This window comes from Vibrio sp. 1402 (assembly GCF_033340275.1).
The window spans coordinates 259437-317107 of the sequence record NZ_JAWOWE010000005.1 but is presented as its reverse complement, the minus strand read 5'-3'; the positions used below and the strand labels follow the sequence as shown (position 1 = coordinate 317107).

At 46.1% G+C, this 57671-nt stretch carries 41 protein-coding genes (2 of these 41 cut by a window edge); 19 read left to right on the top strand and 22 right to left on the bottom strand.

The genetic code is table 11. The features are described 5' to 3' along the window. The 9 genes from R7044_RS12445 to R7044_RS12405 form a co-directional block, all read right to left on the bottom strand. On the bottom strand, nt 1–241 hold the 5' portion of the coding sequence (locus R7044_RS12445; RefSeq protein WP_017820101.1) for a LacI family DNA-binding transcriptional regulator. Its footprint begins 767 nt before the window's first position; only the first 241 of its 1008 coding nucleotides appear in the window; it begins with the start codon at nt 239–241; its stop codon lies beyond the left edge, outside the window. Between the two features lie 217 nt (nt 242–458). After that, the gene (locus tag R7044_RS12440) at nt 459–2192 is read right to left on the bottom strand and encodes a sodium:solute symporter family transporter (RefSeq protein ID WP_203345554.1); all 1734 of its coding nucleotides are present in this window, start codon (nt 2190–2192) and stop codon (nt 459–461) included. Further along, nucleotides 2185–3180 carry an ester cyclase gene (locus tag R7044_RS12435; RefSeq protein ID WP_170893928.1) on the bottom strand — a complete coding sequence of 332 codons (996 nt, stop codon included), beginning with the start codon at nt 3178–3180 and terminating at the stop codon, nt 2185–2187. Before R7044_RS12435 ends, R7044_RS12440 begins: the two co-directional genes overlap by 8 nt. Nucleotides 3181–3229: 49 nt before the next feature. Then, on the bottom strand, nt 3230–4204 hold the full coding sequence (locus R7044_RS12430; RefSeq protein WP_054574863.1) for an ester cyclase: 975 nt from the start codon (nt 4202–4204) through the stop codon (nt 3230–3232). A 511-nt stretch (nt 4205–4715) separates the two neighbouring features. Then, the gene (locus R7044_RS12425; protein ID WP_205391328.1) at nt 4716–5996 is read right to left on the bottom strand and encodes a TRAP transporter large permease; all 1281 of its coding nucleotides are present in this window, start codon (nt 5994–5996) and stop codon (nt 4716–4718) included. Continuing rightward, complete coding sequence (locus tag R7044_RS12420; protein ID WP_005374742.1) at nt 5993–6556, bottom strand: TRAP transporter small permease; 564 nt, start codon at nt 6554–6556, stop codon at nt 5993–5995. Before R7044_RS12420 ends, R7044_RS12425 begins: the two co-directional genes overlap by 4 nt. A 58-nt stretch (nt 6557–6614) precedes the next feature. Further along, nucleotides 6615–7610, bottom strand: coding sequence for a TRAP transporter substrate-binding protein (locus R7044_RS12415; protein ID WP_005374744.1), 996 nt, complete (start codon nt 7608–7610; stop codon nt 6615–6617). 267 nt (nt 7611–7877) lie between these two features. Further along, nucleotides 7878–8834, bottom strand: a complete 957-nt coding sequence (locus tag R7044_RS12410) for a LacI family DNA-binding transcriptional regulator (RefSeq protein ID WP_005374746.1) — start codon at nt 8832–8834, stop codon at nt 7878–7880. A 150-nt stretch (nt 8835–8984) separates the two neighbouring features. Then, nucleotides 8985–9734 carry an HpcH/HpaI aldolase family protein gene (locus R7044_RS12405; protein WP_170893930.1) on the bottom strand — a complete coding sequence of 250 codons (750 nt, stop codon included), beginning with the start codon at nt 9732–9734 and terminating at the stop codon, nt 8985–8987. Between the two features lie 289 nt (nt 9735–10023). Here R7044_RS12405 and hisD point away from each other — a divergent pair, with 289 nt between their 5' ends. The 4 genes from hisD (at nt 10024) to R7044_RS12385 (ending at nt 13855) form a co-directional block, all read left to right on the top strand. Beyond that, a complete protein-coding gene (gene hisD / locus R7044_RS12400; protein WP_225455610.1) occupies nt 10024–11316 on the top strand; it encodes a histidinol dehydrogenase in 1293 nt (430 codons plus the stop codon). Nucleotide 11317: 1 nt separating this feature from the next. Then, nucleotides 11318–12052, top strand: coding sequence for an SDR family NAD(P)-dependent oxidoreductase (locus R7044_RS12395; protein ID WP_225455609.1), 735 nt, complete (start codon nt 11318–11320; stop codon nt 12050–12052). An 83-nt stretch (nt 12053–12135) separates the two neighbouring features. Further along, entirely contained in the window at nt 12136–13140 is a 1005-nt protein-coding gene (locus R7044_RS12390) for a cupin domain-containing protein (RefSeq protein ID WP_213869927.1), read from the top strand. A gap of 1 nt (nt 13141) precedes the next feature. Further along, nucleotides 13142–13855 (top strand): alpha/beta fold hydrolase, encoded by a 714-nt coding sequence (locus R7044_RS12385; RefSeq protein WP_213873735.1) that lies wholly within the window; start codon nt 13142–13144, stop codon nt 13853–13855. A 69-nt stretch (nt 13856–13924) separates the two neighbouring features. Here the strand turns inward: R7044_RS12385 and R7044_RS12380 are convergent, their stop codons facing one another. The 3 genes from R7044_RS12380 to R7044_RS12370 all read right to left on the bottom strand — a co-directional run bounded on the left by R7044_RS12380 (nt 13925) and on the right by R7044_RS12370 (nt 17601). After that, nucleotides 13925–15010 carry a porin gene (locus R7044_RS12380; protein WP_213967510.1) on the bottom strand — a complete coding sequence of 362 codons (1086 nt, stop codon included), beginning with the start codon at nt 15008–15010 and terminating at the stop codon, nt 13925–13927. Between the two features lie 177 nt (nt 15011–15187). Next, on the bottom strand, nt 15188–16204 hold the full coding sequence (locus R7044_RS12375; protein ID WP_005374772.1) for a nuclear transport factor 2 family protein: 1017 nt from the start codon (nt 16202–16204) through the stop codon (nt 15188–15190). A gap of 101 nt (nt 16205–16305) precedes the next feature. Next, nucleotides 16306–17601 (bottom strand): MFS transporter, encoded by a 1296-nt coding sequence (locus R7044_RS12370; RefSeq protein ID WP_045390635.1) that lies wholly within the window; start codon nt 17599–17601, stop codon nt 16306–16308. Between the two features lie 338 nt (nt 17602–17939). On the opposite strand from R7044_RS12370, the gene R7044_RS12365 reads away from it, so the two are divergent. Together R7044_RS12365 and R7044_RS12360 are read left to right on the top strand one after the other, a co-directional pair. Continuing rightward, nucleotides 17940–19481, top strand: a complete 1542-nt coding sequence (locus R7044_RS12365) for a sodium:solute symporter (protein ID WP_225455608.1) — start codon at nt 17940–17942, stop codon at nt 19479–19481. An 11-nt stretch (nt 19482–19492) separates the two neighbouring features. Further along, complete coding sequence (locus tag R7044_RS12360) at nt 19493–20863, top strand: L-serine ammonia-lyase (protein ID WP_149191703.1); 1371 nt, start codon at nt 19493–19495, stop codon at nt 20861–20863. A 78-nt stretch (nt 20864–20941) separates the two neighbouring features. On the opposite strand, the gene glgX is transcribed toward R7044_RS12360, so the two are convergent. Next, entirely contained in the window at nt 20942–22933 is a 1992-nt protein-coding gene (gene glgX / locus R7044_RS12355; protein ID WP_005374781.1) for a glycogen debranching protein GlgX, read from the bottom strand. A gap of 446 nt (nt 22934–23379) precedes the next feature. On the opposite strand from glgX, the gene R7044_RS12350 reads away from it, so the two are divergent. From R7044_RS12350 to R7044_RS12330, 5 genes are all read left to right on the top strand, one after another. After that, nucleotides 23380–24651 carry a maltoporin gene (locus tag R7044_RS12350; RefSeq protein ID WP_086047209.1) on the top strand — a complete coding sequence of 424 codons (1272 nt, stop codon included), beginning with the start codon at nt 23380–23382 and terminating at the stop codon, nt 24649–24651. Nucleotides 24652–24751: 100 nt separating this feature from the next. Beyond that, nucleotides 24752–25561, top strand: a complete 810-nt coding sequence (locus tag R7044_RS12345; RefSeq protein WP_005374786.1) for a MalM family protein — start codon at nt 24752–24754, stop codon at nt 25559–25561. 317 nt (nt 25562–25878) lie between these two features. After that, nucleotides 25879–26385: a hypothetical protein gene (locus R7044_RS12340; protein WP_054578620.1), complete on the top strand. Its 507-nt coding sequence runs from the start codon at nt 25879–25881 to the stop codon at nt 26383–26385. A gap of 120 nt (nt 26386–26505) precedes the next feature. Next, nucleotides 26506–28119: an alpha-amylase family glycosyl hydrolase gene (locus R7044_RS12335; RefSeq protein WP_205391336.1), complete on the top strand. Its 1614-nt coding sequence runs from the start codon at nt 26506–26508 to the stop codon at nt 28117–28119. Nucleotides 28120–28450: 331 nt separating this feature from the next. After that, entirely contained in the window at nt 28451–30067 is a 1617-nt protein-coding gene (locus R7044_RS12330; RefSeq protein ID WP_205391337.1) for an endonuclease, read from the top strand. Between the two features lie 99 nt (nt 30068–30166). Here R7044_RS12330 and pulA read toward each other — a convergent pair whose 3' ends face one another. Continuing rightward, nucleotides 30167–34156 (bottom strand): pullulanase-type alpha-1,6-glucosidase, encoded by a 3990-nt coding sequence (pulA, locus tag R7044_RS12325; protein ID WP_205391338.1) that lies wholly within the window; start codon nt 34154–34156, stop codon nt 30167–30169. 546 nt (nt 34157–34702) lie between these two features. On the opposite strand from pulA, the gene R7044_RS12320 reads away from it, so the two are divergent. The 3 genes from R7044_RS12320 (at nt 34703) to pdxY (ending at nt 37199) form a co-directional block, all read left to right on the top strand. Next, nucleotides 34703–35899 carry a tetratricopeptide repeat protein gene (locus R7044_RS12320; RefSeq protein ID WP_206957634.1) on the top strand — a complete coding sequence of 399 codons (1197 nt, stop codon included), beginning with the start codon at nt 34703–34705 and terminating at the stop codon, nt 35897–35899. Nucleotides 35900–36039: 140 nt separating this feature from the next. Further along, nucleotides 36040–36228: an AbrB/MazE/SpoVT family DNA-binding domain-containing protein gene (locus tag R7044_RS12315; RefSeq protein ID WP_005458312.1), complete on the top strand. Its 189-nt coding sequence runs from the start codon at nt 36040–36042 to the stop codon at nt 36226–36228. A gap of 101 nt (nt 36229–36329) precedes the next feature. After that, a complete protein-coding gene (gene pdxY, locus R7044_RS12310; RefSeq protein ID WP_054574874.1) occupies nt 36330–37199 on the top strand; it encodes a pyridoxal kinase PdxY in 870 nt (289 codons plus the stop codon). A gap of 65 nt (nt 37200–37264) precedes the next feature. Here the strand turns inward: pdxY and sstT are convergent, their stop codons facing one another. The 7 genes from sstT to malT all read right to left on the bottom strand — a co-directional run bounded on the left by sstT (nt 37265) and on the right by malT (nt 45987). Further along, on the bottom strand, nt 37265–38482 hold the full coding sequence (gene sstT / locus R7044_RS12305) for a serine/threonine transporter SstT (protein WP_005374821.1): 1218 nt from the start codon (nt 38480–38482) through the stop codon (nt 37265–37267). A 356-nt stretch (nt 38483–38838) separates the two neighbouring features. Next, a complete protein-coding gene (gene rsgA, locus R7044_RS12300; RefSeq protein ID WP_225455607.1) occupies nt 38839–39915 on the bottom strand; it encodes a ribosome small subunit-dependent GTPase A in 1077 nt (358 codons plus the stop codon). A gap of 276 nt (nt 39916–40191) precedes the next feature. Further along, nucleotides 40192–40500: a glucose PTS transporter subunit EIIB gene (locus tag R7044_RS12295; protein ID WP_225455606.1), complete on the bottom strand. Its 309-nt coding sequence runs from the start codon at nt 40498–40500 to the stop codon at nt 40192–40194. Continuing rightward, on the bottom strand, nt 40490–41104 hold the full coding sequence (locus tag R7044_RS12290; protein ID WP_017634465.1) for an SCO family protein: 615 nt from the start codon (nt 41102–41104) through the stop codon (nt 40490–40492). The genes R7044_RS12295 and R7044_RS12290 overlap by 11 nt, the downstream gene beginning before the upstream one ends. Nucleotides 41105–41113: 9 nt before the next feature. Then, entirely contained in the window at nt 41114–41539 is a 426-nt protein-coding gene (locus R7044_RS12285; protein ID WP_017634464.1) for a hypothetical protein, read from the bottom strand. Between the two features lie 243 nt (nt 41540–41782). Then, a complete protein-coding gene (locus tag R7044_RS12280) occupies nt 41783–42700 on the bottom strand; it encodes a DUF368 domain-containing protein (RefSeq protein ID WP_025998607.1) in 918 nt (305 codons plus the stop codon). A gap of 578 nt (nt 42701–43278) precedes the next feature. Then, nucleotides 43279–45987 carry an HTH-type transcriptional regulator MalT gene (gene malT / locus R7044_RS12275; protein WP_005374834.1) on the bottom strand — a complete coding sequence of 903 codons (2709 nt, stop codon included), beginning with the start codon at nt 45985–45987 and terminating at the stop codon, nt 43279–43281. A gap of 734 nt (nt 45988–46721) precedes the next feature. Between malT and R7044_RS12270 the strand changes: the two genes are divergently transcribed. From R7044_RS12270 to R7044_RS12250, 5 genes are all read left to right on the top strand, one after another. Beyond that, nucleotides 46722–49175, top strand: coding sequence for a glycogen/starch/alpha-glucan phosphorylase (locus R7044_RS12270; RefSeq protein ID WP_053307964.1), 2454 nt, complete (start codon nt 46722–46724; stop codon nt 49173–49175). A gap of 117 nt (nt 49176–49292) precedes the next feature. After that, nucleotides 49293–51473, top strand: a complete 2181-nt coding sequence (malQ, locus tag R7044_RS12265; RefSeq protein ID WP_225455605.1) for a 4-alpha-glucanotransferase — start codon at nt 49293–49295, stop codon at nt 51471–51473. 283 nt (nt 51474–51756) lie between these two features. Next, complete coding sequence (gene glgB, locus R7044_RS12260) at nt 51757–53949, top strand: 1,4-alpha-glucan branching protein GlgB (RefSeq protein ID WP_373920865.1); 2193 nt, start codon at nt 51757–51759, stop codon at nt 53947–53949. 136 nt (nt 53950–54085) lie between these two features. After that, the gene (gene mtgA, locus R7044_RS12255; protein WP_054865800.1) at nt 54086–54760 is read left to right on the top strand and encodes a monofunctional biosynthetic peptidoglycan transglycosylase; all 675 of its coding nucleotides are present in this window, start codon (nt 54086–54088) and stop codon (nt 54758–54760) included. A 180-nt stretch (nt 54761–54940) separates the two neighbouring features. Beyond that, nucleotides 54941–57001 carry an alpha-amylase gene (locus R7044_RS12250; protein WP_042522184.1) on the top strand — a complete coding sequence of 687 codons (2061 nt, stop codon included), beginning with the start codon at nt 54941–54943 and terminating at the stop codon, nt 56999–57001. Between the two features lie 69 nt (nt 57002–57070). On the opposite strand, the gene R7044_RS12245 is transcribed toward R7044_RS12250, so the two are convergent. Next, on the bottom strand, nt 57071–57671 hold the 3' portion of the coding sequence (locus tag R7044_RS12245) for a DsbA family protein (RefSeq protein ID WP_225455604.1). The gene runs 116 nt beyond the window's last position; the window shows 601 of its 717 coding nt (coding positions 117–717); the start codon falls outside the window, past its right edge — the gene reads right to left on this strand; it ends in the stop codon at nt 57071–57073.

Genomic DNA, 57671 nt, shown 5'->3' with positions numbered 1-57671 from the left:
TATGGATAGGGTAATCCGCATCAGGAAACACCAAACCTATCAATTTCGATTCGTTTGTGGTCAGGCTACGTGCAAAGGCGTTAGGGCGGTAGTTAAGGGCTTTAGCCGCTTCAAAGACTTTTTGCTTGGTCTTTTCGGATACTGAGCTACCCGGAACAAACACGCGCGATACAGTAGATTGAGAGACGCCTGCCATCTTTGCCACATCTTTTGATGTGACTACGTGTTTAATTGATTTCATGAATAAAACTTAGTTGCCAGTAATTGAGGTCATAAGACTAGCATAAATAGGTACGTATTCATAAATGTTCTGACAGGGTATCCTAAGTAGAATAATGGCTTTGGAGTGTTAAAAAGCAAAATGTGGGTTAACCCATTTGGTTTGCTTTGAGCTAGCACTAGATCTAGAGCGTAGATACTGTCCGTTTGTTGGACGTACAGTATCTACGTAAAGAACATTAATTTGCTTGTTTGACTGCAACTTTACGTTTTGGGGAGAGGAGTGAATACCCCATGTATCCGATGCAAGCGGTAGCGACAAGAATAGAGCAGCCACGCATAAAGTTAATCAGCATAGGAGCGTTGTCGGTAAACGCGTTGATCCCCCAAAGCATCACGAGAGAGAATACAAACATCACTAGTAAGCCATAACATGGAGCATCGATTTTGCCGGGAACGACATACCAACCATCTTCCTTGATTGGTTTATTTAGACGAGCATATTCCGCTTGCTGGCCTTTCACTGTGTAAAGATGCATTTCATCTTGTTTACCCGTCAGGAGAAGGCTAGCAATGTAAGCGACAACGGCATTCACAAGGACGCCAATCACGCAATACCAAGGCCACGCAATATCGGTCGCAACGGCTACATACCAAATCACCAAGAAGCTAGCAGCAACGCCAATCAACAAGCCTTTTTCCGTAATGTGTTTTGAGTAGAACCCAAGGACAAACATACAGAAGCTTGCACCGACAAAGTAAGAGCCTGCCTTACTCAGCACTTCCAGTACCGAGCCTGTGCTGGTGGCAAACATGATCGCTGGAATGATGACCAAAATCGCCCACGCCACCGTGAAGAAACGCGATACCTTCAAGTAATGCTCTTCCGACTCGTTTTGCTTGTAGAAGCGTTTGTAAAAGTCAGCCACAGAAACGGTCGCCATTGAGTTGAACGCAGAGTCGAGACTTGACATACTTGCCGCCAGAATCGCAGCGGCAATGATGCCCATCAAGCCTGGCATTCCATATTCACTCGCATAATGAAGAATGATGGTGTTGCCGTTTTCAAACTCTTTACCGTCGTAATAAGCGTTGAATAGGACACCAAGCAAGATAAAGACAAAGTAAATAAAGAAGGCCACGTAGCCCATCATCAACATTGCCTTTTTCGCATCGCCCATGTTTTTCGCGGCCATACAACGTTGTACCATCATCTGGTTACCGCCATACACGGTGGTGTGGAACATCGTCATTGCGATAACGCCAGCCCATACCGTCGTTACTTGGCTTAGGTCAAAACTTGTTTGTAGGGCATCGGTCATTCCTTTCGCTTTGAGCTCTGCCATGACCTCCGTCATTGGAGAAGGCATGCCATTCCAAACGGCTTCAATGATGATGAATGCGCCAATAAATAAGATTACGGCTTGAATCACATCGGTCCAAATGACAGCCGCGATACCGCCCATTACGGTGTAGATAAGGGCAATTGCAGTGACGATCATGATGCAGTACATGACGTCGATACCAGTAATGAACTCTAAAATCATTGCTGTCGCATAGAGTACCGCTGCCGAGCTCAATGCTTGTTTGATAAGGAAGATAAACGACAAAGTCAGTCGTGAAGCCTTACCGAAGCGTCGTTCTTGATACTCGTAGATGGAGGTTAAACCGCTGTTGTAGAAAAACGGCATAAACACAGCCACGATGAAGAAGATAACGAGCGGGTAATTGAGGTGAATCGCGATAACCGACAGACCTTCTTTGTAAGACCAAGCTGGCCCGCCAAGGAAAGACATGGCACTCACGTAAGTACAAACGACAGAAATACCGATCGCCCACCAAGGGATGCTCTTATCACCCAAGGCGAATTGGCTAGCCGAAGTGACTCGCTTTCCGATTACTGCACCCAGTACTAGCGTGAGGGCGATGTATCCCCCAAGGATGCTCCAGTTAAGTGCGCCAAACTCATGCATAATTAGGTCCTTCTAACTGTTCTTTCATTTGTGCAAACACGTCATAGCCAAGTTGCAGCAGGATATGAACGATGTCGATCGCCACCCAGTTTTCTTTCAGTAAATCTCCTTCGCGTCGCCAAATGTCCATAACGCGAAGTTCGATGTGTTTTCCGGTTGGGGCAAGACCGAGCCAGCCACTGTGACCAGTGTGAGTACCATGCATATGTGGCCAACCACCTGTGGATACGTAGTCATTTTTGGCCAAAAAATTGACCTCAATATCGACACTTCGATCTGGGAACGCAAACACAAATGGCGCTTGGTGCTGGTTACGGAAACCTTTGATACCGCGCGTCGTGCCAATACCTGCTGGGCCGTACCACATGAAGTCATTGTGCCAGTAGTTTTCTAAATCCATCGAGAAAAGATCTTGACCATCAAAACGACCCAAGCAAGACAGCATATCTTCAACCAGCTGGGCGCTCTTTTCACTTTCTTCCAAAGACACAACAGATTGTTGAATACCGTTAGAAGTTGCAGGAGAAGGAACCAAGCCATCGTGACCTAAGCTTTTACGAAGAGGGTTGCAGCCTGCTTGATTCATCGCGTCGATGAAGTCTGGGATCATGTAAGATTCGGTGATTTGGTCGTTCTCCACACACACCATTTCGGTGTAACGCAAGTAGAGTGTTTTCCCTGTTGCTGGTATGCCAAATAGTGGTTGTTCAAATGTACCGATAAAGTAGCCGGTAGAGTTGTACCAAGTGCGGCCTTCGTATTCGCCGTGCATCACAATTATTGGTCGGCGCTCGGCGTCAGGCAAAGCATTAACAAGTGGTGAGAGGAAAGATTCGTGGGTTGCATCTGGGCCATTAAGATCGTTCACAGGGTGCGCCACGCACCATTTTACGTCAGGGTTCAAAGCTTGCAGAGCGGCCTGTTTTTGCTCGATGTCTGCGGCTTTGAAGTAGTTCTGGTAGAACTGTTCGATGATGTTGAGTGACATGTTGCTTCCTTACTGTCTGTGATTTTAATAAATAGTGTTTAGTCAGCCGTTAGCCTTGCTGTAGCAGGATTTGCTTCCAGATTGCGGTCTCGTCAAACAAAGTGAATTCGCGACGAAGACCCCAAGGGCCAAACTCAGCGTGGCTGATCCCCATGATGTAAACCTCTTTTCCTGAAGGCTTACCAAACATCCCATATCCCTCATGCTTACCGTGCAAAGACCATCGAATTGCCGCGCGTGGTGACATCATGTCGTCATCCCGGCCAATACGATGGTGAACGGTAAATTGAGCATTTGGGAAAGACGCACGAAGTGCCATCCAAAAATGATCGACTTCCGAGTGTGATAGGGCATTTTGACCGCCAGTGTATTCGCCGATGCAAGCGCGGTCGTACTCTTTCGGTACTATAGAGAACTCGGCATTCATAAGGCTTCTGAGAATTGCTTCATAGCGCTGACCATATTCGTTGTCGTTGCCTACGCCCAAATAAGGTCCAGGAATGTCGACTTCAGGTGTGAACGGAAATGGGCTTGATTCCACGCCACCTTCAAATTCGATTTGTTGGCGTGCAAACTCTTCTGACGTCATACCCAGTTGTTTCGCGATATCGGCTTGATCGCGAACCAACCATTCGTCATTGATTTGGTTATTGATAGCGTGGCAATCTGCGATAATACGGAAACGAAGTTTGCGGTTCGAGGCTTGCCCGTAGAAGCCGTTGCCACTGTGTGTTGCAGTAGAGATGATTCGATGAGAAGAAAGCATGCCTTGTTCCGGGGTGCCTGACCAAATGACGTCTTCGCCATATAGCGTGCGATCGGGAAACTCGGCCAGTGTCGCCATTGTTGCACTGATCACCCCTTCGTTTCCTTGAACGATAGAGAGTGGAGTACGCACAACAATGTCGGGAGAGTAGTAGTGTTCTAAGGTGTTTAAACCTCGGTCTTCCCAAATCTCTTTTGTGATACCAAGAATGTAGTCGGGAAAATCACGCCACTTTTCATCGAAGCCAACCATGGCCATAAATCACCTCCGTAATTGAATAATTATGTTTTGATTACGTATTCAAAATATATCATGTTGCCATTTTGTCAACGGATTGTTTTTCAATTGTTTAAATAGCGTGCTGATGATCAGATTTTTAACAATTGAGCGGAAAATAAACTAAAAAAGTACAGGAGAGATGGAAGCTATCTCTTATCTAGACGTGTTAATAAGAAAGGAAGTCAAAGTTTTTTGTATGAATTTCCTAATATCTTATTGTTTTTAATCGCTTAATTTATTTTTATCTGTTTGAATGGAAACAAATGATTAAGCCAAAACTGATAATCATGCAGATCAAGGCACCCAAATAGACTTTATCGCTAACATTCAGCTATTTTGGTGTCAATTATCCTTATATCTTTCAAATTTTCCTTTTGCATACGAATGCTTTAAGGCTTTTTATTAAATCGGAAGTAAATAACGAATAAGCCACTAGAAAGGTGTTTATCTAGTGGCTATAACAGTCATAAGCGCTCTATGAGTGCAACGATCAGGATAAAAGCGCAGGTAATGATAGCGAGATGGCAGGGATGAAGGTAATCAACATCAAGGCCACTATCATTGCACCAATCCAGCCCATGATGGCTTTAGAGAGCGACTCTATCGGTACTTTGCCTACCTGACTTGCCATAAACAGGTTGGCACCCAGAGGAGGCGTAACAAAGCCAATGGCCAAGTTCACGATCATCACGATCCCAAAATGAACGGGGTCCATGCCGAGTGCTGACGTAATGGGTAACAGAATTGGCGTGAGAATAACAATGGCTGCCAGCGTTTCCATAAAGGTACCGACAAGCAACAACAGGACATTGATGCAAAGCAGTATCAGAAGTTTGTTTTCAGTAATCGATAGAATGAACTGAGCAATCTCGGTCGGTAGACGTTCTAGGGTCAATATGCGGCCAAACGTCACGGACGCACCCACAATGACGAGCACAGCGCCAACTAACAGTGACGACTCTAGAATGATTTTCACCACTTGCGTTGGTTTGAGTTCTTTATAAACAAACATGCCAAAGAATAAGCCATAGAGAACTCCGATGGCGGCTGATTCGGTAGGCGTGAAAATGCCGGAATAGATGCCACCGAGAATGATAACGGGTAGTAGCATTGCCCAACTGGCTTCTTTTAGCGCATCAAGACGCTCTGCCCAAGTCGCTTTGTGCTCGTTACCTGTGTAGCCCCGTATTTTGGAGACAATCAGACAGTAGCCGATCAATACCATACCAACGACCAAGCCAGGAATGATGCCCGCCATGAACATCTTGGTGACCGAGACCTCAGCAGTGATCGCGTAGACGATCATCACCACAGAAGGCGGAATAATGACACCAATCCCGCCGGAAGAGGCTATCAAGGCACCTGCAAAGCTGCGGTCGTAGCCTTTCTTCACCATCGAGGGAATCATCGTCAGGCCGATAGCGGCAACAGTGGCAGACCCTGTACCAGAGATGGAAGCGAAGAACATACACGCCACAATGGCCACGATGCCAAGCCCGCCAGTAAAGTGGCCAAAGAAGACCTCCGCCACATGCAATAATCGTTTTGAGATCCCTCCTTGGCTCATAAGGTTACCTGCCAAGGTAAAAAGAACGACGGCGAGGAGAGGGAAAGAGTCGAGCCCTGTTACCATCCCTTGGACTAAAAACTCGATGTTAAGAAATGGCAGACTGAGTATCGCGACCATACTGGCTGCCGCCAGAGCAATACCGACCGGAACGCCAATGAGCAGAAGCAGACCAAAGCTGCCAAACAAAAGTGCAGACGTCATGCGTTAAACTCCAATAGTCGGTTAGAAGTACGATACTTTGCTTTGATATGGCGATAGCGTTGGCGAGAAAAGCGAACTCGTTCATTGCTGGTGGAGCACGCGTTCACACGTTGATAAATGCTTGTCACTAGGCGCGCGCAGCTTAATAGTGCGCAAACTAAAACAGAGGTATACAAACACGCAATAGGAATTTCCATTGCGGGTGCAATCTGACCGAGTTGCAGGCTGCGGTTTATAACCTTAAATCCAAACCAGGCGACAGTGGCACTAAAGGCAAGGTAGATAAGATCAGAGACAATCAAACTGAATTGCGTCCAATTGCCCGGAAGTTTATCTATGAACACACGAATGCGGATGTGTCGATCATCTCGGATACAATAGCTGATGCTCAGGTACATCGCCCATACGAATAAATAACGTGCCAGCTCTTCAGCCCACGCGATCGTTGCGTCAAATAGGCGTAGTGCGATTTGCAAGCACAGTAAAGTTGTCATCGTCGAGATCGCGATAACGATAAGGGTAGGTTCTAGGTATTTGTCTAGTAAGCGAAACCACTTCATGTTCACCTCCAAAACGAGAAAGCACGACCTGTTGCCAGATCGTGCAAAAGAGTGGGAGTTATAGGCGTTCTATCTCGGCCATCACGTTGTCAAACAAGTCTTTACCCGTTTTACTGCGCAAGTCCTGGTACACGGCCGCATTCATTTTCTCTTTCATGATGCTGCGTACCTCGTCTGGGACGATGTTAACCGTCATGCCTTTTGCTTCGAGCTCTTTGATTACTTCTTGGTTTTGCTGCGCGGCGAGCTCACGCTGTTTTGCGATGGTTTCTTTGCTTACTTCACTGATCAGCGCTTGTTGTGCGGCCGGCAGTGAATCCCAAAACGATTTGTTCATGAACAACACGTAGTTGGTGTATATATGGTTAGTTAAAGAGAGGTACTTTTGTGCCTCGTAAAAACGTTCGGCATAAATAGAGTAGATAGCACTTTCTTGAGCGTTAATCAGGCCTTGTTGTAACGAGGTGAAAATTTCTCCCCAAGACAGAGGTGTTGGCGCAGTACCAATAGATTTCCACGCGCTTATTTGAGTGGGGTTAGATGCCGAGCGAATCTTTAGCCCTTTCAGGTCCTCAATACTATCAATTGGCTGTTTGTTGTTGGTCACGCTACGAAAGCCGACCTCCATAAAGCCAAGTCCATGAAAGCCTTTTGATTCCATAGCATTCAACAATGGTTGTCCGATCTTCTCACTGTCGAGCGCTTTGTGTGCTTGCTCTTCGCTATCAAAAAGGTAGAACACGTCGAGCACGTTAAACTCTGGGACGTAGGGAGAGAGTAAAACTGACGCACCAAACGTCATTTGTAAGTTGCCTTGCTGTACGAGTTCAGTCGTCTCACGCACATCGCCTAGTTGTCTTGCCGGATAGATTTCAACTTCTATCTCACCGTTTGAGCGAGCTTCCACTTCTTGTTCGAAATAGAGCATTGCTTTGTGTACGGGAGAGGTTTCTTGACTGTCATGAGCAAGACGAATAACACTGGTTGCAAACGTATTCATACTGCTAAATGCAAGCCCCAGTGCGGTAAGTGAAGTAAGGATTACTTTCTTCATCGTTCTTCCTTGTTTCTGGTATGACCTGCCATTGGCATTCGTCGGCAAGTCACACAACTTTTTATGTTTTTATAAATTAGTTGAGCAATTCATATCCATTTTGCATACGAATCCAAAATAAAACATTAAAGTAACAAGTCAATAACAAGATTGATGAATTGATGAGGAATTAAATAACGATTGGTGAAAATTTAATCGTGATCACAGAAAATGCCTTACTCGAAAGCAAGGCATTTTGTTTATGAAGAATGAATAAAAATGGATTTATTAAATGGTGCTACTACGTTCGATCAAGGTGCCTTGCTCGAAAAGGTATTCGCCAGTTGCATCCAGGTTGCCGTTGATTCGATTCATCAAATCTTCAACCGCTCGTTTAACAATTTTGTCGACTGGTTGAGCAATGGTGGTCAAATCATAGCTCGGCCATGCAGACATCGGAATGTTATCTACACCCATCACAGAGAAGTCTTGGGGGATCTTTGCTCCGGCTTGTCGCAAGCCATCCATCACACCCATGGCGAGGATGTCGTTTGCACAAAAAATTGCATCGGGTTTGCTAGTGTGCGACAAGATCGCTTTCGCTGCTTCTAAGCCTGCTTCAAAGCTGTACTTGGCTTGGATAAACGTTGGTGATGGAGCGCCGAGTTCTTGCAACTTTGAAGAGAAACCCAGCCAACGCTCTTCACTGGTCATGGAGCCAGCATCGCCACTGATATAAGCACACTGTTTTGCGCCTTTCTGCGTTAAATACTCGGCTGCTTGTTGGCCCGCCAAGCGGTTATCAATACCAGAGCTGTTGGCATTAATGCCTTCGGCGTAGCGGTTGATCAAGCTTAAGTGAACGCCAAACTTTTCGCATTGGGCAAACGCGCGTGAGGTTAAACGGCTGGTTGCGATAACGAGTCCGTCCACTTGGTATTCAATGGCGCGTGAAATGGCGAGATCGAGGTCGTCCTTGTCGATAGGGCAAAGCACAACTTGTCCGCCTCGCTTTTGAATTTCGACAGCCAAAGCACGAGATTGCATGTCGTACATTGGGTTTGATTCGCTATCTAACGCAATCGCCACTAAGCCTGAACGATTCGAAATCAGACCTCGGGCGATGGCATTCGGTGTGTATCCGAGCTTAGCTGCGGCATCCATCACCATTTTGCGTTTCTTCTCGCTAATACTCGCAGTCGGGCTGAATGCTCTAGATACCGTCGATTGAGAGACGCCGAGCATCTTCGCGACGTCGATCGAAGTTACTTTCGCTTTAATGGTGATACTCCTTATTTAAGGCCATTGAACCTTCTCATACGTGCTGAGTGTATGGGCTAGGGGATTTCTGTGTCTAGAGCATTACATTGATAAGGCGTAAATATCAGAGAAAACTCAAGAATTCATCACATTTCTCTCTTGTTTGAAGCCATCAATGATCATTTTGTGTTCAGACCCAACACAAAAGAAGCTAACGCCGAGTTCACGCCATTCCCGAGCTTGTTGAGCCGTCGCGACAAACATGCCAACAGGTTTATTGGCGGCTCTGGCCGCTTCGATTACTCGCATACTTGCTTGTGCGACTTTCTCATCATGAACGCTATCAGCACCATAAGCGACAGTGAGATCAACTTGGCCAATGAAGAGCGCATCAATACCTTCAACATTGGCAATCGCTTCAACATTTTCGACCCCTTGAGGGTCTTCAATTTGTGCAATGACAATCGTATTCGCACGGCTGTCTTTTAAGTGTTCAACCATGGGCTTAGTGGCGTATTGCGCTGCTCGACTGGAACCAGCATACCCTCGGCCACCTTCTCCGTAATGGCAGATTTTCGCCAGCTGCGTCGCTTGCTCAGCAGTACAAACATGGGGAATTTGTACACCCGCCGCGCCACAGTCAAGCGCGTTCAAAATGGTTGAAGGGGCGCTGTCTTGTACTCGTACCACGCACGCGAGGTCATTCGCTCTGGCCGCCATGATGCACAGATCAAGCGAGGAGCGATCGAAAGGTGCGTGCTCTGCATCCAGTACCACAAAAGGCAACTCTGCCAGTGCCAATACTTCGATAATGTGAGGGTGAGGGGTTTTAACAAATGTACCTAATAGCGTTTCTTGATTCAGACGTTGTTTAAAATTGCTCATGATTCTCTCCTTTGCAAAGGTATGCAAAAACTAACATGTAGAAATGTAAATGATGAGTAAAAATGATGTGATCTAAAACTCATTTTTGATTAAAAATTAAACTCAATCAAGGTGCTTATTACTTGATTTTATTTGTTTAAATTAATCAATACAAAGGCTTAAGGATTATTTTTGTGGTTTGTTGACTTAACTTGTCAAATGTTAATTAAGTGTTTAATCTGATTTTGCATTCGTATCCAAACGCATAAAAATAACCGTTCGTCAGCCTCAATGTTCAAGGAGAAACCCAATGGCACGCATTTTAAAAAACGGAATCACTGAAGAAGCATCAGCATCAAATGACGCAAAAGTGCGTCAGATTGTCGAAAACATTCTTGCTGATATTGAATCGAAAGGTGATAGCGCTGTACGTGAGTTGTCTGAAAAGTTTGATAACTGGTCGCCGGAGCAATTCCGCCTGTCAGAAGAGCAAATCCAAGCCTGTGTGGATGCGCTTGATGAATCGACTCGTCATGATATCGAATTCGCTCAGCAACAAGTTCGAAACTTTGCTCAAATTCAACGTGACTCAATGAAAGACGTCGAAGTAGAAACCATGCCTGGTGTGGTACTGGGGCATAAAAATATTCCAGTCAACAGCGTGGGTTGTTACATCCCTGGCGGTAAATACCCATTGGTTGCATCCGCTCACATGAGTGTACTGACGGCGAAAGTCGCGGGCGTAAAACGTGTTATTGCTTGTGCGCCACCGTTTAATGGCCAGCCGAATGTGGCGATTGTCGCTGCGATGGCAATGGCGGGTGCGGATGAAATCTATTGCTTCGGTGGTGTTCAGGCGGTAGGTGCAATGGCTCTGGGGACGGAGACTATTGCACCGGTCGATATGATTGTAGGGCCGGGTAACGCATTTGTAGCAGAGGCAAAACGTCAGTTGTTTGGTCGCGTCGGTATCGATTTGTTTGCAGGCCCAACGGAAACCCTAGTCATTGCCGATGAGAAAGGCTGTGACCCAGAGTTGGCAGCGGCAGATTTGCTTGGTCAGGCCGAGCACGGTTACAACTCTCCCGCTGTATTGTTGACCAATAGCGAGACATTTGCGCAACAGACCATCAAAGAGATCGAACGTCAGTTAACCATTCTTCCAACGGCTGAAGTCGCGGGTAAAGCGTGGGCAGATTACGGACAAGTGATTGTGTGTGATAGCTACGAAGAAATGGTGGAAGTGGCAGACGATATTGCATCTGAACATGTGCAAGTGATGACAGAAGATCCTAAATACTTCCTAGATAATATGACCAACTACGGTGCCTTGTTCCTAGGTCGTGAAACCAACGTTTCTTACGGCGACAAATGTATTGGTACCAACCATACACTGCCAACGAAGAAAGCGGCGCGATACACCGGTGGTCTTTGGGTAGGTAAATTTATCAAGACCTGTACTTACCAGCGTGTAACGGAAGCTGCGTCGCTAAAAGTCGGTGAGTACTGCTCTCGCTTGTGTGCACTCGAAGGTTTTGCTGGCCACAAAGAGCAAGCGGATATTCGTGTGCGCCGTTACAAAGGCAAAGTAGAAGAGGCGTAATATGTCGAAACTTGCCTTAGTCACAGGCGGCAGTGGCGGACTGGGTGCCGCCATTTGTCGCAAGCTAGCTGAATCGGGATATCGCGTAATTCTGACTTACAACAGTAATCAGAAAGCGGCCGAGGATTTGCTTTCCTCGCTGCCACGTAACGAGCATCTAGCATTCAAATTGAACGTGGCAGATTCTAGTGCGATTGAACAGCTTAAATATCAAGTCAGTGAAATAAGCGACAAGCTGGATCTGTTGGTCAACTGTGCGGGGATGACGAAATTCGTCGCGCACTCTGATTTGCAAAGTTTAGATGACCAGCTGTTTGACCAAATTTTCCAAGTGAACGTCCGTGCGCCTTTTGCCATGGTTCGAGCGTTTGAGCCTTGGCTTAAGCAAGCCAATGGTTGTGTGGTTAACATTACTTCTATCGCGGCACAGACTGCGATGGGGAGCAACATTGCTTACTGTGCAAGTAAATCTGCCGCGGAGAACATGACCCGTTCTTTAGCTCGCGCTCTGTCTCCCGAGGTTCGAGTTCTGGCTGTTGCTCCAGGGCTTGTCGACACTGAGTTTGTCAAAGGCTTGGATGACGCATGGCGTAATCAACAAGAACAATCCACACCGCTTAAGCGTTTAGCCAATGACGAAGAAGTCGCTCAAGCCGTGTACGCCGCAGCAGAAGTTTTGACCTTCTCGACAGGCAATACCATCGCGGTTGATGGTGGGCGACCTTTAGGTCTGTAACACACTTTCGGTCTGTAACTAACTTTAGGCTTGTAACTAACAATTCAAAGGCTAGGTCCAAACAAGGACAACAAGGATTTACAATGACTCTACAATCTAAAATGAATAATAACCTGGTCCGCTACATGGAACTGATTCCGGGTACGAGTGCGTTTATTGATGCGCGCACGCCAGGCAGTGATCTCAAAGATAACTTTTGTATTATCGGTGCAGGGGTGGCAGAGAGCAGTCGTCAGCATGTTCATATTCGCGATACGGCGGGCTTTAACATTGGTGCCGCAGGCCAACCGCCGGGCATCAAAAATTCGTTGCACTCTCATCGTACCGCCGAGCTTTTCTTGGTGTTCAAAGGTCAGTTCCGTTTTTATTGGGGGAACGATGGAGAGCATGAGGCGGTGTTGTCTCACGGTGACGTCATCTCGATTCCAACCAATCTCTTCCGTGGATTTGAAGTGGTTGGCCGCGATTACGGCTTTATGTTCTCGGTACTTGGCGGCGACGATTCAGGTGGCGGCGTTATTTGGCATCCAAACGTTATTAAAGACAGTCAAGGTTATGGTTTATACCTCAAAGCCGATGGCACACTCGTGGACACTATTAATGGCGACCCGGTGCCACAAGAATCAGAATTGATGCCGCTGCTTACCGAAGAAGAGCTCGCGACCTTCGATACATACACCGCAGAAGAGATGATGCCATTTGTCGCTCTGCAAAAAGATTATCGTGAAATCAAAGGCGATTTCGGCGGAAGCAACGTGAAACAATATGCCTTAACGGGTCATCCTTTGGCGAGTTATGACTTCCAAGTAAAGAGTGAAGATGAAGTGAGCATCATGGCTTATGAGCTTTCTGAAGGTGGCTCGATTCCTCAACACTGGCGAGAAGAAAAACAAGTGCTTATCAACTTTGATGGCGATACTGAAGTGGTCCTCACGCATCAAGGCGAACAAGCGAGTGTTGTTTTAACGCGCGGTGATGTGCTGAATGTTCCAGAAGGTGCGTCATACTCACTGACGAACTTGCGTGGTAATAGTTTGACGTATTGCATTCTTGGCTCTGATCAACCAAAGCCGCTGGCAGGAGAATAAAATGACGCAACCCACCTCGTTAGTTTGGCTACCCGGACTACTTTGTGATGGCACATTGTTTGAGGATATCAACCGAGCGTTGCCAAGTTGGGTTGAGCCTACATGCCCGACGCTGGCTTCATTGCCGTCAATGGAACAGCTGGCGCAGAGAGTGTTGCAAGACGCACCGCGGGAGTTTGTCTTGGGGGGCTTATCAATGGGTGGGATTCTTGCCTTTGAGGTGTACCGTCAAGCGCCAAACAGAGTCAAAGGCTTGATCCTCATGGATACCAATGCAGCAGATGAAAAGCCAGAGGTGACACAAAAGCGTGATGCACTGGTTAGCCGTGCGTTAAGTGGTGAGTTTGAACGCATTACAGCTGACACTCTGATGCCTGTGCTGATTCATCCAAGCCGTTTGCAAGACAAAGCGTTAACTGAGCGTATCGAAGGCATGGCGGTTAATGTAGGTTTGGAGGCATTTGAAGCACATGCTAAAGCGTTAGCAACTCGCCCGGATGCTCGACCTTTATTGGCGGACATTCAAGCTCCTACGTTGGTGATAACAGGTAAAGAAGATAAGCTTTGTCCGCTAGACAATCATCTGCTCATGGAGAGATGCATCCCAAACGTCACACTTCATGTTATCCCTGAGTGTGGGCATCTATCTACGCTTGAGCAGCCTTTAATTATTAGTGAAGTGATGACTACTTGGCTTCAAGATAACTTTGCTTAGTGTTGATAAGAACTTCATCACTCACCACCTTAAGGTTACTTGGGTATAGGTGGTGAGCGATGAGTATTATCAGAAGTAGTAGCGAATACCTGCCGCGAATTGATCATCACGGTTTTCGAATTTGCTGCCATCGTACTGATCTTTACCTAGGTCGAACTGGTATTCAGTCCAAACTAGGAATTTGTTCTTCTGGAAGTGGTATTCAAGACCAGGAATCAGCAAGTTACGCTCGTAGCCTTGTGTCTCGTCACCGCGATCTTCCATGTAGTTGTAGTTCAACGTTGGGCGTAGGCCGTTATCGAAGTGGTAGTAAGTGTAGATTTCGCCACCTAGGGTATCGAACATTACGTCCGTACCGCCTTGGCTCACTGCTTCCCAGTTTTCGCCAACGTGGAAAGTCGCACCCGCGTAGAAGCCACCGTTGCTGTAGTTTGCGCCCAATAGCATGATGCGCATGTTGTCGCCGTTTTCTACGCCAACCACGCTTGCGTCTAGATCCGCAACTTCATTTTGATGGTAAGCCGCACCCAGTGTTACGCCATCAACGGGTTTGTAAGTGATAGACGCACCTATGCCGTTTTTCAGTGAGGCTGTCGCATTATTTGCTAGAGCAACACCTTCACGCGTGGTTTGGTAAGTAAAGCCGTAGCTCACTTTTTCATTGATTGAATTACGGTACGTAATTGAGTTTTCTGCACGACCCGCGCCGGATGCGATACCCCAGTCAGCTAGGTTATAAACACCTGAGCCACGAGTACCGAATACACGACCTAAATCGGTGTACCATGCTACGTCGTAGAAGGTAGACCACTGCTTAGTACCTGCAGCAATCTTGCCATATTTTTCGTGATCAACACCTGCGTATAGCAAGCGGTCGTAAATGTTTTCGCCGTTCGCGCCAGAGTTGTAGCCCCATTCCGCGTGACCGAAACCAGTCCAGCCGTTATCCAGACCCATTTGGCCTTTCAAACCGAAACGTGAGCTGCCGCTGTTCCATTCGCCGTTGTCATCACCGCCACGGTCTTGGTAGCGAAGATCGAAACGGCCATCGATGGTTAGGCTGTCGCCAGCGTCATTAACAAAAGTGTGTGCAGCAAAGGCTGAGCTAGAAGTAAGCGCTGCTAAAATCACTGCAGAAAGGGTCGACTTTTTCATCATCAATCTCATTATTCAGGGCGCAGAAAGCCACCGTGCGTTCATGCCCGTTTTGAATAAGGGTTCTATCTTGAGGTTGTGCCCCATCCTTGAGGCACGAGTTGGGAGCATGTCGCCTGAACCGAGAGGGGATTCAGGCAACATAAAGGCGGGTTGACAATCCGCCCCTAGGACTTCTTATAGAGAAGGGTTTAGGATCTGTTGAGTACGCTCGAATACGTCTAGACCTTGCTGTTTTAGCCAGTAAGGTAGGTCGATCAGTACCCAGTTCTCAGATAGCTTGTCGCCGTCACGGTAGTAAACGTCAACCACTTGCATGTCTGCACGTACTTCACCACCTGTCATACCTAGGAAGCCACCGATTGGCGTGTTAGATAGGTTTGGCCAGCCGAAGAAACAAGAGAAGTTACCTTCTGCGAAACGACATACGTGGCCATTAAACTTCTTGTCTTTCAGGTTGTTACGGAACGGCAATTGGTGCTGCTGTTGGTAACGAGGAATTGTGTAAGACGCACCGATACCACATGGACCGTACCAGATCATGTCTTTAGACCAGCTCTTCTCAAGAACTTCTGGTGGGCAACCCATAGCGCCGCTGTCGTTTAGTGCAGATAGGTCATCAACCATCTTGTTCACTAGTGCTAGTGTTGCTACGCCTTCTTCTGGTGCTGCGTCTTCGAACAGTAGACCATCGTGGTTACGAGGACCAGGGTATACGAAGTGCTTACCTGTTGATGGTGGTAGTGGGTAACAACCCGCTTGGTCCATCGCGCCTAGAAGGTCTAGGAATAGGCCAGTCTTAGTGATCTTGCCGTTTTCAACACAGTTAAATTCTGCGTAACGGATGTTCATGATTTTGCCAGTTGGGCGCATGCCTAGGTATTCAGCGTCGAATAGACCCATGAAGTGACCCATGCTCATTACCCAGATTTCACCTGATGTTACTTCGTTCTCACCACCGATGAAGATGTCTTGACGACGCTGCATGCGAGTCATTGATTTCATCAAAGGAGCCCAGAAAACGTCAGCTGCTGCTTGAGCGCCTTGTTGTTCACGGAATGGGTAAACACCACGCCATAAGTAATCTTCTGAAGTGTGTGCTTTTAGTACTTCTGCCACGTTCTCGTGAGTTGCGTTTTCCATTGCGCTGAAGTATTCACGTACAACGCGTTTCGCTTCTTGATATTTAGACATAATAAACTCTCTTATTTGCTGTCGAGTCGGCTTTGGGAACAGGACTCGAAATTAAGTTTTTTCATCCGGCCGGGGAGCCAGCCGGAGTTTTTGAAATTCAGTTACGCTTTTGCTGCTTCGGCTTTTTTGCTCTTATCGAACACGCCGCCTTTTAGTGTCTCTGGCAGTGATAGCCATAGAAGACCAGCAAGGATCCATACGATTGGTGAACCCCACATTGCGGTTTGTAGGTCGGTACGCTCTTGGATGAAGATAAGTACCATTGGTGCCCACATACCGAGGATACGACCGCCGTGGAATAGCGCCGCGCCGTAGCTACGTAGGTGTGCTGGGAACAGTTCTGAGAAGTAACCACCCCATACCGCTGAAGAAGACAGGCCGAAGTTGTAAATCAGACCAAGTAGAGCCAGCATGTTTAGGCCGCCAATCACCATGTCGCCAGGTGCAACAAAGAAGATTGAAACCATGATGCCCGCTAGGATGAAGCCAAACGCGTTCACCTTACGACCGAATTTGTCAGCTACCCAACCCCAGAACCACGCACCAAACAGTGAACCAAATGCTGAGATAGAGAAGATGAGACCGATGGTTGCACCGTCGAACATACGTACATCACGTAGGTATGTGGTTACGAAGCCACCAAAGAATTGGAAACCGTAGAAGTTAAGGCCAGCCAGTAATAGACACGTTAGTGTGATCTTACGGTAAGGCTTGCTTAGCATTTCGCCCCAAGAGCCTTTTTTCGCTGGTGCATTTGATTCTTCTACTTTTGCTTGCTCTTCTTCACCGTAAGCGATCACTTTGCTGTCGCTAGGTAGTACAAAGATCATGACCACAGCGGCTGCCAATGGTGGGATACCACCTACAAGCATTAGGCTTTCCCATGGTGCATCAATGCTTGCAATAAATGCTGCATAGGCACCCATTACCATCAGTGCTACAGAGAACATAGAAGACGCGAATGCCGTCAACTTACCACGTACCGTTGGCGTAAATAGGCCGATCATTAGGCTTACTGCCACGGTGAAGTAACCACCCAGTGACAAACCAATGATGAAACGCATTGCTGCCCATGTTGCGTAGTCGGTGAACATCATATTGATGATCGTTGCGCCACCGTTTAGGGCTGTGATGGTAATAAGAGTGGATTTCTTACCAAATTTTGTTGCGAACCAAGCACAGCTCAATGCACCGATAAGTGCCCCAACCGACTGCCATGTATAGAACTGGGCAGTGTCTGACAGGCTAATACCATCATACGCTTCAACGATGTATGGGCGTACGTAGTCAATAATTACAAAGTTATAACAATAGAAAAAGTAACCAACCAGTATCGCTAGATAGGCTGCTACCCTTTGAATCATAGGAACTTCGCTCATGTGTCTTTTGGCATTCATGACCGATAAACCTCTATTTCACTTAGGATTTGTTGCTATTCAAACTTAATGAACACGATCTTATTTGGATCATCTTCGATTTCGTGTCGGGGTGAATCATAGTTTTTTTAAGGTTATTAGATCCGTGATCAAAATCAATTTTAAAATGAATGCGTACCCATTTTGTGGGTTTTAGTGACAAGGATCTCACTAATCGGCGTTTTTGGCGATTTTGAATACATTTTCGCCTATATTGGTGATAATAATCACACTTACAGTGGGATTGTCGTTCAAAAATGCCTTTTTACAGTAATATCTGGGCATAATAATTAGCTACCCAGAATTAGGAAAACCTTAAAATGGTTACGTACTCAAGTTTTGTGGTGATTGCGTTATATGTAGCAATTACCATACTAATCAGCTATTTAGTGAATAAGCGCTACAGCAATGGTGGCGACTTTTCCACGGGTGGAAAGCAATTTGGCTGGTTTACGGCGGGTGTTTCGATACTTGCGACTTACATTAGTGCGATGACGTTTGTAGGGATGCCTGGTTGGGTTTATAGCTCTGGCATGGAAGCGATGAGTATTCACCTTAACTATCCCATCGTTATCTTTTTCACTGTCATTTTCTTTGTGCCTGTCTTCTATAAGCTGGGCTTGACTTCGATTTATGAATACCTTGAGCACCGCTTTGGGGTGTATGCAAGAACCATCAACTCGATTGTGTTCATTGTGGTTCAATGTATCTCTGCGGGTGTGATTTTGTATGCCGTGGCGCTGATCTTAGTGCAAGTTCTGCCTATCAGTATTTCTGAAGCCATTATCTACATCAGTATTTTCACCGCTTGCTATACCTATGCGGGCGGGATTTCCACGGTTATCTGGACCGATATGTTGCAATCTGCAGTATTGGTAGCGGGCAGCATCGCCATCTTTGCCATTCTAATGACAGAGATTAATGCGGCAGATTACCTTTCTCGTGATCACCTGAATATCATCAACTTAGACTTTGATTTGGGCGTAGATACCACACTCTGGGCTGGCGTGGTTGCCGTGAGCTTTTTGCATTTGAGTGTGTACGGCACCAACCAATTGATCATCCAACGCACGTTAGCGACGAGATGTGAAAAGACGGCGCAGAAGTCGATGCTGTTGTGTGGTTACGGTGCGTTTTTCGTGTACTTGTTCTTCGCGGTACTCGGTGTTCTTTTGAGTGTTTTCTATCAAGATCGATCGTTTGAAAACAGCAATGAAGTGATTTTGGATTTCGTCTTCAACCACACTAACCCAATCGTCGTTGGTTTGATCATTTCCGCGTTGGCGGCGGCCGCAATGTCGACGCTGGACTCGACCTACAACTCGATGGCGACCGTCGCGACGTTCGATATCTACAAGCGTTTCGTTCGCAAAAATGCCGATGATGAGCACTACGAAAAAGTCGCAAGAAAGATGAGTTTGCTTGCTGCGGCCATGGTGGTAGTGCCAGCTCTTCTCGCGGTATCGAATGAATCGGTACTCAAAACCATCGCTAGTCTGACTTCTATCTTCGTTGGTATCCGCTTGGGGTCATTCGTGCTTGGTTTATTCTGGTCGAAAGCCAACGAAAAAGGCGTGATCGTTGGCAGTATCATGAGTGTGATTGCGGTGTTTACTGCAATGTATCTCGACGTGGCTTGGCCGTGGTTCGCGCCAATTGGTACGTTTGTCTTCCTTTTGTTTGGTGTGTTAGTGAGTCGTCGTTGGGGCGCTGTGACTGCCGAGCAACAAATCTTTATCAATAATCAAAAACATCTTTTTGCAAAGCCAACCGCAAGCCATTACGGGCTGTTGGTGTTCGCTGTGGCGACCATCGCTGCTTGTATGGTTCTCCCTGATTGGCTTTATGCTGCATTGTCGTAATAGGTAAGTTTATGCTGTCCATCTTTGATATTTACAAGATTGGTGTGGGCCCTTCTAGCTCTCACACCAATGGTCCAATGATCGCGGGTTACCACTTCACTCGTTTGATTGAATCGAACTTGGCAAAAGTGGTTCGTATTCAAGTCGATTTATACGGTTCACTTTCGTTAACAGGGATTGGTCACCATACAGACCGTGCAACGATTTTGGGTCTGTTGGGTAACAAACCAGATACCATCAAAATCGCTTCTGCAAACAAAGCGATGCGCAAGGCGATTGAAGAGGGCATGATGTCTGTCGATGGCCGTCATGAAATCGAATTCAACTACAAAACGGACATGTTGTTCCATGAAGAGAATCTTCCTCTGCATGAAAATGGCATGACGATTACTGCGTTAGATGCGCATGGCAATCAGGTTGGGTTTGAAACTTACTACTCTATCGGTGGTGGTTTCATCGCAACGGCGGATGAACTGCAAAATGGCAGTGCGACTTCACCCGTAGACGTTGAGTTCCCATTCTCCAGCGCGGACGAAATGTTGGCACAGGCTGAGAAGAACGGCATGAGCCTCGGCGGCATGATTCTGAAAAACGAACAAGCGTTTCAGGAAATGGAAGCCATCAATCAACGCGCAGAACAGATCTGGCGTGTGATGACGCGTTGCATGGAGCGTGGTTTCGAAACAGAGGGCATCTTGGATGGCGGCTTGAACGTGACCCGCCGTGCGCCAAACTTGCTGAAAAAGCTTGAAGCAAATGCAGCAATCGAAAACGATCCAATGGAAATCATGGATTGGATTAACCTGTTTGCTTTTGCTGTGAGTGAAGAAAACGCGGCTGGTGGACAAGTCGTAACGTCGCCAACTAATGGTGCGGCGGGTGTGATTCCGGCGGTATTGATGTACTACCATCGCTTCATCAAAGAGCTTGATACTAAACAGCTTAAAGACTTCCTTGCTGTGTCCGGTGCGATTGGCATTTTGTACAAAACTAATGCGTCTATTTCGGGTGCCGAAGTAGGTTGTCAGGGCGAAGTCGGTGTTTCTTCTTCTATGGCGGCAGCTGGCTTGACCGCGCTGCGTGGTGGTAGTAATGAGCAAATTTGTATTGCGGCCGAGATCGCCATGGAGCACTCACTAGGCATGACTTGTGACCCAATTGGTGGCTTAGTGCAAGTACCGTGTATTGAGCGTAATGCAATGGGTGCAATGAAAGCGATCAATGCATCTCGCATGGCACTAAAGCGTAATAGTAAATGTTTGATCTCGTTGGATAAGGTGATTGAAACCATGTACCAAACGGGCAAGGACATGAACAAGAAATACCGTGAGACGTCACAGGGTGGGTTAGCTTTGATTCACCTAGCGCCGCCTTGCGAATAATGAGTTAGGCACATCTAACCAACAAAAAAGCCGAAGCACTGAGATGCATCGGCTTTCCTTTTTTGGAACGTTTATAATTTAGCTATGCGTTTGCTCACCTTTTGGTGTGCTTTGGTTTGGTTGATAGTGCAAAATCACCATCGAGGTGGGTGACAGCAAGACTTCGCCTTCAGCATGTCCTGGGTTGAGGTTACGTACGTTTGTATCACAGATCGTCACCCATTCTTGCTTTCGCTCATTGGGGAGCTTAAAGCGCGCTGTGGCGTTAGTTTGGTTGATGAGGTAGACCAACTCTTGTCCTTCTTTACCGATACCAAGGTGAAGTGCGACAGAGCTTAAACGGTTCCAATCATCGTGCTCCATTAAGCGACCGTCTGTTCGGCGCCAGAAAATGCGGTTGTTATTGCGGTTTTCGCCACTGAAAGCTCGGATAAATGGCACCATGTATTGATTTCGGTTGGCGACCATTTGTGACATCCATGCTTTGAAATGTTGCTTACGTTCTGTCTCTTCCCAGTTCAGCCAACTGGTTTCGTTGTCTTGGCAATAGGCATTATTGTTACCGCCTTGGGTGTGAGACAGAACATCAGCAGTGAGAATGTGTGGGATACCGAAGGCAAACAGCAAGCTAGCAATAAGGTTGCGTTTTTGCTTCTCACGCGTGGCGATGATCATCAGATTTTCGGTCTCGCCTTCAACACCGTAGTTTTCTGAACGATTGTCGCCGTGACCGTCGCGATTTTCTTCGCCATTGGCTTCGTTATGTTTGTGCTTGTAAGACACTAAATCTTGCAGTGTGAAGCCATCGTGATACGTGATGTAATTTACGGTGAGTTTGTATGGCCAGTTCGCTGCACTATAAATGTCACGAGAGCCCATTAATCGAGTGGCAAACTCTTTTAAATAGCCTTGATCACCGCGCCAAAAACTGCGGGAAATATCACGCAGTTTGTCATTACATTCGTTCCAACCAAATGGAAAGTTACCCACTTGGTAGCCATTTGGACCAATATCCCAAGGCTCGGCAATCAATTTGGTTTCACGCAAAATTGGGTCTTGCGCAACGGCTTTAAAGAAAGCTGCTTCTGGGTTGTAATCATCGCCCTGTCGACCTAACGTTGCAGCCAAGTCAAAACGGAAGCCATCGACTTTAAATTCGCTAACCCAGTAGCGCAATGTATCCATCACAAGGTTTAAGGCTGGTTGGTAGGTGAGATCCACTGTATTTCCGCAGCCGGTGTAATTGGCGAAGTGGTTGCCATGTTTGATGTAAAAACGGGAATCGAGGGCCTTCAGGTTGAAGATTGTAGGCCCTTCACCACCTTCAGCAGTGTGGTTGTAAACCACGTCGAGAATCACCTCAATGCCGTTTTTATGCAATTCGCGAATTGTTGTTTTTAATTCCGTAACGGCGTCTTGTTCTGCGTAGCGCGGATCGGGCACCATAAAGAGATAAGGGTTGTATCCCCAATAATTGACCTTTTCCATCTCTAGTAGATGAGGCTCATGCATGCATGCTGCGACAGGTAGCAATTGCAGCGTGTTGATGTTTTGCTGTTTGTAAAAGGCCAGCATTTCAGGTGATGCAAGACCTAAATAGCGCCCCTTCAGCTTGTCCTCAACCTCTGGGTGGCGTTGGGTAAGCCCTTTGACGTGCGTCTCAAACAATACCATCTCTTCTCTGGGTATACGCGGGTGATCCGTGTTTTGCCAGTCAAAATCATCTTCGATAACGACGCACTTCGGCATATCGAAACTTTTGGCTGGAGAGTAGGGAGGGTGATAGTGGAGGGCTTTATCTATTGATTTTGCGTACGGATCAGAAATTAACAGTGGCTCGTCCTTGTGGGAGACAAGGTAACCGTATTTTTGCCCCGGCTTAATATCTGGAATAAAAGTATGACGTATGCCAGCGTATTCATTCGGTAAACCGTGAAGCTCGTAGCTGCCATCGTTTGCAAACAATGCCAGTTGAATGTCTTTTACGCCCGGAGCATGAATAGAGAAGTTACAGCCTTCTTTATTCAATGTTGCGCCCAGGGGGTAGGGGCGAGAGAGAAGTCGTGTCATCGGAGATACTTTATTTAATATTTATTGCTACCTTTAGGAAACTATAAGTTAAAAACTTTGTCTTACTAAGGTCAACCACCCTAAATATAAAAATATTCGTGTAATTTAATTACTTTATGTGACGGCTTAGAGTCAAAAATATGAAATGGCTATCACTTTGTAGCGGCTCAAAACCGAACAAACTTACTAATTCCTCCCTAGATTGGTGATCTGACTCGAAAAAACACCATTCGGTAAATTTTCTACTCCCTTCTCATCCCCCTTAAATTAGTTTAGGGCGGAGGAAGTCATCCTTGTACGCCTCGGGTAATCTCACAACTGTTGAAACAAACGGGGATTCGTTCCCATCTTACCTCTCTTTCTTTAGGTGTGTTTTTACTGCCTATATTCACCTAAAAGAGTGAGCAGGGAAGACAGAATTATAAATACCCTTAATGGAGTTAAGAATGAAAAAAGTAAGTGCAATTGCTGCTGCTGTAGCTGCAACTTTAGCTGCTGGTTCTGCATTCGCAGTGGATTTCCACGGTTACATGCGTGCTGGCGTTGGCGTGAACGCTGACGGTGGTCAACAATTAACATTCGAAAAGAACAAGATCGGTCGTCTAGGTAATGAAAGCGATATCTACGGCGAGATTCAACTAGGTAAAGAAGTTTACAACAACAACGGCAAAACGTTCTACGTAGACTCTATGGTTGCAATGACTTCTAACGGTTCAAACGACTGGGAAAGCACTTCTGCTAACTGTGGTTTGGATAACGGCGAAGTGAAATGTGTAGACGATGCACAATTCGCACTACGTCAGTTCAACGTTCAAGCTAAAGGCCTACTAAACTTTGCTCCTGAAGCAACGCTTTGGGCAGGTAAACGCTACTACCAACGTCACGACATTCATATCTCTGACTTCTACTACTGGAACATCTCTGGCGCGGGCGCTGGTGTTGAAGGTATCGAAGCTGGTCCTGGTAAAGTTTCTTTCGCTTGGGTTCGTAACGACCGCGGCGATATCGCAGACCCAGGCAACGATGGCGGCGCAACAAACGTAAACACTCTAGACGTACGTTACGCAGGTCTTCCTCTATGGGACAACGGCTCTCTAGAAATGGGCTTGAACTACGCAATTCTTAACGAAACTGACGCTGCGCCAAACGGCACTAAAGATGCGAAAAACGGCGTAATGTTCACAGCAGAATTGACTCAAGGTCTAGACGCTGGTTTCAACAAAACAGTGCTTCAGTACGGTACTGAAGGTTACTCAAAAACAATGGCATTCTACGGCGACGGTAGCTGGTACGGCGCAGAAGCTGACAACGGTGCATCTGGTTACCGCCTAATCAACTGGGGTGTAATCGGCATGGGCGACAGCTGGGAAATGGGTCACCAGTTAGTGTACGGTGTTGGTGAAGACATGTGGGCTGGCCAAGACAAGTGGGAAACAATGTCTGTTGTTGTTCGTCCAATGTACAAATGGGATGACAACCACAAAACTATCTTCGAAGCTGGTTACGCTATCGATGATAACGACGGCGACGAAAACAAATACGGTAAGCTAACTGTTGCTCAAGCATGGTCTGCTGGTTCTAGCTTCTGGGCTCGTCCTGAAATCCGTGTTTACGCTTCTTACCTAACGGCTGACAAAGAAGACAACACTAACACATTTGACAACGGTCGTTCAGATGATACGTTCCAATTCGGTGTACAAGCTGAAGCTTGGTGGTAATCATCTAACCACTAAGTCCTAAATTGTCCTAGAATGATACAGCCAGAACTTATCTGGCTGTATTTATTTAAAAAACAATAAAGAGTCGAGGTAGACAGTAATGAAAAAATGGCTTGCTCCCGTACTGCTGGGCATGTTGGCTACTGGTTGTGCGTCTGTAGAACAAGTAGAGATGAGTCCAAAAGGTCAGCAACAAGTGATCACGCAATCGGGTGATATTCAATGGGTACCGCTTAACGTGCCTGTGGTTACTGAATTCGCTTTGACTGATAAAAGCCAAATGTTGTTGGATGGTAACAGTGCTGGCGCTATTGCAGCGTTTGCTCTTCCAGGTAACCGTGGCAGTCTCGATATCAAATTAGAGACATTCGTAAGTAAAGAACTTCAATTTTATGCTCCTAATGTTGCAGTGATGAACTCGGCAGGAGAAACCATTTACCAAGCAGATTTTTCAAAGTTTAAGTACGAACCAGCAAAACTGTTGGACAACGATAAATTCGTACTTGATCTCAATGTGATTCCAGACATGACAGGTAACGATCTGCATGTGTTGGTTTACACGACTTCCGCCGATCTAAAAGGAAGTACACAAGTTTTACACCCTGCAAAAGCCTTCGCCATGGCGCGTCACACTCAGCCGCCAGATATTGCAGACCCTCTAGCGAAACATAGCCCACTCGGTCAGTTCCGCTTTTCGGTATCCGCGAATGATATTGTGAATACTAAGATTGTTGCGAAAAACGACAACATTCCCCAAGGTACGGACCTTACTAGCTACTACTACAGCTCCATTGAAGCGGCAGTCGCAGCGAATGATATTCCGAAAGCGCTCACTTTGCTTGATGAAGCAAAAGAGCTAGGTATCGAAGGTGCACAACAAGTGTTTGTGAAAGCCGTAAATAGAAAATAATCAGATAAAAAAAGGTCAGCGAAATGCTGACCTTTTTCATAGAAAATAAACTAATAAAAATACCCCTACATAGAGTTACCTTATTCACATAATTATTTTTATTACTTTGTTTTTTATATAGGTTGGATCAATAATTAATGGCAGTTCCTAATTTATTTTTTGTACTTAGGAAATAAACAAACTTCTCGAAGTGATTTAAATTCACAATCTGACGATATTTATTTGTCGTTTGATATTTCCATTTTAATAACGATTAATATTTCTTTTAACCGTTGAGTTTATTTTACTTTGGATATACTAAAAAGGAATTACGTGAAATGAACATGATGAAGACCTCTCTTGCTGCTGCTCTACTTGCTGCCTTAGTGGGTTGTCAATCGACTGCAGAACCAGAAGCGGCCGCAGAGCCTGTTGTTAATATGTCTCAAGACGAAGTGGTTGCTTTCATGAAAGCGTGTGACAACCCAGATAGCACAGCGAAAGGACCTATTTCTAAACCACTATTTGTGGTGGGTACGTTTGCGGATTCCGATTGGAAACACGTGCCTCAGCGTCAATACACCTACAAAGGGAATAATTTCTACCAAGCCGTGGTTCAAGAAAAAGTAGGCTCCTACAAAATGCAGTACGCGACCGAGTTGTGGTTCCCACAATTTACCGCAAAAGGTAATAGAATGAACGTTGGTGAATTAACACCATTAACATTTGGTGGTTACGGTACGGATACTTCGGTTGATATTAAAGAAGATGGTAAATATGTATGGAGTCTTCAGTTTGAAGGAAAAGGCAAACCTGTTCATGTCATGGTAAATAAGTGCCAATAATATTCCATTCAGTTATTTAAAATCTATTTTTATTTATTAACCCCTGCATGAAACACATGTCGGGGTTAATTTTATTACTCAAATTTCCGTAGTTTATTTGAGTAAGTTAGGGAGAATAAAATGCGTAATATCCTACGTAACCATCGCCTGTCTCGATCGTTGCTTGCGTTAAGTGTGATTGGTGCTTTATCTGCGTGTAATTCTTCTGGTGGTGGCGACACTAATAGCAGCACTCCGCTACCGGATACCAGTTATGCTTGCCAAGCCAATGTCATGGCGCAAAGTAACCAACTTCGTACTTATCAAATCATGGTAGAGAGTTTTGTGGATGGTGATGCGAGCATTGGTCACGGTACAGGTTATGGCACCAGCCATCATAACGGCGATTTGCAAGGAGTGATTGATTCACTCGATTACATCCAAGATTTAGGGATGAACGCGATTTGGTTGACGCCAGTTTTTGAATCGGAAGCGATAGTGGGCCAAGAACACTGGGCCGATCGTCTGGATGCCACGGGCTACTTTGCAACGGATTACTTCACCATTGATCCACGTTTTGGTGATTTAGAAACGGCGAGAACCTTGGTCGAGGAAGCACACAAACGCGGCTTATACGTGTTTTTTGATGGTGTATTTGGTCATCACAAAGATGGTTTGATCAAACCATCTCCCTCCGGTTTGTTGCCATCGGGATCGAGCAATCCCGTTGATTACCCGGCCAGTCTCGATTTCTACAAAGAAGTGGCAACCTATTGGATCAAAGAACTGAAGATTGACGGCTGGCGTTTAGATCAAGCCTATCAAGTTCCGACAGACGCTTGGACACAACTTCGTAAAGCCGTCGATGAAGCCTCACAAAGTGTGACGTACACCAATAGCAAAGGCGAACAAGTGAATCCGTTGGGCTATATGGTGGCAGAGATTTGGAAAGGGGAGTCTGAAATCGCGAATGAGGCGTATGGATCGAACAGCGATCCAGCATTGTGCTCTGCGTTTGACTTCCCTATGCGATATCGCATCGTTGAAACTTTGGCCGTGAATGAGAGCGGCGTGGGTGGTCGCGGTGCGGATTGGTTAGACAACGGCTACAGCACACACAACCAATATCCAACACATGCGCAGCCGAATTTGATGATCGGCAACCATGATTTAGTGCGCTTTGGTGACTTGTTACAGCGCGGAAACTTGGCGGATGTGAATGATGCAGAATATTGGTTACGCCATAAAGCCGCGTTTGCTTTCCAAGCGGCGTACACCGGGCCAATCACGTTGTACTACGGTGATGAAATCGGGGATCAAGTGGATGGTTTTGCCGCAAAAGAAGACAACAGCACCTGCGCCATTCAAGGTTTGTGCGATGATCACGTTGCGCGCAGCAGTGCGAAAATTGAAGGCGTGACGGCGACGCTTGATGCAAACCAAGCCGATCTCAAATCTTATGTGACATCGCTGATGACAATGCGCGATGCGCATCCTGCACTTTATCAAGGGTCACGCACGAATTTAGTTGCGAGTAACGGCAGTTATGTGGACTTGAAACAATCTGGTTCGGACAAAGTCTTGTTTGCGCTAAATACCTTACAGAGCGCTAGAAGCGTCACTCTTACTCAGGAGAGTGTTGGTACTGGTGAGTTGGTGGATTTGCTCACGAATGAAAAAATTACTCCGAGTAATGGTCAATATCAGATTCTGATGTCGCCACTACAAGGACGATTCTTTGCGGTAAAACCTTAAGGAATTATCCAGAATTGATGCTCACCAGTTGAGCTGACCACAAGCTTTCTTATAAACAAGCCAAGTGTTGTTGCTGACCCCCATAGGCTCACACTTGGCTTTTTTCTGTCTGTTTTACTTTTCCCTTAATGGTTTTACGACGATGTAGCCAACAAGTTGCTTCGCTTTTTGTATTGGCATTTGTTTTCAGCAGATGGATATTTGTGAGATAAGCTGCACATTAAAAAGTAAATTAACACTTGTGCAACGTAAAAATGTGACTGAAGGATTACTTATGCCCCGCTAATATGTTTATCGTGTTTGGGATTTATATAACTAATGGAAAAGTATAATGAAATCCATAACGAACTCCCTCTGTCTCCTTGTTGCTGCTAGCTCTCCGTTTGCATATAGCCAAATTATCAACGGTGACTTTGAACAGTGGAATGGCAATGTACCTACGCAGTGGTCAGAGATTGACGCGGGCATTACAGTGTCGCCAAGCAGCGAGCAAATCAAATCGGGTGGTCTGGCTGCCCAGGTCGTCGTGAATACAGGTACCCAAAGCAACACCGACTTTTTGCAAACCATTAATGTGGAGCAAGGGAAAACCTATCCGTTTTCTGTCTCGGTTTATCATACCGAAGGAAATGTAAAAGCACGTCTGGTGGTTGATGGTTATCACAATTACTCGAACCCACAACAGATAAACCAGTGGCAAGAGCTCGTGCACAATTACACAGCGAGCTCGAACAAGACCATCAACGTCGGTTTGCGTTTTTACGATGAAGCCAGTTTTGATGGCTCAGAAGTTGTCTACGTCGATAATTTTCAACCGACCGAGGCAAGTACACAACCTCCTGTAGAAAATTGTAGTGATCATGAGGTGGTTCTTACACTCACGACGGACAACTATGGCTCAGAAACTAGCTGGGAGTTGAAAAATAGCCAAGCGCAAGTGCTTTTCTCTGGTCAGGGGTATGAGTCGTCAACCTCTGTTGAAAAGACCATGTGTTTGGCCGATGGTAACTACCAATTTACGATTCAAGACAGCTATGGCGACGGCATTTGCTGTGGCAATGGTTCGGGGTCTTACGCGTTGAAGGTGGGAGATAAGACTCTTGCTTCTGGCGCTGAATTCTCGAAAAGTGAAACCACCGATTTTAACTTAGGTGACACAACGACGACCCCACCAGTGGTTGATGGTTACTATCAAGCGGCATCTGGTAAGACGGGATACGCTCTAAAAACAGCGTTGTTTAACATTATCAATAATCACTCCAGCCGAGGTTATTCTGCGGTCTGGACCTTGGTAAAAGATGCCGATATTGATCGTTACTATGAAAATGATGGCTCTATTCTCGATATGTACTCTGAAAAGCCATCTGCTAGCGATACAGTAAGCTTTACCAAAGTCACAGACCAATGTGGCCAATACAAAACGGAAGGGGATTGCTACAACCGTGAGCACTCTTTTCCGAAAAGCTGGTTTGGCGGTAAGGTTGAGCCGATGAACTCAGACGGTCATCACTTGTTTGCAACTGATGGTTATGTAAACGCGAAGCGCAGTAATTGGCCATTTGGTGAAGTGGGCACCGCGACCTACGTGTCTAGTAATGGCTCTAAACTTGGCCAAGCAAGCACTAGTCTGGGCTACTCCGGTACGGTGTTTGAGCCGATCGATGAGTTTAAAGGCGATTTTGCTCGTGCCTATTTCTACATGGCAACCCGCTATGAAAATATTGTAGGTAACTGGGAAGGCAATTCAAGCAATGCGGATGCTGTCCTTGATGGTTCAAGTTCGACGGTTTTTGAACCTTGGATGTTAAACATGCTGAAACGTTGGCACAAAAATGATCCCGTTAGTGAAAAAGAACGAAACCGCAATCAACAAGTGTTTGATTTTCAGGGCAATCGTAATCCATTCATTGATCATCCTGAGTTTGTTGAACAGATTTGGGGAAACTAACACCTTTTTGATTTTGGTATCCACCATTTAGTGACGCCAACAAAACAAAGGGGAAGCGTGATGCTTCCCCTTTTTCATTACGGATGCTTTTAAATGAAACTAGTTTTTCGTTACCGTCACGATTGGCGCCGACTTGTCAGCCGCGTTGAAGTGGAAGTTGTAATTTCCTGCTTCTGCAATCGCAATTTTCAGGTTTGCACTACCGCCACCGACTTCCATCGTTAGCGCTTTACCAAGCTCAACACTGCCTTCGCCACCGAAGTTGGTGTCTGCTGCCCAGTCTGCGCTCGCAACTTTCATCTCGTAGTTGCCCGCCGCTAGGTCAATGTCTAGCGAATAAACGTCATTTGCAACATAGCTGAACTTCGCTGTTGAGTCTTGTGCTGGAGCATCCCATGTAGTGATAGTGCCACGTAAGTAAAGTGCTGTTTCACCGAATGTTGGTGCATCTGCTGACTTGGTCACTGACACGACCGGTTTTTCTACGCTTTCATCTTGAACATGCAGCGCGTTCAGAGTGAAGTTGTACTTACCTGTTTCAGCAACAGACAGCTTACAGTTACCTTCTGAACCTAATTCTAGTGAACCAGAAGCTATATTCGCAGCATCACAACCGATGTTTGGATTTGCCCAACCAGAGTCCGCGAATTTGAACTCGTGTTCACCAACTTCAAGAACGCCAGTTACAGAGTACATACCGTTGCCAATAAAGGTCATCGCCCAATCACTGCTATCAGACCACTCGTTCATCGTGCCTTTCACGTAAACAACAGTTTCGCCGTAAGGAGGAATACTCGATACGTCTTTGTTATCCGTGTTTACTGGTAGGCCAGCACCTTGCGCGCCGTTTTGTGGCTGCACGAATACCGCTGTTGTCAGTGCTGGTACTGTGAACGTTTCATTGGTGAAGCTTGCACCTTTGACGATGTCATCCGCAGAGTTTTGTTGAACTTCATGCAGTTCGAAACCAGTTGCGCCAGCAACTTTGAAAGATTTCTCAGTTGATGTTGAGTTCACAACGGCCACGACAGCATCGTAGTTCGAATCCAAATCGGCACCCGCTGATGTACCATCGTCGATAGACATCACAATCAAGCCTTCCACTTGGTCTTTCCCTACGTTGCGGAAGTCCACACGGTTCATCACTTCTTGCGCGGTATCTAGGCGGAACAGTTCGCTTGTGCTACGGATTTTTAGTAGCTCTAGGAATTGTTGCTTAGTCAGCTCGATGTCGGTTGAATCTGGTTTCGCCGTGCTGTCACCAACGATGGTTTTGATCAACTCCCAGTTTGCACCGTCTTTGTCTTCACGTGGTAGACCAACGTTCCAGTTATTGTCGCTTCCGTCGAAGAATACACGGTTGAACCAGTCACCAGAATCGTACGAGTCGCGCTGCATAGATTTAGAGCGCAATAGCTCAGAACCCATGTGGATGAATGGAATGCCTTGACCAAGCATCACCGTTGATAGGGACACAGACTGCATACGTGCACGCTCGGCAGATGAAGTGCCTGTCGCAATCTTGTAGGCGTTGTTATCCCACAATGTTTGGTTGTCGTGCTTAGACACGTAAGAGATGTTCTCTGATGGCACTTTTGTGTAGCCTGCAGGCGCACCATTGTAATCAACGTTCTTACCCAGCTTGGTTTCGCCTTTGTAATCAAGAAGGATGTAGTCAGCCAAGTTACCAGCCATACCTAGACGAACCAGATCTTGGTTGTGTAAACGACCATTCACCGACTCTGCGTCAGTTTTGGTTTCTTCGTTAGGGTAAGCGGCGTTACCAAAGCCTTGGTTAAAGCGAAGTGGGTGCTTACCTTCAGAATCTACACCGCCATCAAACGGGCTTCCGCCACGAACTGCGTCACGCAGACGATCAGAGAAAGTACCGATTTCTGTCCCCGCCATGTTGACTTGTGTCGCCTGATCGAAGCGAGCGTTTTGCGCGACTTCACCAAAGTCCCAACCTTCGCCGTAGAACAAGGTATTCGGGTCAATTTCACGGACTTTTTCAAGTGCGTAAACCATCACATCTTTCGGCTGGTGGCCCATAAGGTCAAAACGGAAACCATCGACTTTATAGTCATCCGCCCATACCATCAATGAGTCAACCATTAGTTTACCCATCATCAAGTTCTCGGTTGCGGTGTTATCACAACAGGTTGAGTTTTCGACGCCGCCAGTGTTGACGTTTAGGCGGTGGTAGTACCCAGGGACAATCTTATCCAGTACTGATTTTTCGTTCACACCAGATGCATTTGTGTGGTTGTACACGACGTCCATGACCAGTTTCAGATCCATTTTATGCGTCGCTTGAACCATTTCGCGGAACTCAAGAATACGCTTAGATCCGTTAGGATCGGTCGCATAACTGCCTTCTGGCACGGTGTAGTGGTAAGGGTCATAACCCCAGTTGAAGCTGTCTAGCATGCGAAGATCGTTCATCAACGCTTGTGCTTTGCCCGTTGTTGGGTCGTAGCTATTTAATACCTCTTCAATCACTTTGCCGTCATCTTCGGTCTCACAAATGGAGGCTTCTGGCTTGATGCCACAAAGTTTACCCACGGTGTCGGTGATATCGACTCGCTTGTCAGCGTCTTCATCCACGGTTGCAATATCAAATGCTGGCAGGATATGTAGCGTTGTTAGGCCAGCATCTTTCAGGGCTTTTAAGTGAGAAACAGACTCACGCTCAGGTTCTGTAAGCGCCAGATATTTGCCATCAAGACTTGGTGTGCCTTTACTGTCGTTAAAACTGAAATCACGAATGTGTGACTCGTAAAGGACGTGGTCTTCGTCTTTTTTAACCGTTGGGCGTGCGTAGTTTTTCCAATCTTGAGGCATTAAGCTTGGATCATCTAAATCAACCACTTGCGAGTATCGCGAGTTTTTAGACAAGCTCATTGAATATGGGTCTGTTACCAAACGCGTTTCAACGACCCCTGTTGTAGGGTGGTACACCTTAACTTGGTAGCGATAGTATTTGTTGACAACGTTGCTTTGTGCCTCAGAAACCCAGATACCTGTTGCTGGGTCTTCCGTCATGGCAACGGTCGCTTCTTCTGCTAAGTTTTCATCGTAGATTATCAGATCAACATCTTGGGCAGTTGGTGCCCATAGTTTGAAGGTTGCGGCACCGCCTTCCACAATCGCACCGAGTTCTTGACCGATCGCGTTACCTGCCTTGGAATCGGCAAACACCGCATCCAAAACACCCGGTTTTTGCACTTCAGTTGCAGAAATGACGTCACCATTTGCGTTGTAAGCCACCATAACGATTTGTGACTTCAGGATCGTACGCAAGGTCGCGTCATCGACATCGATACCCGCAGCTTGAAGGCTAGCAAGGTGACGGAAGCGTGATTTCAGACCATCAGACAACTCACCAGCTTTTGTCAGCTCAACCGCTGTACCGCCAGAGATTTGCTTATCTTCATCCATTTTGATGTCATTGCTAAGGCTGTAGAACAGCTTCATGGAATCCGCACTGGTCGCCGCTTCCCATGCAATGGTGTTGGCGTCTAACCAATGGGCTTTTTGACCATCAATATCAACAGGGCGCTCTTCTATTGGCTCGTAGTAAAGTTCACTGCTGCCGTGGAAGCCAAACAAACCTTTCGATTCGCCGATTTTCGTCAACTCTACTTTTGAGTTTGCGCTGCCGAACGCTTTCTCATCACCTTTGTGCAGAATGAAGTTCATGCATTCGTGTGGGTCAGAGGCGTCAGGGTTTATTTTCAGTACGTAGTAAGCACCGTAGGTGTCGTTGATGCCATCGAATGGGTGTGGCGCAGACCAATCCGTTCCTGTTCCCGGAATGCCCATTGCGTCTAAATCTGTGCTGGTACAGCCCTCACCGTTCCATAGGTGCAAGCCCCAACCTTCGTAGTCGCTTGCTGTTGAAGCTGATGCTACGTCACGTTTGTAATAAATGACGACTTCGTTCTCTCCCGCAGGGTACAAGCCTGAGCCAGGGTTCGTCGTATCTTCGTTCGTGCTATCACTACCACAACCGCTGATTACCGCGACGGAAATCAAAGGCAGTACGGTTTTGGCAATTGTTGATAATTTAAATGTCTTATTGTCCACGTTTACAAATCCATTGTTATTGAATTGATATTGAGCTGCGCGCTGCCTTCGCTGACTCAATCATCAAGAAGGTTTTGCACACGCTAGAAAGGCAGATGCCAAAAAAGGAAATGTTCAATTAGATGCTAATACACTGAATCATCAGCAAAATGTGAGAGCAGGCTGTTAAGTTTTTTACAGGTGCAAATTTTCTGTCACAGTCGATTTTGTTCACAAATTAAATAATAAAACAGGCGCATAGTGAGAGATTCTGCACATCATTAAAATGTGAATTTTTATGGGAGGAGTAAGGGGGGATGATAGGGGATGAGAATATCTCAGCCCCAAAACCGTGATTAAGTTCTATAAAAATGAGGGCCATATTTTTCTTTTAAAAATAAGTTACAGTGATGTTGAGTAAAATACCGCCATTAAGTATTCGCAAGCTTCAGATTTTCGCTAAGTGGTCGTTATATAATGAAGGTAGTCGGCATTACGTCGGCGCGTAATCATAAGATTTCCCTGAAAGGGAGTTGAATTGGGCCCTGAAACCAAAAGAGGCTATTTATGAGTAGTATGGGCATTGCCATTGCGGCAACTGGCCTTTCACTCGTCCTGATATTTGTGTGGATGATCTCGTTGTCGATGCGGAAACAGAGACTCGAGGCAGAGAGGAAAGCTCGCGAAGCCGCTTATCGAAAGGCGATGCATAAAGCGCGAGAGCAAGAGCGTAAAGAGCGAGAGTTCAAAGCAGAAACCGGGCATATCCCCACCATTTTATTTCTAGCGAAAGAAGCCGAAAAGGACAACATTCGTCAAGCGCTGTATTGGTATGATAAAGCCGCTAAACTGGACAATGTGACGGGGATGTATGGCATTGTTCGCTTAAGTGAACGCATGCGCGAAGATGTGATTTTAAAAGAGCAGGCAAACTTCTGGCGTACCGCAATTGCGGGAATGGAAGGGGATACCGAAGCGAAATTTTCGACAGGCAAAGCGTTGGTTTTTGGTCGCGGAACGGAAAAAAATATTCCCAAAGGTAACCAACTGATTGAAACCGCAGCCGAGGAAGGCTGCATTGATGCCATGCTTTACATGGGTGAGTGGCAGCTTTCACCAGACAATAGTGCAGGACGCAGTGCAGATGCGCTTTACTGGTTTATGAAAGCGGCGGAAAAAGACAGTGCGGATGGCAAGATCCAAGTCGGCTTATGTTACCTAAATGGCATTGGTACAGAAAAAAGCATGGTTAAAGGTTGCTACTGGCTGGAACGGGCCGCGGAAGGTGGCAGTGCTAAAGCGATGTATCATGCTGGCGAAGCGTGGAAGGATAAAGGTAAAACGGGTAATGCAATTGCTTACGTTTGGCTGTTTCTTGCTGCCAATATGGGCTACCAACCTGCGCGTACGTTACGTGATGAAGTGGCAACCAATATTGGTGTTGATGTTGTCGTTGGATTGCAGTCCATAGCGAAGCCGTTGCAAAGAAAACTGGCCTCAGGAATGGTGAGAAAGCACTCTATTATTCGAGCCCTTAACAAAGTGTACAAACGCGAAGCGTATTTTCCTGCGGAAGAGGAGCTCAATGCGGTGTTGAATGATGAGAATAAAGACGCCTCCGAAGCTTGGGAGGAGACATCAACACTAGATTTTCAGCCTAAGATGACAACGGTAACAGCAGAAGACCAGGCAAGCACATCGCCCAACGAAAAAAAACTCTCTAAAGATGCGCTCGATTTCACTCAAAACTTCCTTCAGCCATAACCTATCTTATCCAGAAGCCTCAAGATTGAGGCTTTTCTTTTGTCTTTAAAATGTTACGCCAAATCCAAGTCAGCTCAACGTATTTGAGGCTAGACATCCAATGACGTGAAAACTCATTTTCGACATTTGGAGGACGAAAGATGATAAGTCAACCTGTTAAAATCGGTGACGATACCGCCGTAGTCATTCCAAGCGCAATCCTGGCTCAGCTCGGGATAAGGGAAGGAGATACCCTAGAAATCGCACTGAATAAAGACAAAATGGAAATTAAGAAGATGGTGTTGAAAACCAGCACTCCAACTTACTCTGAAGATATTGAGGAGAATTGAGTTAGAGAATCTTGGTTTGTCGGATACACTACTGGTTTCGCAAAACTGGCGCTTGCCGCTGTCTTTGAACTATCGATAACAACAATAAGAGGTAAGGTACTATGCAAGGTATCCTCTCTATACAATCTCATGTTTCTTTTGGTCATGCTGGTAACAGCAGTGCCGTTTTCCCAATGCAACGCATGGGTTTTGAAGTATGGCCAATTCATACCGTTCAATTTTCTAACCACACGCAGTATCAAGAAGGCTGGACTGGGCGAGCGTTTGCGGCTGAAGACATCAGCGAGTTAGTTCGTGGACTTGGTAACATCGGCGCGCTGGAAAAGTGCCAAGCGGTATTGACGGGCTACCAAGGTAGTGCAGAGCAGTGCCTTGCTGTTGAAGATACCGTGACGAAAGTGAAACAAGCAAACCCGAACGCACTTTACGTTTGCGACCCTGTAATGGGCGCGCCAGACAAAGGCTGCATTGTGGCTCCGGGCATTGCTGAAAATCTTCTAACGCGTTTGATGCCAATGGCGGACGTGATCGTTCCGAACCAATTCGAGCTAAGTCAATTTTCTGAGATGGAAATCCACTCACTAGACGATGCGATCACCGCATGCCAACGTGCGCTAGAAAAAGGTCCAAAAGTGGTGCTAGTTAAGCACCTTTACTGCCTAGAAAATGGCAGCTTCAACATGCTATTGGCTACGCAAGAAGGCATTTACCTTGCGAAGCGTCCTCAATTTGAGTTTGCTAAACAACCTGTTGGCGTGGGCGATCTTATTTCAGCTATCTTTACCGCGGGACTCTTAAAAGGCTGGTCTCCCAAGCAAGCTTTCCAACATTGTCATGACGCATGCTACGGGGTGTTAAGTGCAACGTACCATGCAGGCGAATGGGAGCTGCAAACTATTGCTGCGCAGCAAGAGTTTGTTGAGCCAAGTAAGCATTTCTCAATTGAAGAGGTGGCTTTGGTCACCGCGTAATTGAGCGCAATTAAACAAAAAAGGGGAGCCATCATCGGCTCCCCTTTCTCTTTGTTCTGTCAGTCTTACTGAGCTTTTTGCTGCTCTGATTTACAAACTGCTGCCGTAAAGACAACGTCTGTTGAGCTGTTTAGCGCAGTTTCTGCAGAGTCTTGAATCACACCGATAATGAAGCCAACCGCTACAACCTGCATTGCTACGTCGTTTGAGATACCAAACAGGCCACACGCAAGTGGGATAAGTAGTAGAGAGCCACCTGCAACACCTGATGCGCCGCATGCAGAAACCGCAGCCACAATACTGAGCAGTAGCGCAGTCAGTAGATCAACTTCGATACCCATAGTGTGCACAGCTGCAAGCGTTAGTGTTGTGATAGTGATTGCAGCACCAGCCATGTTGATGGTCGCACCTAGAGGAATAGATACTGAGTATGTATCCTCGTCCAGTTTTAGCTTCTCACATAGTGCCATGTTTACTGGAATATTCGCTGCACTTGAACGAGTGAAGAACGCTGTTACACCACTTTCACGTAGACAACGGAATACAAGTGGGTAAGGGTTTTGTTTGGTTTTAACGAACACGATCGCCGGGTTTACAACGAGTGCGATGATCATCATTGCGCCAAGAAGAACCGCCAGAAGGTGTGCGTAGCTTGCTAGCGCGCTAAAGCCTGTTGTCGCAAACGTTGAAGCAACCAAGCCAAAGATACCAAATGGTGCAAGACGAATGATAAAGCGCACAATGTGAGACACGCTGTGGCTTAGATCTTCAAATACGGCCTTCGTTGTTGCCGATGCGTGGTGTAGTGCAAGACCCAGACCCACACCCCAAGCAAGAATGCCGATGTAGTTTGCTTCTACTAGTGCATTTACTGGGTTGTCGACCAGTTTAAACAACAATGTGCGTAGAATTTCAGCAATACCTTGAGGAGGCGTTGCACCTTCAGCGCCGGTGACAAGCGTTAAATTGGTCGGGAAAAGGAAGCTTAGAACCACTGCTGATAGCGCCGCGAAGAATGTACCCATCAGGTACAGTACAACGATTGGGCGCATGTAAGTGTGTTGGTTTTTCTTTTGGTTTGCAATTGAAGCGGCAACCAAAATAAACACAAGAATTGGCGCGATCGCTTTAAGCGCGCCGACAAAAAGGCTACCAATTAATCCCGCGCTTTCGGCATGGCTTGGAGAAATTGTCGCGAGCAAAATACCAAAGACGATACCGACAAGGATCTGGACGACGAGGTTACCACGAGCATATCGGGCAACGAGGCTGTTGTGTTGCATACATCATTCCTGCAATTTTATGCCAGAGTGGCAGGGCAATAGTCCATCATTACACGGCGATAATGCCCTTATATTACAAGGGGTGAGCATTGCTTCTGGTCACTAAGACACATGATTATCAATTATCCTGTTTTTATAAATTCAGCCATTTTCTTGCTGAATATCACATATCTTAGCTTGGTAATATTTTGTGTCTAGTTTTAGTTTGTTTTTGGATTAAATGTTTGCTCAATGTTATTTAAATAAGATTTTTATGTTGAAAATTATCATTAGTTATGAGTAATGGTTTTTAATAAAGTTGTTAAAAAGGAGACTTTCGTCTCCTTTGATTTTATTGACAACTCAAACGCAACAAATTAATAACTTTGTTGGCGCCTGCGCTTATCACTCATGGCATTGCGAGCAAGTTTACCGAATCGTCGACTTTGTGCTCGTTGCTCTGCCAAAGTCGCGCCGTTAAAGGCTTGTTCTCGCGTTAGTTTTTGATAGTTATTGAAACGACGAACCTCAAGTGTGCCATTTGCAATCGCAGTTTGAACTGCGCAGCCTGGCTCAGTTTGGTGCTTACAATTGCCAAAGCGACAACGCTGAGCGAGCGCCTCAATGTCAGAAAATGCCTCACTGACCCCCGATTCACAATCTGCTAGTTGAAGCTCGCGCATTCCCGGAGTATCAATCAAGATGCCGCCATCAGGTAATAGATGGATAGAGCGCGATGTAGTTGTATGTCGCCCTTTGCTATCGTCTTCACGAATATGCCCAGTTGCCTGTTCTTGTTGCCCGAGTAATGCATTAACAAGAGTTGATTTGCCAACGCCTGAAGAACCGATAAAAGCGAGGGTTTGTCCTTCTTTGCACCAGGTCATGAGTTTAGAAGCACTCTCTATTTCTAAGCCGTTGACTGTCTCTATAGCTAATAGAGGGTCGAGCTTCTGTACTTGGCTTTTTAGTTCATCAGTATTGTCACACAAATCGGCTTTGGAAAGCACGATGACGGGTTCGACTTCGGCTTCATGAGCCAAGGAAAGATAACGTTCAATACGACTTAAATTGAAGTCGTCGTTAAGGGAACAGACGATAAACACTGTATCCACATTGGCTGCGATGAGTTGCTCTGCCACTTTGCTGCCAGCGGCTTTGCGGCTAAAGAGGCTCAAGCGATCCAGTAAGCGAACAAATTGCTGATCTTCATTTAAGATTACCCAGTCTCCGACGGTCATATTGGGTAAAGAATGGTGGGCATTAAGATGAACTTGCCCAGTTTCTGTTGCCAATAAATAACCACTTCGGTGATGCGCAATTACACGAGCAAAGATAGTGTTGTCGTAATCGTCTAATGTCAGTTGTTGCTGAAAAAATGGTTTCCAACCCAATTGTTTTAGAGGGTTTGAAGTTGAAACTAATGTGTCACAAAAAGTATGTGTTTGATTCATTATTGAATTATCCCAGACGCAACAAAGCGCCTTAATACAAATCGCATTAGGGTCTAATTCGGATAGAGTTGACCCCGGTGAAGACCGGGCAGAGAAGGGGAAGTTGTGGTTATGCCACAGAGTTGGTGCTGTTAGGGTTACCCTTGCGATGCCCAGTTAGTGTTATTCAATACAATCATCTTGTGTCCTCTTCGTTGGTTAATAAATAAGTGAGTTAATTAAGCCAAAAGAGTATAGCCGCCGTTTTTTAAAGAGGGTAGCTATACTGCAAAAATATTAACTTTGTTTTGTGATGCGCTCTTCCACAATTTGCGAATACGTGTTGGCTTTTAAGCCGTATATAATTTGGACATGACGATCATCCAATATCACGACGCCATGCGCGCCATGATTTTTGAGTGCGTTCTTATCGATGACGGACGTCTCTCTGAGGGTAAGACGCAGCCGAGTCGCACATGCACCAGTTTCTAGCAGGTTCTCTATGCCCCCAATGGCGTCAATGATCGTATCGACGTCTTGTTCGACATTGGGGTTGGTATGAGTTAGGAAATTGAAAAATTGCTTCAGCGCTGACTTAACCGTCATTTGAAGAGCCTTCGGTCGTTAGTTTTGAAATGGCTTCAACAATCGGTGCCGGCGAGAGCGTATGCGGTACTTTAGTGATTAACGTGCCATCCGGCTTCAAGAAGTAAAAGTAAGAGCTATGATCCAGCGTGTACTTTAGTTCCGAGCCTTCCAATTCTGTCTTGCGGAAAATGACACCATAGTTGTGTGCCAAAGGTGTCGTTACATCAAGTGGTGCCGATAGGCCTTCAATCATTGGATGGAAGTAATGGGCATATTTTGCTGATGCATCGGCCTCATCACGCTCTGGGTCTAAAGAAATGAACATCGGGCGTAGTTGTGCTTTTTGCGCGTCGTCAATTTGATTCAGTGCTCCTGCCAGCATTGCAAGAGAAGTTGGGCAAACGTCTGGGCAGCGAGTAAAGCCAAAATAGACGACTCGGATGCGAGGGTCATTCACATCGAAGATATTGATGGCTTGGTTATTTTCCCCAAACAATACTGTTTGTTGAGAGGTGGAACTGTCCACTTGCTCTGGCTTCGTTTTCTGATTATCTAAATAGCTCTTTACGCCAAACCCGAGTGCGAAAGCAGCTACGAGAAATAGGGACCAATTGCGGCTCATAACGATTCCTTATCTTTGCATTTTTATAGCAGGGTAAACGGTATTCTCTCCATCACTGAGTTCACCAACCCAAGTCATTGCATCCTCCGTGCAAACTGGGAGAATGATGTCACCTTGATATTGGCCAGGAGCGATTTGCTTCAGCAAAAACTTAGGCTCACCCATCTCCATTTCTCTTCCTGAAAGACTTAGGATGAGTTGCTTAGCATCGCTTGTATGCCACTCAACATTTAGAGTGGTAGGAACCAAGGGTTGAGCAGTTTCTGAGTTTAGCGTCATCGTAACATTTTCTTGGACGCAAGAGGTTGTAGAGAGAAAGCAGTATTCATCTATTGACTTGCTTTGAGTGGAAGAAGAAAAGTTTTTTATTAGAGTCGGGGCATAAAATCCCGCAACTAATGCGGCTGAAACAGCGGCGATTTGTAACAGTTTCATTAAGGTTCAGCATTTATCACTTAACATTACGAGCATCGTAGCACAGATGCGCCGCTCGCCAACTCGTGACCTCGGTAAATTGTGCGTTATACCTCGGTGACCAGCTTCTTAGTAACGCGACGGACTTTATTGCATCAAATACAGCAGAGTTTTCAATTGAGATGTTTTGCCCTTAGCCAATAGATAAAAACGGAGCCAATTGGCTCCGTTTTTATTTGGTTCAGTATGTGTTTGATACCAAAGTTATTTATCTGAATCTGCGAATTTCTCTAGACCCAAAACCAGAGCAATGGCTGCAAGCATCATCACGACAGCAAGTACTAACTGAGAAGGTTGTGATGTCACGTGTTCAAATTCAAATGGTGATAGGTTGTGCTGTAGCAATGGCACTTGTTCGCCCTTCGAATTGGTGCGCCAAGTGATGGTTTCTTTCCATGGCCAAATCTTTGGCAACGTACCAATCATTAATCCAGTCAAAAACATCAGGGTGAAATCACGGAACTTGCGTAGTAACCACGACAATAAGTGAGAGAAGGACAGTAAACCGAGCACGCAGCCAGACAAAAATAGCGCTAATGTATCGACTTGAAAACCTTTCACTGCGGCTAATACAGGAGCATACATGCCAATCAGCAGCAAAATAAAACTGCCAGAGATACCCGGCAAGATCATTGCACAAATCGCGATAGCTCCAGCGAATAAGGTGTTAATGGCCGTTGGTTCCATGTGTAAAGGTTTGAGCACAGTAATACTATAAGCAAACCCGACACCAACGAGCAGAATGACAAAGCGGACAAGATCGCGTTGCTCAACCTGACGAATAATGTGATACACAGAGACCAAAATTAGACCAAAGAAAAATGACCAAAGTGGGATCGGGTGTGTGTCAAGAAGCCAAGTAATCAACTTTGCTAGCGTTGCAATACTGGTGAAAATGCCGGCAAACAGAGCGATAAGGAAGAATCCGTTGATGTGATTAAACACGGCTTTAACCCCTTCTTTTCGCCAGATAGAGAAAAGTGAGGGGTTAATGCGTCGAATGCTTTCAAGCAGCGTATCGTAAATACCAGTGATAAACGCGATGGTGCCGCCAGATACACCAGGTACAACATCTGCTGCACCCATGGCGATTCCCTTGAAGAAAGTAATTAAGTAGTTCATTGCTCTAATGCTAAGTCGTTTCGATGGCAGAGAGTATACAAACATTGCGATGAAAAAAGTATGAAATAGTGCTGTAACTACTTGGTTTTATATCCAATCTATTGCCTATCTTTATTACCCGCCAAGAGACAATGTCGCCGTAACGAGTTTTTAATGCTTGGTTTACATTTTTGAGATGATTAACTCTACTATCAATTATCAGTCTTGGTTGCATTATGCAATTGCAATTTGCATTACAAAGTTGCATTTTGATAATTTGCGCGTGAATAAATCCAGCTTATATGAGATCTTGTGCCCAAAAATAAGTCTTTGCATTTTGGCATGATTAATGCATAATACTGCTCGACCCTTCTTAAGCCGAGGGTCACCTAGCCAACTGACGTTGTTAGTGAATACAATTTGTTCACACTAAATATAAGCCAATCGCGATTATTGCGGTTGGCTATTTTTTTATATGAACAACGTTACTTACGTGCTTTGCAAATTGCACTTCTCTTACTGTCAGTCATAAAAAAGGGCTGACGTGTTACGCCAACCCTTGTGTTTTACTTTACGTTTTAACCCGTTTATCTAGCAGTTCAGTATCCCATTAACTGTAGCAAATTTTCAGCTGTCACAATGGCTTCTTTACGATTAGCAATATTAAGCTTTTGGTACAGGTTGCGAATGTGGGTTTTAATTGTCGTACCTGCCACATCCAGCTCTTGTGCGATTTGCTCGTTACTAAAGCCTGAATAAATCAGTCCCAGAACCTGCCATTCGCGTTGTGTTAATGGGCTGGTACGTACTAGCTCTGGCACATTAGGGTGATTCACCAACTTTTCAATAAAGTCTTCATCAAAGTGAATCGACCGGCTACGTTGATTCGATGAAATGTCCTTCATTAACTGTTGAGCACGGTGACGCTCAAGATCGCCCAGTTCATGGCGGAGGCTCAACTTCTCCAGCAGACCGCCAATGGTTGCACCATCAATCAGGAAGTTTCCGACCATGCCAGTTTGGTTCGTCATTACTAATGCTTCTTTTAACAGAGCCTTGGCTTGCTCCTCATCTTTTTGGCGAGCAGAAAGGACCGCTTCAACCACTAAGTTGCGATTAGTATCTGTGATTAGGTTAGTGCGACGAGCTTCACCTTGGAGAAAATCTAACGCAGCACGAGCGTCGGTATATTGGCCTAAATTAATGTGGGCGCGAGCAATGTTACGCCATTGCAATTGAGAAAAGTGGTTGCATGCCGATTCAGGACGAACCGCAGTGTTGAGCCATTCTTGCATTGCATCGGTATTCCCGCGCGCTTGCCAAAATAGAATCAACGATAGTGAAGCGTTTGCAGTCCAATCTACGTGATAAGTCGACTGTTTCATCAAGTGCTGTATATGCTCAATGAATTTACCTGCTTTGTCTAATTCACCGCGTCCAATCGCAATACGCGCCAACATCGAATAGCTATGTAAGTGCTTGCTTGGTGAATGGTTTTCGAGAATTTGCAGACCTTTGTACGCGCATTCTTCCGCTTCATCAAGTCGGTTCCAGCACCAAAGTACTTGCGCGCGAATACGCAGCAAAAATTCATGAAGAGGAACATGCTGAAGCTGCTGATCTTCAATCAGACGAAATGCGGAATCTTGTAGTTCAAAGGCAGCTTGCACGTAACCTTGTGCAATTAAAATCTCGCTTTGCTGCAATATTGCCCATAACGCTTGGTGATATACCTGATACTGACGAGCTAGCTTTTCAGTTTGTTGCATCATCGGCAAAGCACGGTCTAGTTTACCTAGCACGTGGTTAACTTCACCAACAACCGAAGTCGCCACAATTCGGCTACGGTAAATTGTGTTATCAAGTTGGCTAAGCGCTAGCTCCGCTAATTCGAGAGCTTTTTCTGGTTGGTTACTGTTGATAGCCACTTGAGCAAGCAACGCGTTTGCTTGACCTTGATAATGAATATCTAACGCAATGTTACGCTTTTTGTGTTCCTCTTCCGCTTCTTCAAGCAGGTGGCCCACTTGGTTATAACGATGCTGACTTTGAGCCAACCATGCTCGGAGCATCGTAAGTTTTGGGTGGCTGAACAACAGATCATCGTCCAACTTGTTAATTGAGCTTTCCAGTGTGCTGAGTTCGCCTTGGTTAAACATCTTCCAGCCGAATTCGTTTAGGATCTCTACCACTAAGTCCTTATCATTCGATTTTTGTGCATGATGAATCGCTTGGTGTGGTGCTTTTTGTTGTAACCAAGCGATAGCAGCATTGCGGTGGAGATCTTTTTCTTGCTGAGGAATACGAGCTTGGCGCTCATGCGATAAAAACTCGCCAAATAAGTTATGGAACCGGAACCAGTTCTGTTCCCCTTCGAGCGGATAAATGAATAAGCCGTAACGGTTAAGCGATTCAATCATTCCCAGTGCATCTTCGCGTTGGGTAAGGGCAAACACTAGCTCATCATTGAAGTGGTCAAGCACGGATACTTGCATTAAAAAGTGACGAGTTTCGTGATCGAGTAAGTCAAACACTTCTTCGACCAAGTAATCCCACAAATGCGCGTGATTGAACTGCGATACCGACTCTACAGTTTGCGCCAATGTGCGGTTTTGATGTTGGGCTTGTAATGCGATCAACTGCATCGCCGATGGCCAACCTTCAACATAGGTTCTTAGGCTGTTCGCCATGTCTTCATCAATACCATCGGCGATACGCTGGTTAAAGAAGCGAGTGGTTTCTTCGGTATCAAACGCCAACATCTCGTTGCCAATTTCGATCATTAAATCACGAACACGTAAGTTTGCAGTGCCTAGAGGCGGCGCTGCACGACTGGTTACCACAACGGTGAGGTTGTCTGGCATGTGCTTTAAAAAGAAACGCATGGATTCATGGATTTCATCATTCGTGATTAAATGGTAGTCATCAAGCACCACGTAGCATTCTTGATGAAAGTCAGCCATTTCTGCGAATACTTCGCTAAATAGGGAGCGTAAAGACGAGATCTGACGTTTTTCCGCCAGTTTTTGTGCGTTAGCGCAACTGAAGTTGGTGGCTTTGTTTAATGCTTGAAGCAGATAGTTTACAAAGCGAAAGCCGTCGTTATCGCTGTCATCAATGCTGTACCAACCGACGTTTGGCTTATCGGATAGCCACTGCGCTGCCATTGTTGTTTTTCCGTAACCTGCTGGGGATCGGAATAAAACCAATTTGTAGTAAGGCGCTTGCTGTAGTAAGTCCAACACTCGTGGGCGCACGATGGCATTGTGCAGGCGTCCTGGTCGAGTAAGCTTAGATGGAATCCACATTAGTAGTTATGTCCTTATTTATGTATACCCAAATGACAGCAACGTGATCATTCTAGTAAAGCCCCCTTGAAAGCCGTCTTACTGAATGATGTCATCAGCATCAAAAACACTGTTTGAATGCCGGATAATGTCGCTACTGTTGGGGCTTGCGTCCGTCTGAAAAACCATTCCATACGGTCACTTAGATATAAAAGCTAGCGAAAACTAGAAATAACTCACATCGCCTAATTCTAGTTTGTATAAAAAGCGTACAATCCTGTGAGCTGAGTGGGATGTTACGACATCAGAAATGTTCGTTACTTTGATCCACTTCCTAATTCTCAAGGGTTGATGGATTTACCATCAACTACGCCCTTTATTTGTGATTGTCGTCACTTAAATATCGTTTGTTTCGTTAGCGTTAAGATCGCGTTGCACATAGATTACGAAAAGTTCTTCTACGCTGACCGAGTTAATGTGACCGATATTACAATTTTCACATCATCAGATGAGTGGACTATAAAAAGCGTCATGAACGGGTTTTAACCTTTCTCACATTCCATTGTGATCAAAATCACTAAGAACTGGCGCAAAGTTCACTTTGTTGAGATTTGGATCACTAACCTAGCAATGGTACCCCCTCTACGCCCTCAGCTCTCCTCCTTCAAAGGATGAGAATTAGGAGGATGTTTATTCACAGAGGTAAATGCACGATGTATGGCAGATGAATTACCAAAAGACGTGAGAATTTCGTAATGAAACCTACTCAACAAAAACAATTTGACAAGAAGTCGTTCCAAGAAAGCGTAAAGAAACACCTATCTGTAACTTACGCTCATACGATTGAAAACGCAGACAGCCGCGCATGGTACCTAGCAATGGGGCATGCTCTGGCTGAATTTACTACTCTAGATTTGCTTGCGACAGAAGAAGATCCACGCATTAAAAGTGCGAAGAGCGTTAACTACCTTTCGCTAGAATTCCTTATCGGTCGTTTGACGGGTAACAACCTAATCAGCATGGGTCTGTATGAACAAGTAACAGAAGCAATGGCTGAACTGGGTTACAACCTAACTGATCTGCTAGAAGAAGAGCGCGACCCATCATTGGGTAACGGTGGCCTTGGTCGTCTGGCTGCGTGTTTCATGGATTCATGTGCGGCACAAGAATTCCCAACTGTCGGCTATGGTTTACATTACGAATACGGTCTATTTAAACAGTCATTCAAAGATGGTCGCCAGCAAGAAGCACCTGACGCTTGGCGCGGTGTAGAAGGCTACCCTTGGGAAATTGCGCGTCCAGAACTTGCGCAAGAGATCGGTTTCTACGGTCACGTTGAAGTGATTAACGAGAACGGTAAAGAAGTTCGCAAATGGGTACCAGGCATGACAGTAAGAGCAATGCCTTGGGATCTTCCAATTGTGGGTTACGAATCAGACACGGTTTACCCGCTACGTCTTTGGGAATGTCAGGCGATTGCACCATTCTCACTAGCAAGCTTTAACAATGGTGATTACTTCGAAGCTCAGCACGCACTGATCGACGCAGGTAACATCACTAAAGTGCTTTACCCGAACGACAACCACGAGAAAGGTAAAACACTGCGTCTAATGCAGCAGTACTTCCACTCAGCAGCGTCTGTACGTGACATCCTACGTCGCCACGAAGCTGCGGGCTACTCGCTAGCGGATCTACCTAAGCAAGAGACTATCCAGCTTAACGATACACACCCAACGATTGCGATTCCTGAACTAATGCGCATCCTGATGGATGAAAAAGGTTTAACTTGGGAAGCGGCTTGGGAAATCAGCTCTAAGACATTTGCGTACACCAACCACACGCTACTTCCAGAAGCACTAGAGACATGGCCAGAGTCGCTAATCCAGCACCTGCTACCACGTCACATGGAGATCATTTACGAGATCAACCACCGCTTCCTACAAGACGTACGTGCAATGTGGCCGGGTGATGTCGCGAAGCAACAGAAGCTTTCTATCATCGAAGAAGGTTTCCACCGCATGGTTCGCATGGCAAACCTATGTGTAATCGGCTCTTACGCAGTAAACGGTGTAGCAGCACTTCACTCTGAATTGGTTAAGAAAGACCTATTCCCAGAGTTCCACGAAATGTACCCGACACGTCTACACAACGTAACGAACGGTATTACGCCACGTCGCTGGTTGAAGTTCTGTAACCCAGGTCTGTCTCAGCTTATCACTGAGAAAGTCGGCCCAGAATGGCCAGCGAAACTAGAGCAACTTGAAGGTATTGCGAAGTACGCTACTGACGCGACATTCCAAAAAGAATTCATGGCAGTGAAGAAAGAGAACAAAGAACGCCTAGCAACTTGGGTGAAAGAGAACATGGGTATCGAGCTCGATACTAATGCAATCTTCGATGTTCAAATCAAGCGTCTGCACGAGTACAAACGTCAGCATCTAGACTTGCTACACGTACTGTCTCTGTACCACCGTATTCTTAATGAACCAGGTTTTGAGTGTACGCCACGCGTTGTGTTCTTCGCAGCAAAAGCAGCACCGGGTTACCACCTAGCGAAAGAAATCATCTTCGCAATCAACAAGATTGCAGACAAGGTGAACAACGATCCTCGCATCGGTAACAAGCTGAAAGTGGTATTCATCCCTGACTACCGCGTGAGCATGGCTGAAATCATTATCCCTGCGGCTGACGTTTCTCAACAAATCTCGCTAGCGGGTAAAGAAGCATCAGGTACAGGTAACATGAAGATGGCGCTAAACGGTGCGCTAACTATCGGTACAATGGATGGTGCAAACGTTGAGATTCGTGAGGAAGTAGGCGATGAGAACATCTATATCTTCGGTCTAGATGTTGAAGGTGTGAAAGCGCTGAAAGCTCAAGGTTATAACCCATTTGATTACTACAATGCGGATCACTTACTCAAAGCGTCCATGGACCTACTACTGGGTGAAGAATTCACTCCAGGTCAACCGGGCTTACTGCGTGCCACATACGACAGCCTACTAGACGGCGGTGACCCGTACTTATGTCTTGCGGACTTTGCATCTTACGTGAAAGCGCACGAAGACATGAGCGAACAATATAAAGATCAAGCTGGCTGGGCGAAGAAGGCCATTCTTAATACCGCCCTTGTTGGCAAGTTCACGTCAGACCGCTCAATCCGAGACTACGTGAACAATATCTGGAAACTTGAAGCGGTGAAACGCTAATAGAACCTAGTTAAGACCAAGGTAGCCAAGCGCTACCTTTGGTCATTTTCCAAAAGAAGTTATTGATAACAATAAAACCCTACATGGAAGGTGTTGGTATTACCTTCGGAGAAAGCGATGAAAGAACAAACAGCATTAAAGAAAGTCGCGGAAATGGCGAGATTGGCTGATAGCTATGTCAGTGCTTGGGGAGATGAGGCTAAAGTGTCTGAGGAGACGCTACGCCGCTTGCTCGCTTCGCTTGGCTACGATACTAGCAGTGATGAAAGACTACTGGCTTCTGCTGAAAAGAAACATAAAAAAGACGTACTAGCCCCTGTTCTTGTTTTACGCGACGGCGAACCAGTCGAAGTGGAACTAAACCTAGGTACGAGTGCTCGTGAGAGTGAATTCAGCTGGCGTTTAGAAACAGAACAAGGAGAGGTACTTGAAGGCTATCTTCAGTCCCAAATTGTTCGTGATGAGCGTGCTGAGGGTGGCCCTCTAGTGTTTGCATTGCCAAAGAACTTGGCTTGGGGTTATCACAAACTGATCATCAGTCGTAAGCGTCGTAAAACACCTTACGAGATGTCATTGATCATTACGCCGAAAGCGTGTTTCAAACAAGACGATCTAAACCAACACAAAAAGCTATGGGGTCCTAGTATCCAGCTTTACACACTGCGTACTCAGCATAACTGGGGCATCGGTGATTTTGGTGACCTAAAACAACTGGTGAGTGATATTGCCTCTCGTGGCGGTGACTTCATTGGCTTGAACCCGATTCACTCGCTGTTCCCTGCGAATCCAGAAGGGGCAAGCCCATACAGCCCGTCTTCTCGTCGCTGGCTGAACATCATGTACATCGACGTAAGCTCTGTACCTGAGTTCGCGCTTAGTGCAGAAGCACAACAGCGAGTGGGTAGCGCAGAGTTCCAACAACGTCTACAAAAAGCGCGAGACTCTCATTGGGTGAGTTACACCGAAGTTTCGCAACTAAAAATGAGCGTTCTTCCGCTGCTATTCAGTGAGTTTAAAGCTCGCCATTTAGACAAGAACACCGATCGCGCTCGTGCCTTCTTGGACTTTGTTGAAAAAGGCGGCGACAGCTTGCTACATCAAGCTGCATTCGATGCACTTCATGCTGATTTACATGCAGAAGATGCAAACATGTGGGGCTGGCCAGTATTCCCTGAGAAATACCGCACATTCGACGCAGCTGGTACTCAGAAGTACATTAAGGACAACCAAGATCGTGTTCACTTGTACATGTACCTGCAATGGATCGCAGACGATCAAATCAAAGAAGCGCAAGCGCTAGCCGAAGAAAAAGGCATGGCTGTGGGTTTGTACCGTGACCTTGCGGTTGGTGTTGCAGATTCAGGCAGCGAAACATGGGCTGACGAAGGCGCGCTAGTATTGGATGCAAGCATCGGTGCGCCACCAGATGTACTTGGTCCACTAGGCCAAAACTGGGGTCTGCCTCCGCTTAACCCTCAGGTTTTAGAAGCGACTGGCTACGACGCTTACATCAAATTGCTACGTGCTAACATGAAGCATTGTGGTGCATTGCGTATCGACCACGTACTTGGCCTGCTTCGCCTTTGGTGGATTCCAAAAGGCGAGAAAGCGACAGAAGGCGCATACCTGTACTACCCAGTTGAAGACATGCTAGCAATCCTAGCCTTGGAATCTCACCGTCATCAGTGTTCTGTGATTGGTGAAGACTTAGGTACTGTGCCAGATGAAATCGTTGATATCCTACGTGATGCAGGTGTGCACTCTTACAAAGTCTTCTTCTTCGAAACCTCAAAAGAGGACGGCGGTTTTATTTCTCCGAAGCACTACGCTGAGCAGTCTATGGCTGCGCTGTGTACGCACGATATGCCAACACTACGCGGTTTCTGGCACTGTGATGACTTGAAGATGGGGCGTGAGATTGGTCTGTACCCTGATGAACAGCAGTTGGAAGGCCTATTCGCTGACCGCTTGAAGTGCAAACAAGGTATTCTAGACAGCGTTCGCTGGCATGGCTATCTGCCAGAAGGCATTGGTCATGATGCTCAGTACGTGCCAATGGATTCATACCTAAGCGAAGCGCTGCAACTGCACGTAGCCGCGGGTGACTCTGCACTGCTTAGCGTTCAGCTTGAAGACTGGCTAGAAATGGATCAACCGGTCAACATTCCTGGTACGGTGGATGAGTATCCAAACTGGCGTCGTAAATTGTCGATGAACCTAGATGAAATCTTCAGCCGTGAAGATGTGAATCGTATTTCTAAACGCCTTACTGAAGTTCGCGCACAGGCGAGTAAGTAAGATGCCTAGAGTGACGTAGATGGACGAGCTGATTACCAATTTTGTTAGCTCAGAGGTACGAAAGTTCCGTCTAGGTCACTCATTCCTAAAACACAATCCGTTAGGATGAAGTACCGTTATTATGCCCGCGACAATAGCGGGCATTTTTGTATTTTGACGCCGTTTACGCAACGAACGTGAGAAGCGGAGTCTTTTTGTGAGTTCACAACGTTGGCTGTGGAGAAACCGATGTTTGATTCAGATCTCTGGTCTTGAAAAGGATGTTGGCTCTAGGGAGAAAGATTTGAAAACCACCAAAACCAAGAAAATAAAGAAACAACACGAACGCGCATACGAACTGCTTGCTGAGGCGGCTTACTCAGATCCATTTGCGGCGCTGGGTCCATTCATTGACGACGAAGCTTCGCTGAGAGTTTGGATGCCGGGCGCAAACAAGGTTGAACTGCTTGTTAATGGTGAACCTCGCGTGGCGCTTGAGCGTGATGGCGACAGCGGTTTCATCTTAAAAGAGCAACGCGATTTACACCTGACCCACTACCGTTTAGCGGTCGATTGGAATGGTGTTGAACAAATTATTGATGACCCGTACCAGTACCACAATATCTACCAAGAGTACGAGCATCTGCATACGCCAAAAGACATGTATCACTACATGGGCGCGCACTTTGTCACGCTAGAGCGTGGCGGTGAAAACATCTCTGGTGTGCGTTTCCTTGTTTATGCACCACATGCATCTGCTGTTAGCCTTGTGGGTTGCTTCAACCAATGGGATGGCCGTCGTCATCCAATGCAACGCTTAGACTACGGTATCTGGGGCCTATTCATTCCTGGTTTGGAAGAGGGGGTACAATACAAATTTGAGCTCAAAGGGCCAAATGGGGAAGGGTTGCCACACAAACAAGACCCTTGGGGTTTCTACTCTGAGCAATACCCATCGTTCGCATCCATTACCTACGATCACAAGCGTTACCAATGGCAAGATGCGAAATGGCAAAACCGTGCAGTGACACAAAAGTGTGATGAAGCGTTATCGTTTTACGAGCTACATGCTGGATCATGGAAGCGCGACGAGAACGGTGATTTCCTGAACTACCGCGAACTCGCGGAGCAGTTGGTGCCATACCTTGTGGATATGGGCTACACCCACGTTGAGCTGATGCCTGTGTCTGAGCATCCATTCTATGGTTCATGGGGCTATCAACCTGTTGGCTTGTTTGCACCAACTAGCCGTTTTGGCTCACCTGATGATTTCAAATTCTTCGTGGATGCGTGTCACCAAGCTGGTATCGGTGTAGTGCTGGATTGGGTTCCTGCGCATTTCCCATCGGATGATCATGGTTTAGCTAACTTTGATGGTACGCCTCTGTTCCATGATCCAGATCCTCGTCGCGGTTGGCACCAAGATTGGAACTCCTACATTTACGATTTAGGCCGTGAACATGTACGTCGCTTCCTTGTCTCGAATGCGCTGTACTGGTTTGAACAATTCCATATTGATGGCATTCGTGTCGATGCTGTTGCGTCGATGCTCTATCTCGATTATTCACGTAGCCACGATCAGTGGGTCCCGAACGTTGATGGTGGCAACGAAAACTACGACGCAATCGCAACCTTAAAATGGATGAACGAAGAAGTGTACAAGCACTTCCCGAATGCGATGACGATTGCGGAAGAGTCAACGGCGTTTCCGGGTGTGTCTGCGCCAACCTTTATGGGTGGTTTAGGCTTTGGCTTCAAGTGGAATATGGGGTGGATGCACGACAGTCTTTCATACATCAAAGAAGATCCTGTTCACCGCAAATACCACCACAATACCATCACATTTCCGCTGGTTTATGCGCACAGCGAGAACTACGTCTTGTCTCTCTCTCACGACGAGGTGGTGTACGGCAAAGGCTCTATTCACAACAAGATGCCGGGCGATGAATGGCAGCAAACCGCAAACCTAAGAGCATACTACGGTTATATGTATGGTCAACCGGGCAAAAAGCTGAACTTCATGGGCGCGGAAATCGGTCAAACGGCGGAGTGGAACCACGATGATCAGTTGCAATGGTTCTTGCTAGAATACGAGCGTCATCAAGGCGTTCAAAAGCTGATGCGAGATTTGAACCACTTGTACCGAAATGAAGCGGCGATGCACGATCAAGATTGTGTTCCTGCTGGTTTTGAGTGGCGTCTACAAGACGAAGCGGATGCGAGCATCCTAGCGCACGAGCGTATTAGTAAAGAAGGTGAGCGTATTCTGATCATCACCAACTTTACGCCCGTACCACACGAGCGCTTTCGTTTAGGCGTTCCAAATGCAGGTCAATACGAACTGCTACTGAATACAGACGACAGCAAGTACGGCGGCAGCGATTTTAAAGTGCTGACCAGTGTGAAAACGGAAAAAGTTGAAAGTGAATCACTGCCTCAATCACTTGAGCTTCGTTTGCCTCCACTTTCAACCGTGTTCTACAAGCTGCACAAATAATTTAGTCTAATCAAATTCTAAGCCCGTTTTACATTGTAAATCGGGCTTTTTTTGACCAAGTTTTCACTAACGATAAACAGACTGCATACTCTATACTTGCATCATATTGTTTTGTTAAATCAGGCTAGGTCGGACTTTGAGAAAGATTAAATCCCTTCTGTTCAATATCTTATTGGTGCTTTTGCTTTTACCAGTGATGCTCGTTGGCATAGTGAAATACATCGATCCACCAATTTGGGGATGGAAGATCAGCCGCATGATTTCTCCTCCTGAAGGATTTCCTGAAGAGAGTCAAAATGAATGGGTGCCTTTGAGTGATATTTCTAAACACATTCAACTGGCCGTGATTGCGACAGAAGATCAAAAGTTCCCGACCCATTACGGAGTGGATTTTGATTCCTTGTTTAAAGTGATCTCAGAGTCTGGCGAGAACGGTCCCTCTCGCGGTGCGAGCACGATTACTCAGCAAACTGCAAAGAACGTGTTTCTGTTTCCTTCACACTCTTATGTGCGCAAAGCGTATGAGCTTTATTTTGCTCTGCTGATGGAAGCAATGTGGAGTAAAAAACGCATTCTTGAAGTGTATTTGAATGTGGTGGAGTTTGGTCCAGGTATTTATGGCGCGGAAGCCGCTGCGCAAAACTACTTTGGTATTCCTGCTAAACAACTTTCAACACGCCAAGCAGCAAGGCTTGCGGTGGTGCTGCCAAATCCGTATCGCATCAAAGTTTACCCTCAGACTTCTTACACCATCAGCCGCGTCAATTGGGCGATGAGACAAATGCGTAACCTTGGTAGCGTTCAGCTTTAAACTCCTTTTTACCCTGCTCATAAGTAGAACTACGCCCCCATAAAAGCAAAATGTGAAGCGTCACAAGCTTTAGGGCGTAGCCTTTCAGAATGATGTGCTCAGTTTTTCATCCATTTACTATTAGTGTGAATAAAACTACAACACGAATACTGCGCCTATGCGCAACCAATGGACTGAACGATGAAACTGAATCTGATTACGACTACCTTATTGCTTGCATCGGCAAGTGCCATCGCCGAGCCAAACATCACCATTGCTACCACGACCAACAGCCGTGACTTTCCGTTAAGTGCAGAGCAGCCTTTGGTTGTGCCCTTAACCAAAGACGGATACACGCTCAAAATCACGGGTATTGAAGGCGACTGTGTCGCGCCTGATGGTCAGAAGGTCAAATTCAACAAACCTATCGCGCTGAACTGTGGAAAGCCAACAGAACTGCCTTTAAAAATCCGTTTTACTGGCGATTACTCTTTTGCTTTTGATGCGGAAGCCAAAACTCTACGCTTCAAGCGAGAGCCTAAGAAAGCTGCCAAGACAGAATTTAAACGCCCAATCCCACAAGTGCAATGTGAGGTTTACCAAGGCGGCGAAGTCACCATCGCGCTGGGTGACAGTTTCCCCGATGGCACCAAGTTGCGTGATGCCTATTCTGGTCAGATGGTCGAAGTAAAAGATCAGCAAGTATCGCTGACACCAAGCAAAGATTCAGGCGGTTTGGTGCTACTAGAGCCAGTGAAGAAAACCAAAGAAGCAGTGCCGTTTGATTACCGCAATGCCAACATTTACTTCGTGATGGTCGACCGTTTCAATAATGCTGATACGAGCAATGACAACAGCTATGGTCGCAAGAAAGACGGTAAAGAAGAGATTGGTACCTTTCACGGTGGTGACCTAAAAGGTGTGATCGAAAAGCTAGATTACATAAAGAGCCTAGGTACCGATGCGATTTGGTTGTCGCCAATCGTTGAGCAAGTACACGGCTTTGTGGGTGGCGGCGATAGCGGCTCATTCCCATTCTACGCTTACCACGGTTACTGGACGCGTGACTTTACCAAGATTGATGAGAACTTCGGTAACGAAGCTGATCTTAAAAAGCTGGTGGAAGAGGCACATAAACGTGGCCTTAAAGTCTTGATGGACGCAGTAATCAACCACACTGGTTACTCAACGTTAGCCGATTTGCAATTTGACGGTATTGAGGTGTTAAAACCAAACGCTGACCTACCTAAGAAATGGGGGGATTGGAAACCAAAAGCGGGCGAAAACTGGCATAGCTACCACCAGAATATTGATTACCAGAGTCCAAACTGGGCGAAATGGTGGGGCGGTGACTGGGTAAGAACAGGTCTACCGGGATACCCAGTTCCGGGCAGCAGTGATATCACCATGTCATTGGCGGGTTTGCCAGACTTTATCACTGAATCAGACAAAGCCGTGAAGCCAGCTCAATGGCTATTGGATAACCCTGGCACTCGCGTTGAGGAGCGTGATAATTACACCGTCTCGGACTACCTAATTGAGTGGCAAACTGATTGGGTGAAACGCTTTGGTATTGATGGTTACCGTGTCGACACGGTGAAGCACGTTGAAGGCGATGTGTGGAAACGCTTGAAAGAAGAGGCATCAAGCAGCCTTGAGCAGTGGCGTAAAGAGAACGGTAAGTCAGGTCAGCCATTCTGGATGATGGGTGAAGTATGGGGACATACCGCATATCGCAGCCCTTACTTCGACGACGGCTTTGATGCGTTGATTAACTTCGATATGCAGAAGAAGTTAGACAAAGGCGCGGCGTGTTTCAGCCAAATGGCAGACACTTACCAAAGCTATGCGGACACTATCGCCAATGAGAAAGACTTTAACCCTGTGAGCTACATGTCTTCTCACGATACCGAGCTGTTCTTCTCTCGCTTCAAAGATTACGGTATGCAGCGTAACGCCGCGAATGCACTGCTTTTGAGTCCTGGTGCTGTTCAGGTTTATTATGGTGATGAAGTTGGTCGTAACATTGGTCCTTACGCGGACGATTTCCACCAAGGCACTCGTTCTGACATGGTATGGAAGCTATCTGATGAGAAGCAAGCGCTGCTCAAACACTGGCAAACTCTTGGTCAGTTCCGTAAAGCGCACCCAGCGATTGGTGCGGGTCAGCATCAAGTAATTGAACAAGAAGGCGCGTACGTGTTCTCTCGCTCGCTTGGCAATGACAAAGTCGTTGTGGCGTTTGTGGGTCGCGACAAGTAGTTAGAACTTCGTTTTAAGCCTAGATAGAAAAAGCCCTTCCTTGAGTTATCAGGGAAGGGCTTTGTTGTATTAGTTCGCCAGTTCTTGGTCGATGACTTTTTCTAGCTCGTCAAACGGCACATAGCCAGGAATGACTTGATCATTAATGATCAACGCGGGCGTGCCGCGTAAACCAAGTTGCGTGAAATACTGATAGTTTTTATCAAGCAACGCCTTGGTCTCTTTGTCGTCGACAAGCTGTGCTTCTGTCCCCGTTTTTTTCGCTATTTGACTTAAGGAACGTGCGTCATGTGCGCCCGGTTTTTTCACCAATAACTCATGCACTTGTTCGTACTTATCTCGCTGGTTTTGCCAAACATTTAATGCGTAACTTGCCGAGTTGTAGCCGTTTTTCTCGTATTGTTCTTTAAAAGAGACATTGAGGTTAAGCACTTTTACCTGCGGATATTCCTTACCAACTTTGACCAGCTCTCCTTCTAAACGTTTACAAAAAGGGCAGCTATAGTCTGTTACGTTAATAATGGTTAACTCAGGGTTTTCAGCACCAAAAGAGGAATGTTTGCCATCACTTAGATATTGACGAACCTCCTTCAAGGTGTCGCCAAATGACTGTTGATACGCAATGTACTCTTGAAGGTTTTGGTGCAATGAATCAAGAATTTGAGGGTTT

Coding starts and splice junctions, on each gene's coding strand:
- R7044_RS12320 (WP_206957634.1), top strand. CDS start 34,703: ATGAGTAGTATGGGCATTGCCATTGCGGCAACTGGCCTTTCACTCGTC.
- R7044_RS12360 (WP_149191703.1), top strand. CDS start 19,493: ATGCTGTCCATCTTTGATATTTACAAGATTGGTGTGGGCCCTTCTAGC.
- R7044_RS12270 (WP_053307964.1), top strand. CDS start 46,722: ATGAAACCTACTCAACAAAAACAATTTGACAAGAAGTCGTTCCAAGAA.
- R7044_RS12350 (WP_086047209.1), top strand. CDS start 23,380: ATGAAAAAAGTAAGTGCAATTGCTGCTGCTGTAGCTGCAACTTTAGCT.
- R7044_RS12380 (WP_213967510.1), bottom strand. CDS start 15,010: ATGAAAAAGTCGACCCTTTCTGCAGTGATTTTAGCAGCGCTTACTTCT.
- R7044_RS12280 (WP_025998607.1), bottom strand. CDS start 42,700: ATGAACTACTTAATTACTTTCTTCAAGGGAATCGCCATGGGTGCAGCA.
- R7044_RS12295 (WP_225455606.1), bottom strand. CDS start 40,500: ATGACGGTTAAGTCAGCGCTGAAGCAATTTTTCAATTTCCTAACTCAT.
- R7044_RS12285 (WP_017634464.1), bottom strand. CDS start 41,539: ATGAAACTGTTACAAATCGCCGCTGTTTCAGCCGCATTAGTTGCGGGA.
- R7044_RS12370 (WP_045390635.1), bottom strand. CDS start 17,601: ATGAATGCCAAAAGACACATGAGCGAAGTTCCTATGATTCAAAGGGTA.
- R7044_RS12375 (WP_005374772.1), bottom strand. CDS start 16,204: ATGTCTAAATATCAAGAAGCGAAACGCGTTGTACGTGAATACTTCAGC.
- pdxY (WP_054574874.1), top strand. CDS start 36,330: ATGCAAGGTATCCTCTCTATACAATCTCATGTTTCTTTTGGTCATGCT.
- R7044_RS12335 (WP_205391336.1), top strand. CDS start 26,506: ATGCGTAATATCCTACGTAACCATCGCCTGTCTCGATCGTTGCTTGCG.
- R7044_RS12340 (WP_054578620.1), top strand. CDS start 25,879: ATGAACATGATGAAGACCTCTCTTGCTGCTGCTCTACTTGCTGCCTTA.
- R7044_RS12405 (WP_170893930.1), bottom strand. CDS start 9,734: ATGAGCAATTTTAAACAACGTCTGAATCAAGAAACGCTATTAGGTACA.
- sstT (WP_005374821.1), bottom strand. CDS start 38,482: ATGCAACACAACAGCCTCGTTGCCCGATATGCTCGTGGTAACCTCGTC.
- R7044_RS12345 (WP_005374786.1), top strand. CDS start 24,752: ATGAAAAAATGGCTTGCTCCCGTACTGCTGGGCATGTTGGCTACTGGT.
- R7044_RS12420 (WP_005374742.1), bottom strand. CDS start 6,556: ATGAAGTGGTTTCGCTTACTAGACAAATACCTAGAACCTACCCTTATC.
- R7044_RS12330 (WP_205391337.1), top strand. CDS start 28,451: ATGAAATCCATAACGAACTCCCTCTGTCTCCTTGTTGCTGCTAGCTCT.
- R7044_RS12250 (WP_042522184.1), top strand. CDS start 54,941: ATGAAACTGAATCTGATTACGACTACCTTATTGCTTGCATCGGCAAGT.
- R7044_RS12385 (WP_213873735.1), top strand. CDS start 13,142: ATGACGCAACCCACCTCGTTAGTTTGGCTACCCGGACTACTTTGTGAT.
- malQ (WP_225455605.1), top strand. CDS start 49,293: ATGAAAGAACAAACAGCATTAAAGAAAGTCGCGGAAATGGCGAGATTG.
- R7044_RS12365 (WP_225455608.1), top strand. CDS start 17,940: ATGGTTACGTACTCAAGTTTTGTGGTGATTGCGTTATATGTAGCAATT.
- glgX (WP_005374781.1), bottom strand. CDS start 22,933: ATGACACGACTTCTCTCTCGCCCCTACCCCCTGGGCGCAACATTGAAT.
- R7044_RS12290 (WP_017634465.1), bottom strand. CDS start 41,104: ATGAGCCGCAATTGGTCCCTATTTCTCGTAGCTGCTTTCGCACTCGGG.
- malT (WP_005374834.1), bottom strand. CDS start 45,987: ATGTGGATTCCATCTAAGCTTACTCGACCAGGACGCCTGCACAATGCC.
- R7044_RS12390 (WP_213869927.1), top strand. CDS start 12,136: ATGACTCTACAATCTAAAATGAATAATAACCTGGTCCGCTACATGGAA.
- hisD (WP_225455610.1), top strand. CDS start 10,024: ATGGCACGCATTTTAAAAAACGGAATCACTGAAGAAGCATCAGCATCA.
- R7044_RS12425 (WP_205391328.1), bottom strand. CDS start 5,996: ATGACGTCTGCACTTTTGTTTGGCAGCTTTGGTCTGCTTCTGCTCATT.
- R7044_RS12315 (WP_005458312.1), top strand. CDS start 36,040: ATGATAAGTCAACCTGTTAAAATCGGTGACGATACCGCCGTAGTCATT.
- R7044_RS12440 (WP_203345554.1), bottom strand. CDS start 2,192: ATGCATGAGTTTGGCGCACTTAACTGGAGCATCCTTGGGGGATACATC.
- R7044_RS12435 (WP_170893928.1), bottom strand. CDS start 3,180: ATGTCACTCAACATCATCGAACAGTTCTACCAGAACTACTTCAAAGCC.
- R7044_RS12410 (WP_005374746.1), bottom strand. CDS start 8,834: ATGCTCGGCGTCTCTCAATCGACGGTATCTAGAGCATTCAGCCCGACT.
- R7044_RS12415 (WP_005374744.1), bottom strand. CDS start 7,610: ATGAAGAAAGTAATCCTTACTTCACTTACCGCACTGGGGCTTGCATTT.
- rsgA (WP_225455607.1), bottom strand. CDS start 39,915: ATGAATCAAACACATACTTTTTGTGACACATTAGTTTCAACTTCAAAC.
- R7044_RS12395 (WP_225455609.1), top strand. CDS start 11,318: ATGTCGAAACTTGCCTTAGTCACAGGCGGCAGTGGCGGACTGGGTGCC.
- R7044_RS12430 (WP_054574863.1), bottom strand. CDS start 4,204: ATGGCCATGGTTGGCTTCGATGAAAAGTGGCGTGATTTTCCCGACTAC.